We start from the raw sequence: 55,355 nt of genomic DNA, 5'->3' as shown, positions 1-55,355 counted from the left end.
AGGAAGCGCTGGCCGACGCGCCGCAACCCCACTCTCAAGGCGAGGTGCAAGCATGCTCAACAAAGCCGTTCTGACCCAGCAGGAGGTCGGCCGCATCCTCGCCGCCGCCCGCGATGAGGCGCAGCGCAATCACTGGGCGGTGTCCATCGTGGTAGTGGACGACGGCGGCCACCCGCTGGCCCTGGAGCGCCTCGACGGCTGCGCGCCGGCCAGTGCCTACATCGCCACCGAAAAGGCCCGCAGCGCGGCGCTGGGCCGGCGTGAAACCAAGGGTTACGAGGACATGGTCAACAACGGCCGCGTGGCCTTCGTCAGCGCGCCGCTGATCACTTCGCTCGAAGGCGGCGTGCCGGTCGTCGTCGAAGGCCAGGTGATCGGCGCGGTCGGCGTCTCCGGCGTGAAAGCCGGGGAAGATGCGCAGGTCGCCAGCGCAGGCGTGGCGGCGCTGTGAAGTCGTCCACGCGGCTCTGGCGTCAGGTGCCCAGCGTCCGGGCTGCAGTCGCCGTCGGCTTCAAGCGGGCCGGCGGCGACCCCCGCGAAAGCTCGCCCGCCTCGTTGTTTAGAAGCCCCGCTACGCGCCGCGTGCCGGGGCTTTTTCCATGGGCGCCGGCACATCGCCGACCGCCGTCCAACGCACCACCGACAAAAGTTATCCACCGCTGACGCTTTGCCGTGTGCATCCACAACAACAAGGGACAATCCCCATGCAAACCTGGCAACAGCTCTACACCCCGCTCGGCAGCCTCGGGCTGTCGGCACTGGCGGCCCTCGTGCCGATCATCTTCTTCTTCCTCGCCCTGGCGGTGTTCCGCTTGAAGGGCCACATCGCGGGGGCGATCACCCTGCTGCTGTCGCTGCTGATCGCCGTCACCGTCTACCATATGCCGGTGGACAAGGCGCTGGCCTCGGCGATCTACGGTTTCTTCTACGGGCTCTGGCCGATCGCCTGGATCATCGTGGCCGCAGTGTTCCTCTACAAGCTGACGGTGAAGAGCGGGCAGTTCGAGATCATCCGCAGCTCGGTGTTGGCGATCACCACTGACCAGCGTTTGCAGGTGGTGCTGATCGGCTTCTCCTTCGGTGCCTTTCTCGAAGGCGCGGCGGGCTTCGGCGCACCGGTGGCGATCACCGCGGCGCTGCTGGTCGGCCTGGGCTTCAACCCACTGTATGCGGCAGGGCTGTGCCTGATCGCCAACACCGCGCCGGTGGCCTTTGGTGCGCTGGGCATCCCGATCATCGTCGCCGGGCAGGTGTCGGGCGTGGATGCCTTCAAGATCGGCGCCATGGCCGGGCGGCAGTTGCCGATCCTGTCGGTGATCGTGCCGTTCTGGCTGGTGGCGATGATGGACGGCTGGCGCGGAGTGCGCGAAACCTGGCCGGCGCTGCTGGTGGCCGGCGGTACCTTCGCGATCAGCCAGTTCCTCACCTCCAACTTCATCGGCCCGGAACTGCCGGACATCACCTCCGCACTGCTGAGCATGGTCTGCCTGACGCTGTTCCTGCGCGTGTGGCAACCGGTGAACCTGCGTGAGACGGAGTTCTCCAGCCTCAACGCCGACGGCACCACGACGCTCGGCGGCCTGGGTGGTGGAGGCGGCGGAAGGCAACGCGAATCCCAGTACAGCTTCGGGCAGATCTTCAAGGCCTGGTCGCCGTTCCTGATCCTCACGGTGCTGGTGACTATCTGGACCATGAAGCCGTTCAAGGCGCTGTTCCTGCCCGGCGGCGCGCTGGAAAGCTGGGTGGCGGTGATCGCCGTGCCCTACCTCGACCAGCTGGTACTGAAGGCCGCGCCGATTGTCGCCAACCCGACGCCGATGCCGGCGGTCTACAAGTTCGACCTGGTCTCGGCCAGCGGCACGGCGATCTTCCTTGCAGCACTGGTCTCCATGGCCATCCTGCGTATTGGCGCGAAGAGCGGCGCAGCGACCTTCGGCGAGACACTGAAGGAGTTGAAGTGGCCGGTACTGACCATCGGCATGGTGCTGGCCTTCGCCTTCGTCACCAACTACTCGGGGATGTCCACCACCCTGGCGCTGGTGCTCGCCGGAACCGGAGCGGCCTTCCCGTTCTTCTCGCCTTTCCTCGGCTGGCTGGGGGTATTCCTCACCGGGTCGGACACCTCATCCAATGCCCTGTTCGGCTCGCTGCAGGCGACCACCGCGCACCAACTCGGCGTGAGCGACACGCTGCTGGTGGCCGCCAACACCACCGGCGGGGTGACCGGCAAGATGATCTCGCCGCAGTCCATCGCCGTGGCCTGCGCGGCCACCGGCATGGTCGGGCGCGAGTCGGACCTGTTCCGCTTCACGGTCAAGCACAGCCTGATCTTCGCCGCGTTCATCGGGCTGATCACCCTCGCGCAGGCCTATGTATTCACGGGGATGCTGGTGCGCTGAGGCGCCACTGGAGTTTCCTGCAGGAGCGCGTGTGGTGCGCTCCTGCAGGGCGCGTTATCGCTTCAGAAGTCCACCTTCCCCCGCCCCGCCTTGATCGACCCACGCTTGCTCTTGCCCTCCAGCCGGCGCGTCTTCGAGCCCAGCGTCGGCTTGGTCGGGCGGCGCTTCTTCTCCACTTTCGTGGCGCTGCGGATCAGCTCCGCCAGGCGGTTGAGAGCGTCCTCGCGATTCTGTTCCTGGGTCCGGAACTGCTGCGCCTTGATTACCACCACGCCGTCGCTGGTGATGCGCTGGTCGCTGAGCGCGAGCAGGCGTTCCTTGTAGAACTCCGGCAGGGACGAGGCGCGCACATCGAAGCGCAGGTGCACCGCGCTGGACACCTTGTTGACGTTCTGCCCGCCGGCGCCCTGGGCGCGGATGGCAGTCAGCTCGATCTCCGCATCGGGGATCTGCACCGTGTTGGAAATCTGCAGCATGGGAAGCATTCAAAGTGGAAATGAACGTCAGGATACCGCGCAGCGCCGCTGGTGTCCCGAAGCCATCTAGCCCGCCGTGAAGCGCCCGTTCCTGACTTCTGCGTCAATTTTTGTATACGAATTTGTGTACAAGTTTTTCTTGCAATGTCATCAATTCACCATTAGAACCCAGCCTGTCACCGACCGCAGTTCCTCCTGCGGGACGCCGGCCCCCCAGCCACAAAAACAAGAAAAAGACAGAGGTGCAGCATGGTTTCATCCGCGACGACGGCCGTTGGCGCCGCCCGCCCCCAACCGCGTTCCAGCCGCCGCCTGAGCAACGGCCGCCGGTTCGCCCTCGGTACTGCACTAGTCCTCGCCCCGCTGGGCATGGCGCAGGCCGAAGACGATCGCTTCTTCGAGTGGACCAGCAACACGCTGGGCTTCCGCTACGGCAAGGGCTTCACCAACCCGAACAACCCGCACGACATCAGCAAGCGCATCTTCAGCTTCAGCCACGCCGACGGTTACCGCTACGGCAGCAACTTCTTCCACCTCGATGTGCTGCAGTCCGACAGCGATGATCCGCGCAAGGGCACCGACCACGGCAGCAGCGAGGTCTACGGGGTATTCCGCAGCCAGCTGTTCGCCTCGCGGGTGTTCGACCTGCCGCAGGGCAAGGGCCTGGTGAAGGACCACGCCTTCACCTTCGGCTTCGACGCCAGCCGCAACAACAACCTGGGCTCGGCGAAGAAGCGCGCGCTGGTGTTCGGCCCGACCATCAAGTTCAACGGCCCCGGCGTGCTGGACCTCTCGCTGTTCTACTACCGCGAGAAGAACCACTCCGGCATCCCCAACGCGAAACACCCAGACCACACCTTCGATACCACCTACATGCTCAACCTGACCTGGCTGCGGCCATTCCAGCTGGGCGACCACGGCGCGAAGTTCCAGGGCTTCCTGAACTACACCGGGGAGAAGGGCGAGGACTACAACGACAACGACACCGCGCCGGAGACGCTGGTCCGTACCTCGCTGATGTTCGCCACCCTGCCCGGCACCAAGCGCCAGCCGAACCTGTGGCTGGGCGTGGGCTACGAGTACTGGCACAACAAGTTCGGCGTGGATGGCGGGCGTGGCACCCGCACCTCGACGCCGACGGTGAACCTGGAGTTCACTTTCTGATCATTTGGCTCGACGGAGGATGGGTGGAGCTTGCGATACCCATCAGCGATGCCGCAAAGAATCGATGGGTATCGCTGCGCTCCACGCCATCCTACGGCTGCTCCCGTTGTCGACGCAGATTGATCCACCCATGAAAAAGCCCGGCCAATGCCGGGCTTTTTCGTCAGCGCAGTGCAGGAAGCATCAACGCTCCTTGCAGGCCACGCCATCGGCGGGCTCGCCGCCTTTCCAGTCCTTGTACAGGGTCGCGTCTTCGCCCTTGGTCCACCAGACGTACTGCCCGGCGGCATAGCGCGCACCGGAGGCGGAGATGACGTTGGCGAAGACCAGGCTGGAGGCGTCCGTCACCGGCACTACGGCCAGGCTGTTGTCGCCCTTGTTCAGGTACTGCACGCTGATCTTGCGGCCGTCCTCGCACTTGTACGAGACGCTGCGCGAATCCAGCTTGGCGTCGCCGGGCAGGACCAGCGCATCGACCTGGGGTGCTTTCTTCTCTTCACCGCCGCAAGCGACGAGGATGACCGGCACGGCCGCCGCGAGCAGCCAAAGTGCTTTTTTCATGAGTATCCCTCTGACGAAAAATGGCCCGGTCACTCTAGGAAGGATCGGGCCACGCGGTCAATCGCGCGCGGCTCGACCCAACGTAGGATCAGGCCGCCAGGTCAGTCAGCCAGCGCGGCGCTGGCGCTGCTGTGCGCCGCCGGCTGGCGCTTGAGGCGATAGCAACCGTACATCACCAGCAACCACACCGGGATCGCGTAGACCGAGATCTGGATGCCCGGCGTGAGCAGCATGACGCCGAGGATGAACACCACGAAGCCCAGGCACAGCCAGTTGGCCGCCGGATAGGCGACGGCCCGGAAGGCGCTGCGCTTGCCCTCGGCATCCATGTGCGCGCGGAACTTCAGGTGCGCCAGGCTGATCATCGCCCAGTTGATCACCAGCGCGGCGACCACCAGGGACATCAGCAACTCCAGCGCGCGGGCCGGCACCAGGTAGTTCACCAGCACGGCGAGGAAGGTCACCGCCGCGGAGACCATCAGCGAGCGCACCGGCACGCCACGGCTGTCCACCTTGGCCAGCGCGCGCGGGGCATCGCCCTGCTCCGCCAGGCCCACCAGCATGCGGCCGTTGCAGTAGGTGCCGCTGTTGTAGACCGACAGCGCGGCAGTGAGCACCACGAAGTTGAGAACGTGCGCCGCGGTGCCGCTGCCGATCATCGAGAAGATCTGTACGAAGGGGCTGCCGCTGTAGGAGTCGCCGGAGGCGTTGAGGGTCTGCAGCAGGCTGTCCCATGGGGTCAGCGAGAGCAGCACGGTGAGCGCGCCGATGTAGAAGATCAGGATGCGGTAGATCACCTGGTTGATCGCCTTGGGGATCACCTTTTTCGGCTGGTCGGCCTCCGCGGCGGTGAAGCCGAGCATCTCCAGCCCGCCGAAGGAGAACATGATGATCGCCATGGCCATCACCAGCCCGCTGATGCCATTGGGGAAGAAGCCGCCGTGGGCCCACAGGTTGCTCACGGTTGCCTGCTCGCCCCCGGTGCCGCTGGCCAGCAGGTAGCAGCCCAGGGCGATCATGCCGACGATGGCGGCGACCTTGATGATGGCGAACCAGAACTCCGCCTCGCCGAAGGCCTTCACGTTGAACAGGTTGATCGCATTGACCACCACGAAGAAGACTGCCGCCGTGGCCCAGGTCGGTACGTCCGGCCACCAGTAGTGGATGTACTTGCCCACCGCGGTGAGCTCCGACATGCCCACCAGGATGTACAGCACCCAGCAGTTCCAGCCCGAGAGGAAGCCGGCGAAGCCGCCCCAGTACTTGTGCGCGAAGTGGCTGAAGGAGCCGGCCACGGGCTCCTCGACGATCATTTCGCCGAGCTGGCGCATGATCAGGAAGGCAATGAAGCCGGCGATGGCATAACCGAGGATCATCGACGGGCCGGCGGACTTGAGCACCCCGGCCGAGCCGAGGAACAGCCCGGTACCGATGGCGCCGCCGAGGGCGATCAGCTGGATATGGCGATTCTTCAGGCCGCGCTGGAGCTGGCCTGCGTGTTGAGTTTCACGCGTCATGCGTCACCTGTTGTTTTTATCTGTGACGGGATTCGGCCGCCCGGCTTGTGGCCAGGCGGTGCGGGCAAGGCAAGGCTAAAGAGCGGTGGAGCGGGAAGGCTGGTTTACAGGGTTACTGGGCGTCGGGCTGCACCTCCGGGGCGGCCTGCTGGAAGGCTTCGAGTAGCTCGCAGCGCGCGGCGATGGCGAGCAGGCGCGGGCAGCCGGAGAGGTCGCAGTCAAAGCGACGGGCGTTGTACAGCTGGGGAATCAGACAGGCCTCGAAGTAGCCGGGACGCTCGCCGAGGGATAGCGGGCCGCTCCAGTTGGTTACGCCCTCCTCCAGCGCGTGCAGGCCGGTTTCGACCCAGTGGCGAATCCATGCCGTCTTCGCCTCGTCCACCACCGCCAGCGGGCCGCTGAGGTACTGCAGCACACGCAAGTTGTTCAGCGGGTGAATGTCGCAGGCGATATGCAGGGACAGTGCACGAACCTGCGCACGCTGCAGCGCATCGCGCGGCAGCAGGCCGGGTTGCGGATGGGTTTCGTCGAGGTATTCGAGGATGGCCAGGGACTGGGCAATGCGCGCGTCACCGTCCACCAGCAGCGGCACCAGTTCCTGGGGATTGAGCGCCTTGTAGTCGGCAGCGTGCTGCTGGCCGCCGTCCTTCACCAGGTGCACGGGCACCTGGCGGTAGGCCAGGCCCTTGAGGCCGAGCGCGATGCGCACACGGTAGGCGGCGCTGGAGCGCCAGTAGGAGTACAGGGTGAGCATGGCGTTTCTCCGAGGGTGGCCACGCTACGCGCGGCCACCCTGCTAGCGATTTACTGATCGGAGATCACGCCACGGCGAATCTGGTCTTCCTCGATGGATTCGAACAGGGCCTTGAAGTTGCCCTCGCCGAAGCCCTGGTTGCCCTTGCGCTGGATGATCTCGAAGAAGATCGGGCCGATCACCGTGTTGGTGAAGATCTGCAGCAGGATGCCGTCGTCGCCCGGCGCGCCGTCGATCAGGATGTTCAGATCGCGCAGGTCCTTCAGGGATTCGCCGTGGCCGGCGACGCGGGTATCGACCTTCGCGTAGTAGGTGTCCGGGGTGCTCATGAAGTCCACGCCGTTGGCGCGCAGCTGGCGCACGGTTTCGTAGATGTCGTTGGTGGACAGGGCGATGTGCTGGATACCTTCGCCGTGGTACTCGCGGATGAATTCCTCGATCTGCGACTTGTCGTCCGCCGACTCGTTGATCGGGATGCGGATCTTCCCGCAGGGCGCGGTCATCGCGCGGGACAGCAGGCCGGTGAGCTTGCCTTCGATGTCGAAGTAGCGGATCTCGCGGAAGTTGGCGATGCGCTCGTAGAAGCCGGACCAGACGTCCATCTGGCCGCGCTTGACGTTGTGGGTCAGGTGGTCGATGCACAGCAGGCCGACGGCGTTGTCGGTGGCGCTGCGGCCTTCGATGAACTCGAAGTCGACGTCATAGATGCTCTTGTCGCCATAACGGTCGACGAGATACAGCAGCGAACCGCCGATGCCCTCGACGCAGGGGATGTTCAGCTCGCCGAAGTTGGCGTGACTGCCCACCAGCTTGGCGCCCTGGGACTCGACGTAGGCGGCGGCCTGGGCGGCATTCTTCACCCGGAAGGCCATGGCGCAGGCGCTCGGCCCGTGCTTCCTGGCGAACTCGTGGACGTGGCCGGTGGGGCTGCCGTTGAGCACGATGTTGATGTCGTTCTGCTGGAACAGGAAGACTTCCTTGGAACGGTGCTTGGCGGTCTCGGTGAAGCCCATGCCGGTGAACAGCTGGCGCAGTTGCTCGATGCCCTGGGCGTCGGGGGCGGTGAATTCGACGAACTCGAAGCCGTCGGTGCCGATGGGGTTGTGTTGCTCGATCTTGGTCACGGCGTTCATCCGGCCTCCTCGTTGTCGTTATCGGCTGGTTCGGCGCAGGAGCCGTCCAGGCGTTTGGAATACCTTCATCACAACCGTCGCGGCGCTTTGGAACAAGCCACCGGCGGGGCGTTACCGGGGCCACGGGAGCTGCGGCGCGGCAAGAAATCCTTACGTCGCCCAAAGCCCCGTGCGGCATGCCGCCGCACCGTAAAGACTTCGTGACAAGGTGGAGCGCCGGCGTGCCAGTGCGAGTGCCGCGTACTCGTCAGGCCGTCACGCGGCGGCTACCATGCGGCCCATCTCCCCTGCCCGAATCGTCCCATGGCCCGCGCCGCTCCCCCCGATTTCGACGCCACGCCCGCGCCACTGCGCGCCCTCGCCCGCAGCTATCCGCGCGGCCTGCACATCGAGCCGCACTCCCATGACTGGGGGCAGGTGCTCTATGCGATGTCCGGGGTGATGTGGCTGGAGACCCCCTCCGAAGCGCTGCTGGTGCCGCCCAATCGTGCCGTCTGGCTGCCGCCCCAGGTGCCCCACGGCATCCGCGTGGTCAGCGAGCTGCAGATGCGCAACATCTATCTGCGGCCGGGCACGGCGGACTCGCTGGGTGAGCAGGTGCAGGCATTCGAGGTCGGCGGGCTGCTGCGCGAGCTGATCGTCACGCTGGTGCAGCACGAGCGCGAGCCAGACACTGACTACTACCAGGCGCTGTCGCAACTGGCCGTGCTGGAGCTGCAAAGAGCCCGAAGCCTGCTGCTGCGCGTACCGCTGCCGGAGGATTCCGACCGCCGCCTGCTGAACCTGTGCCTGACGGTGATGGCCAAGCCGAGCCAGGAGATTTCCTTCGAGCAGCACGCCGCCGACGCCGGCGCCAGCGTGCGCACCCTCGCCCGCCTGTTCCAGCGCAGCCTGGGCATGGGCTTCGCCCAGTGGCGGCGGCAGGTGCAGTTGGCCACGGCGGTGGCGCAACTCAACGAGGGTATGCCGGTGAGCCAGATCGCCCATGGTCTGGGGTACCAGCCGGGCAGCTTCAGCGAGATGTTCCGGCGCGAGCTGGGCGTGGCGCCTTCGGAGTATTGCGCCCGGTAGCGCATCGTTTCGGGAGCGGCGCTTCTTCGTGATTCGCGATCAGCGCCGGCACGGGGCGGGTTCGCGAGCAAGCTCGCTCCTACAGGAAAAGCATGCTCCACGCTTCGGCTCTGGCTCCAGCCTATGGAAGACTTCCAGAGAAGTATCCGCACACTCCGACCCCCCCCCTTTCAACGAGGGAATTTTTCGCCTAGGCGAAAAACCGGATGGAGGGGCAAGACTTTTTGGTTCCTTTTGTGGCGTTTGACAAAAGGGACTCGCCGAGAGGCGAAACCCAATCCATCAGCACACGCCGAAGCAACGCAGGAAACTTCAGAGCAAGGCAGGCACATCGCGGACGAAGTCCGCTCCTACGCGGGTGCACGCCCATCCCATACTCCCCACCGACATCTGTCCGATATTCCGAAGTCCCTGACCGGCGACACCCTCCAGCAGTCCCTAGACTGCCCCTATCCCATCCAGCCGCCGGAGCGATCCACGGAGGACACATGAGCTACCTGATCTCCCTGGCCATCGGCATTGCCGTCGGCCTGGCCTACCACTTCCTCGACTTCCGTTCGCCAGCACCGCCGCTGGTGGCGCTGGTCGGCCTGCTGGGCATGCAGATCGGCGAGAACGCCCTGCCGCTGCTGACCCGCTGGTTCCACTGATCCCATCTCCCACTGCTTGCCAAGGACCCGTGCCATGAAAGCCCTGCAATTCGACCGCACCGGCGACCTCGCCGCCCTGAGCTTCACCGAAATCGCCGATCCGGTGCCCGCCACCGACGAGGTGCTGGTGGAAGTCCACGCCGCCGGCCTGAACCCCAGCGACGTCAAGAATGTCCTCGGCCGCTTCCCCTACACGACCCTGCCCCGCGTGCCCGGCCGCGACTTTGCCGGCACCGTGGTGAAAGGCCCGACCGAGCTGCTCGGCAAATCCGTCTGGGGCACCGGCAAGGGCCTGGGCTTCACCCGCAATGGCAGTCACGCCCAACTGATGAGCGTACCGCTCGGCGGCGTGGCGCTGATGCCAGAGCGCATGAGCTTCGCCCAGGCCGCCAGCTGCGGCGTCCCCTTCACCACCGCCTGGGATGCCCTGGAGCGTAGCCAGGTCGGCAAGGGGACGCGCCTGCTGGTGATCGGCTCCGGCGCTGTCGGCGCGGCGGCCATGTCCCTGGCCAAGGCCCGAGGCGCGCAGGTGCTGGGCGCAGTGCGGCGCGCCGAGTCGCAGGTGGAACTGCAGGCCCAAGGCATCCCGAGCCTCCTGCTGGACTCCGCGGAAACGCTGGCGGCGCAGGTGGACGAACATTTCCCCGGCGGCGCCGAGGTGATTTTCGATACCACCGGTTTCTGGCTGCCGGCCGCCGTTTCCGCCCTCGCCACCTTCGGCCGTATCGCTATCATCGCCGCGCCAGTGGACGGCCACGTGCAGTTGCCGGCCCTGGCGCTGTATCGCCGAGGCGGTTCGGTGGTGGGGGTGAATTCGCTGCTGTACGACACGGTCGCCTGCGCCGCGATGCTGCGTCAGTTCGGCCAGTGGTTCGACGACGGCAGGCTGCCGCTGCCCGGCGGCCTGCGCGAAGTGCCACTGAGCGAGGGTATCCAGCGTTATCACGAGATCAACGAAGGCAGCAGCGAGAAGATCATTCTCGTGCCTTGAAGCTGGATCACCGAGCGCTGGAAGCGCCCCTAACCTCGGCCCTCTGCCGAGAAAGAGGGGGCGCCCGGCGTGCCCCCGGGGAAAAGGGTCATTAAGGCGGCTATCCGGCAGGCACCGAGGCAGGCCATCACACCGAACCGCCCCCTTTCCCTCTGCAAAGGGTGCACAGCCAGGGTGAGGGGATGGCATCACCCCGCTCCCATGCCGACAGAGACCTGAGCGCGGATGAAGACTACCCCGCCGCCTTCATCGAAGCAGTGCGCCGCGCCCCGCCCTGCGCCTGTTCCAGCGCGAGGCAGTGGTCAAGGAACATGCGCATGTAGCCGTAGCTCTTGCAGACGGCCTCGCGCAGCGCCAGCACACGCGGCACCGGCACCTGCGGGCCACAGAGGGTACAGATGATCTCCAGCGCTTCCCAGGGGTGATCGTCATCGTAGCGGGCGTGCATCTTCAGCCAGCGCATGGCGTCCTTGCGGGCGCCACTCGGAAGGGTGCGTTCGTAGGTATCCAGGGAACAGACCAGTGCCGACCAGTCCCCCGTCGCACCTTCGATGGCGTAATTGGTGGCCGCCATCGCCAGCGCCAGATCGTCGGTAGCGCAGGTGTGCCAGCACCAATGACCGAGGGCGTGCAGCTCCGCCGGCACCAATTGCGCCTTGAGCTCGGCGAGGGTCACGCCGTAAGCCTCGGCCCAGTGCAGCCAGTAATCAGCATGATTGAGTTCGACGCGAATGTTACGCATCAACCAGCGCCGCGCCATGTCTTCGCCGGGGCTGCGGCCGAAGCGCGTCTTGAGCAGGTTCTGGGACATGTACAGGGGGAACTGCTCGACTACCTGCCAGCCGCCGATGAGGAAGGCGCGCATGGTCTGCCGGCTCAGGTGGCCGTCTCGCATGCGAGCGTAGAGTGGATGGCCCACCACCGCCAGGCGGCTGGTCTCGCACTCCTGCACCAGGCGTTGCGCCCAGTGCGGATAACTGGAAAGCTCCTTGAGCGGCCCACTTCGAACAAAGGTGTCGTTCATCCAAGGCTCCGTGCTGGTCGATCCATGCGAGCACCGGTAAATCAGGCCTCAGGTTAGTCCCCTATAGGTTGCGCGTCACCGTCCGGAGGTTGTGTCGGTTGCCACGACTGAGACGTGCGTCTCACGCAGGAAGCTGCGATTGAAGGGTTGCGGCCGAGCCAGGCCGTAACCCTGGGCGTAGTCGATGCCTATTTCGCGCAGGACTTCAAGGATTTCCTGCGTTTCGACGAACTCCGCCACGGTGCGTTTGCCCATCACGTGGCCGATCTGGTTGATCACCTGGACCATGGCACGGTCGATGGGGTCTTCGAGCATGTCCTTGATGAAACTGCCATCGATCTTCAGATAGTCCACCGGCAGATGCTTGAGGTAGACGAAGGAGGACATGCCGGCGCAGAAATCGTCCAGGGAGAAGCGGTACCCGAGGGCCTTGAGCTCCTGGATGAAGCGCGTGGCGTTGACCAGGTTGGCAATGGCGCTGGTCTCGGTGATCTCGAAGCACACGCTTGACGGCTCGATGCCATAGCGCGGCTGCATCTCGCGGAGGAAATCGAGGAAGGTGTCGTCACCGATGGTAGCGCCGGAGAGGTTGATGGCGCAGGTGTGGATCGGTTCGTAACCACCATCGGCGATGCGCTCGGCCAGGGTCCGGAAGGCGTTCTCGACCACCCAGCGGTCGATGTCCGGCATCAGGCCGTAGCGTTCCGCGGCGGGGATGAAGTTGATCGGCGCCACCAGCCGGCCGCACTCGTCGTTCAGGCGCAGCAACAACTCGACGTGTGCGCCTTCCATCACACGGTCGTCGACCGGGAAGATCGACTGGGCGTAGAGACAGAAGCGCTCTTCCTCCAGCCCCAGGCGGATGCGCTGCACCCAGGCCATTTCGCCGACGCGGTTGGACAACTCGGTGTCATCCGGGCGGAACACCTGGGCTCGGTTGCGGCCCTTCTCCTTGGCCATGTAGCAGGCCATGTCGGCGCAGCGCAGCGCCTCCTCCACCGATACCAGCATCGCGGAAATGTGCACCACGCCGATGCTCACGGTGATGTTGAAGCCACGGCCTTCCCACATGAAATGCAGGGCCTGGACGGTCAGGCGGATGCGCTCGGCGATCTGCACAGCCATGTCCGGCGGGCAATGCTCCAGTAGGATGCCGAACTCGTCGCCGCCAAGGCGCGCGAGGGTGTCGCCGTCACGCAGGCACTGCTGCAACACCGAGCAGACCTGGCGCAGCAGTTCGTCGCCGGCGGCGTGGCCGCAGGTGTCGTTGACCAGTTTGAACTGGTCCAGGTCCAGGTACATCAGCGAATGCTGGTCGTGGGAGTCCGCCGAGCTTTCCAGCGCCTGCTTGAGGCGGAATTCGAATTCGCGGCGGTTGGTCAGGCCGGTCAGCGCGTCGTGGGTCGCCTGCCAGGAGAGGCTGGCCATGTACTGGCGCTCGCGGGTCATGTCGTGCAGCACCAGCACCACGCCGACCACCCGCCTGTCGGCATGGATCGGCGTGGCCACCAGGGTCACCGCCACACTGGTGCCATCCAGGCGCTGGATCAGCTTGCTGGTCTCGCTGCCGCCGTCCACTTCGCCACGCAGGATCTGCCCGACCAGCGGCAGGCCCTCAACCTGGGAGCTCTCGTCGAGCACCCGTAGCAACGAGCGCAGCGGCAGGCCGACGGCCATGGAATTGTCCCAGCCGATCAGGCGCTCCGCCGCGGGGTTGAAGTAGGCGATGCACTCATGTTCGTCGAGGGTGACCACCCCGTCGCCGATGGCCGCAAGGGTGGTCTGCGCGCGCTCCCGCTCAGTGTCCAGGGCACTTTCGAAGGCGCGTTGCTGGTGCAGAAGCTTGCGCGTGCGCCACACGGCCAGAAGGATCAGCGCCAGGCCAGTGACGCCGTTGGTGACCAGCAGCACCCACATGATCATCCGCGAGCCCTGCCCCAGCGCGGCCGAGAAGGCCATGGCCGCCGGTGTGACGCCGTCGTTGATCGCCTGGATACGGCTGTTCCAGTAGCTCAGGTCGCCCGGGCGGACGTCATTGGCGCGGATCCTCGCATTCATCTCCTCGGACAGTTGCTCCAACTGATCGAGATAGGCGTCGCCGATGATCCACATCTTCACCGCCTGATCGAAGTAGCTGTACTCGTGGAAGTAGCGGTACAGCCAGATCAGCACGCCAATGTCGTCGGGATGGATACCGCCCTGCAACGCTCCGGCGCGAGCCAGCGCAAAGTCCGGTTGATTGAGGTCAAGGGCGGCGCGGAAGGTCCGGTCGCCCTGGGGAATGGCGATGGCGGCGCGGTAACGCGCGTAATCCGCGCTGTCCCGACTCTGGCCGTAGAGTTGCAGGTAATGGATGGCGTCCTTCTGACCCTTTGACCAGAGGCTCTCGCCGCCGACGTAAGCGCGCACGCCAGAGAGGATGAAGAAGCTGCCGCTGCCGATCAGCGTCTGCAGCAGGACCACGACCATGAAGGGCCAGACCAGCTTGAGCAGACGCGTCGTACGCCGGGTCGGCAAGAGTCCCATTGCATCCATAACCAGTTTCGACTTCCCTCTTCTGATCCCTGCCAGGCCACAGGGCGGAGTTACCCTCTCCGCCTCGGGGACATCTCTGTCAGGCCGCCCCTTCTTAACTTCTAGCCGATCACGGGAAATCCACAAACCAGACGGCATGACGCTTGGTCGGCTAGATACCCGCCGTCCGGCGGAAAATGTCGGGAACGTGCAGGGAAAATGCCTTGGTCGCCTGCCAGGTACTAGCCGCGAACAGCCGATTAGTGGCCTTGCGACAGCTAAGGCCATGTGCCATACCTCAGTCGATCGTGCAAAGTGCAATCCGCGAACAACCGATGGAGCGACCATGCCGCAGCGGGATATGGAGATGCAGTACGACCGGCTGGTGGGCCTGACCTACGAGTGCGTGCTCGATGAGGCCAATTGGCTGCCGCTGCTCACCGAACTGATCTGCGCCAGCGGCCGTCAGCAAGGCGCCCTGCTGTTCTGGGACCAGACCGAGAGCGGCGCGCTGGCGAGCGAGATCAACCTCTGCGATCCCGGCGCCATCGAAACCTATAACCGCGAGTTCTGCACCATCGACCCGTCCAAGGGGTTCATGCTCCACCGCCCGGTAGGCCACTGGTACCACGACCGCGACGAGTACGGCCCGCAGCGCATCGCCCGCGATCCGTACTACCAGGAGTTCCAGCGCCCCAACGGCATGCACAACGTGTCCTGCCTCAAGCTCAACGAACAGGCCAACTGCGGCGTCTACCTGTCGGTGCTGACCAGCCTCGGCGCTCGCTATCCCGATACGCAGGAACAAACCTTGCTGACCCGCCTGAGCGAGCATCTGACCCGTGCGGCACGGATGTTCGGACGCATCGATGAGATGCGCCAGCAACTGGCCCACCGCGACCTGCTGCTGGACCGGCACCCCACCTCGCTGTGGCTGCTGGAGGGCAATGCCCGCGTGCTCTACGCCAACCAGGCGGCGCGGCAACGGCTCGGGCAGCGCGCCGGGCTGTTCCATGAAGTCTTCGGCCGCCTGCACTGCCGCCAGCACGACTCGAGGCTCCAGGCGCTGGTGCGCCAGGCCGCGCCACGCGCCGGCAAGGCAAAGGCCGGTTGGCTACCGCTGGACGATGGCAGCGGGCAGGAGCTGCTGGTCACCCCGGTGCCTGCCGAAGCAAGCTTCAACCAGCCCTTCCAGCGCCCGCTGGTGCTGCTGGCGCTGCTCGATGCGCACCGCCAGAGCGGTCTGCTGGGCGACCTGTTCGGCCTCACCCCGGCCGAACAGCGCCTGGGCGCCCTGCTGGTACGCGGCCTGACACCCGAACACTGCGCCGACCAGCTCGGCACCTCGATCAATACGGTACGCAGCCAATTGCGCGCGCTGTTCCGCAAGACCAACACCAGCCGCCAGGCCGAACTGGTCAGCCTGCTGGTGCGGCTCGGGCAGCGCTGAGTTTTCGCGGCCGTCATTCATTCAGATGATGGCCCGGGGCCAACTGCCCCCTAAGGTGTTGGACGGATCACCGGCCAGGCCGGTGGCGCTTTCTTATCACTGAGCATTCTCTCAGGTGGACGGCATGGACAACGGCACCCAGCAGAATCCGAACTCGCTTACCGAAGCCATCGAGCAACTCGAACAGCATCTGCGTCACCTGAGGGATGACGAGGCCGACCTGCTGGCGCTCGCCACGGGTGGCGCGCCGCCGTCCGCAGCACCGCGTGTGGTGCCCTTCCCCCGGCGCCGTGAACGGCCGATGGGAGAAGGCGCCGGCAACGCCGTGCTGATGGACTATCTCTACGGCATCGACAGCACCCTGCGCTCACTGCTGCCCGACGGACCAACCGATGAGTTGTTCCGCTACGCCAGCTCCGCCCCTGCGTCTCGCGCACTGCGCTCGCGCCGCCAATTGCTGGCGCGAGAGATCGACCGCTGCTGCGATCAGCTCAGCGGCCAGGCGCGCATCCTCTGCGTGGGCTGCGGACACCTGCGCGAGGTCGAGCTGGCACGCTCGCTGCGCCACGGTCAGTTCCGCGAGTTCGTTGCCCTCGACACCCAGACACTGTCGCTGCAGACCGTGGAGGCCTGCTACGCCGCGCTCGGTGTGCTGACGCAGCAGTGCACCCTGGACGACCTGTTCTACGGCCGCCCCGACCTCACCCGCTTCGATCTGATCTACTCCCCCGGCCTGTACGAAGTGCTCGACGACCACGACGCCCGCGACCTGACGCGCAACCTGTTCGCCCGCCTGCTGCCTGGCGGTCGCCTGCTGATGGGCAACTTCCTGCCCGGCGTGCCGGACATCGCCTACCTCGAAGGGCTGCTCGACTGGCGCCCGCATTACCGCAGCGACGCCTGCCTGCTCGACCTGCTGCTGGGCATTCCCTACAACGACATTGGCGGCGCGCGGGTCTTCCACGATCTGGGCAATTGCGTGGCCTTCCTCGAAGTTACCCGCTACGGCTGATCAGCCCTGCTGCAGGTGGCCATACAGGCGAGCGTAGAGTCCGCCTTCGGCGATCAGTTGCTGGTGATCACCGTCCTCGGCGATGCGCCCACCATCGAACACCAGCACGCGGTCGGCCTGTTTCACCGCGGACAGGCGGTGGGCGATGATCAGCGTGGTGCGGCCTTCGAGGAAGCGCTGCAGAGCCTGGTGCAGGGCATACTCGGTGGCGGCATCCAGCGCCGAGGTAGCCTCGTCGAGGATCACCACCTTCGGCTCGGCGAGCACCATGCGAGCGATCGCCAGGCGCTGCCGCTGGCCGCCGGAGAGGCGTACGCCGGAACGCCCGACCACGCTGTCCAGCCCCTGTGGCAGGGCGCGAATGGTGTCGGCCAGCTGCGCCACTTCCAGGGCGCGCCAGCAGGCTTCGTCGCCGCGCTCGCGGCCCATGGTCAGGTTGGCGCGCACCGTGTCGTTGAACAGCGCCGGATGCTGAAGGACCACGGCGACATGCTCGCGCACGCAGTCCAGGCCAATCTCCTCCAGCGCCGCGCCGCCATAGCGGATGGTCCCGGACTGCGGCTGGTAGAGGCCCAGCAGCAACTGCACCAGGGTGCTTTTGCCGCCGCCGCTGGCGCCGACGATGGCGACCTTTTCGCCGGGGGCGATATCCAGGTCGAGACCGTCCAGCACCAGCTCATCGCGGTAGGCAAAGCTCAAGTCGCGCACCTGGATGCCGACGCTGTTCTGCCCGGCGAACGGATCGCGGCGATGTTCGTAATGCGGTTCATCGGCGCGGGCCAGTAGCTCGTTGATCCGCGCCAGCGCACCGCCGGCGGCGTAATACGCGTATTGCAGGCTGAGCAATTGCTCGACCGGGCCGATCATGAACCAGAGGTAGCTGAATACCGCCAGCATCTGGCCGATGGACAAGTCCGAGAACAGTACGGTGACCATGGCCGCAGCGCGGAACAGGTCGATGCCGAACTGGAACAGCAGGCCGCTGGCGCGCCCGGCGGCATCGCTCTTCCATTGCGAGGCGACGGCATAGTCACGCACTTCGCGGGCGCGCACGCCGAGGCGGCCGAGGAAGAAGCCCTGGCGATTGCCGGCGCGCACTTCCTGGATGGCTTCGAGGGTTTCGGTCAGGGCCTGGGTGAAGCGCGAGGTGCTGTCGTTCTCCAGCTTCTTCAGGTGCTTCACGCGCTTGCCCAGTTGCACCGTGGCGAAGATCACCAGCGGGTTGAACAGCAGGATCAGCAGTGCCAGCTTCCAGTGCATCCAGATCAGGATGCCGGCGGTGCCGCACAAGGTCAGCAACGCCACCAGGAAGCGGCTCAGGGTGTCGCCGACGAACTTGTCGAGGGTGTCGAGATCGGTCACCAGGTGTGCGCTGACCGAGCCGCCACCGAGAGTCTCGTACTCGCTCAGGGCGATGCGCTTCAGGCGCTCGATCAGGCGCAAGCGTACGCGGTACACCACGTCCTTGGACAGCCGCGCGAACAGCTTGGCCTGCAACACGTTGAACACCAGCGCGCAGCTGCGCAGCACCAGGGTCACCAGCAGCATCAGGCCGATGTAGCCGGCGGGCTTGTGCCAGCCGGCGGGCAGCCAGAGGTTCATCACCTGGAGGGCAGCGTCGCCCTTGCCCAGCAGCACTTCGTCCACCAGCAGCGGCAGCAGCAGCGGGATCGGCACGCTGCAGGCGGTGGCCAGCACGGCGACCAGGTTGGCGAGGAGCAGGGCCTTGCGATGACGGAAAGCGAGCCGGCGAATCTCCGCCCAGCTCAGGCGGTCAGCGGACAGCTCAGGCATGCCGCCCACGCTCCAGCCAGCGCGCCAGCAGCGGCGCGAGTTCGCCCAGCGGCTGGTAGCCGTTGGTCAGCAGGGCCAGTTGGCCGTCGCGCTCGGCCAGCAGCGTGGGGAAACCGGCGATGCCCAGGTCGCGGGCCCAGGAGAAGTCGGCGAGCGTTGCCAGGTGATTATCCTGGCTGTCGAAGGCTTCGGCGAATTCGATGCGCGGCAGGCCGACCTGTTCGGCCAGTTCGGTAAGCACGCTGGCCTGGGTGACATCGCGGCCTTGCACATAGAAGGCCCGCTGGATTTCGCCGACCAGCGCCCAGGCGCAGTCTTCATCGAGGCGGCGCGCGGTAACGATGGCGCGGCAGGCCGGCTCGGTGTCGTAGACGAAGCCATCAGGCAGCGCGTCTTCGAAGCGGAACGGCTGGGCAGTGGCACGGTGCACCGCTTCCCAGTGTTCGAGGATGTAGCGCTTGGTGGTCGGCTCCAATGCCGCGCCCTGCCCCGTGCGCAGGCCACCCATCACCAGTGCCAGCGGCACGCCGGCGGTGCGCGCCTGCTCTACCAGTGCCTGGGCAACCGGGGCAAAGCCCCAGCACCAGGAGCACATCGGGTCCATCACGTAGAGCAGGCGACTGGTCATGGATCAGTTCTCCGCGCGGGGATCACGGCCAATGGGGTGCGGCTGGTTGCGCTGGCGCGCCAGCTCGATCTGTTTCTGCCGTTCGCGGGCACTGGCACGGGTCTTCTCCGAGAGCGAGTCCCAGCAGTGCGGGCAACTGATGCCGGGGGCGTAATGTTCGGAGGCGCGGTCCTCGACCGAGATCGGGTTGCGGCAGGCGTGGCACTGATCGTAGTCGCCTTCGCTCAGGTCATGGCGCACGGTCACGCGGTTGTCGAAAACGAAGCAGTCGCCACGCCAGAGGGTTTCGGCCTCGGGCACTTCTTCCAGGTACTTGAGGATGCCGCCCTTGAGATGGAAAACCTCTTCGAAGCCTTCATTGAGCATGTAGCTGGAGGCCTTCTCGCAACGGATACCGCCGGTGCAGAACATCGCGACCTTCTTGTGCTTGGCCGGATCGTAGTGCTCGCGGATGTAGTCGGGGAATTCACGGAACGACTTGGTCTTCGGGTCGATGGCGCCCTCGAAGGTGCCGATGGCCACTTCGTAGTCGTTGCGGGTGTCGATCAGCAGGACTTCCGGGTCGGAGATCAGCGCGTTCCAGTCCTTGGGTTCGACGTAGGTACCGACCTTGGCGTTGGGGTCCACCCCAGGCACGCCGAGGGTGACGATTTCCTTCTTCAGCTTGACCTTGGTGCGGTAGAAGGGCTGCTCGTCGCAGTAGGACTCCTTGTGGTCCACATCGGCCAGGCGCGGGTCGTTGCGCAGCCAGGCCAACAGGCCGTCGATACCGGCGCGAGTGCCGGAGACGGTGCCGTTGATGCCCTCTTCGGCGAGCAGCAAAGTGCCCTTCACGCCGTTTTCCAGCAGGGCTTGCAGCAGGGGCTCGCGCAGGGCGACGTAGTCGGGCAGGGAGACGAACTTGTATAACGCCGCGACGACGATTCTTTCGGTGGTCATGCATCACTCCAGTGGTCGCCCGCGTAAAGGGCGGACCGGGTCTTTATCAACAAGAGCTGAAACGAACAGCTGAAAATGACAGCGCCGGCAGAAGCCGGCGCTGGGTGTCGCATTCTACCGGAGCGGGACGAAGCCCGCATCCGGCAGCCGATCAATGCGGAAGATCGTGCTTGCTGCCGCCACGGCAGGTCGGCGAATCCGGCGCTTGTCCCTGCTGCGCCCACTCCTCGGGGGTGTAGGTGTGCAGAGCCAGCGCATGGATCTGGCCCATCAGCTCGCCGAGCGTGGCATAGACCTTCTGGTGCCGCTTCACCGCGTTCAGCCCGGTGAACGCCGGGCTGACGATCACCGCCTTGTAGTGCGTTTCCTGCCCGCGGCTGTGCATGTGGCTCTCGTCCAGCACGTCGAGGTGCTGAGGTTCGAGGGCGCCCAGGGCGGTCTGGAGTCGGTCACGCATGCTCATGTCGGGTCTCGCTGGCAATCAGTACGGTTCAGGCAAGTGGTAATCAGGACGATCAGGGCTTCTTGGCCGGAGCCGCTGGGGCTTTCACGCCCAGTTCCTTGTCCATGTCGGCCATCAGCTTGTTCACCGGCTCCACCGCGGTCTGCAGTTTGGCCTGGGTCAGCTGGGCGGATTCGGCGGTCAGGCGCGGCATCTTCTCCAGGACCTTGCGGCCCAGGGGGGATGCGTAGAAATCGTTCAGCTGCTTGAGCTCGGACTCGCTGAAGTTGCTGGTGTAGAGCTTGACCAGTTCGGGCTTGAGCTTGTCCCAACCCACGGCACGGTCCAGCTCGGCGTTGGCCTTGGCCTGGTAGCGGTCGAGCACGGCCTTCTTGCTGTCCGGTGCCTTGGCCTGGGCGAAGCGCTGGGCGAGCATCTGCTGGACTTGCGCGTAGACCGGCACGGTCAGCTTGTCGGCGTGCACCTGCTTGAGGAATTTCTCCGCCTCGGCGTTGGCATCAGCCAGTGCCACGGAACTGAAGCCAACCAGAAGTGCTGCGGTGCAGAGGGAACGAAGAACGGTCATGGGGCAGTCCTGTGAGTCTGAAGGGTGTCCGTGTCGGACCCGCCATTCTGCGCCTAAGTTCGGAATGCGCTCAAGTGAGTGCCAATTGAGCGGGAAGTGACCGGCTTCTCTTGTAGGACAGTTCATGAAACGGCATGCTGCGGCGCGTTGCCACATGGATGTGACCGATGAACACCCTCAGCCACCCGCCGACTTCCGTCGCCGCACCGCCCCTGTGCGATGCGCGCGGCCGCCTGAACAGCGCGGCCGTGGGCTGGTCGTCGCGGCCACAGACGCTCTGCCAGCTCTCCGGCAACGCCGGCCGGCGCAAGCGCTGGAACCACTGGTGCATCAACGCGCCGGGCTGGATGCTCTCGATCACCATCGCCGACCTCGATTACCTGGGCTACGGCGCCGTGTACTTCCTCGACCTGGAAACCGGACAGTCGGTGCACCGCACCCAGTTCAGCCCGTTCGGCCTGGGCTGCCACCTGCCGGACATGCCGAACCAGAGCCACCGTTTCGCGCATGGCCAGCTCAGCCTGGGCTTCGACGAGCAGCCGGGCCAGTTGCGCATCACCGCCTGCGCGCCGAACCTGGGGGGCCAGCCGCTGAACCTCTCCCTGGAAGTACAGCGCCCGGCGCACCTGGAGTCGGTCAACCTGGTGGTGCCGATGAGCGGCAAGTGCTTCCACGCCTGCAGCCGGCAGATGGGCCTGCCGATCAGCGGCAGCCTCAGCCTCGGCCACAAGACCTACCGCTGCAGCGAGGGCCAGAGCTTCGCCGCACTGGATTTCGGCCGCGGCGTCTGGCCCTTCCACACCCGCTGGACCCGCGCCGCCTTCGCAGCGCCCGGCGGCATCGCCGGCAACTTCGGCGCCGGCTGGACGGAAAACAGCCACCTGAGCGAGAACGCCTTGTGGTTCGGCGGCGAACTGCAGGCGCTGGCCGGCCCTGTGGAGATCCACCAGGTTCCCCACGACCCGCTGTCGCCGTGGCAATTGCGAGATGCCGACGAGCGTGTCGACCTCACCTTCACTCCGCGCAAGCTGCATCGCGCCAGCCCGCGCCTGGGCCCGCTGTTCGCCGAGACCAGCCAGTGGTTCGGCCGCTTCGACGGCTCCCTGCGCGAAGCCGGCGGCGAACTGGTGCCGGTCAACGGCGCGCTCGGCTGGATCGGCGCCACTCACGCCCGCTGGTAACCCGGCGCGTCGTTGAAACCGCTCTATCACGGCCATTGAGCCAGAGTGGAACCCGGAAGCCCCGTGGCGGCCTAAACTGGCCGAGACCCTTTTCCGGAGAAGCACCATGAGCCGCACCGAAACCGACAGCCTCGGCCCCATAGAAGTCCCCGAAGACGCCTACTGGGGCGCCCAGACCCAGCGTTCGCTGGAGAACTTCGCCATCGGCGGGCAGCGCATGCCACTGGCGGTGGTCCACGCCCTGGCGCTGATCAAGAAGGCCGCTGCCCGCGTGAATGCACAGCTGGGCGAGCTGCCGGAGAACATCACCAGCCTGATCGAGGAAGCGGCTGACGAAGTGCTCGCGGGCGAGCACGACGACCAGTTCCCCCTCGTCGTCTGGCAGACCGGCAGCGGTACCCAGAGCAACATGAACGTCAACGAGGTCATCGCCGGGCGCGCCAACGAGATCGCTGGCAACGGCCGCGGCGGCAAGAAGCCGGTGCACCCCAATGACCATGTGAACCGCGCGCAGAGCTCCAACGACAGCTTCCCCACCGCCATGCACATCGCCGCCGCCCAGGCGGTGCAGAACGACCTGCTGCCGGCCATCGCCGAACTCAGCGGCGGCCTCGCCCAGCAGGCCGCGCGCCACGCCAACCTGGTGAAGACCGGGCGCACCCACCTGATGGACGCAACGCCGGTCACCTTCGGCCAGGAACTTTCCGCCTTCGTCGCCCAGCTCGACTATGCCGAGCGCGCCCTCCGCGCGGCACTGCCGGCCGTCTACGAGCTGGCCCAGGGCGGTACCGCCGTCGGCACCGGGCTGAACGCGCCGAAGGAGTTTGCCGAGGCCATCGCCGCTGAACTGGCCGACCTTTCCGGTTTGCCTTTCGTTTCCGCACCGAACAAGTTCGCCGCCCTCGCCGGCCACGAACCGCTGGTGACCCTCGCCGGCGCGATGAAGACCCTGGCCGTGGCCCTGATGAAGATCGCCAACGACCTGCGCCTGCTCGGCTCCGGCCCCCGCGCGGGATTCGCCGAGGTGAAGCTGCCGGCCAACGAACCGGGCTCCTCGATCATGCCCGGCAAGGTCAACCCGACCCAGTGCGAGGCCCTGTCGATGCTCGCCTGCCAGGTCTTCGGCAACGATGCCGCGATCACCTTCGCCGCCAGCCAGGGCCACCTGCAGCTCAACGTCTACAAGCCGGTGATCATCCACAATCTGCTGGAGTCCGCACGCCTGCTGGCCGACGGCTGCCGCAACTTCAACACCCACTGCATCGCCGGCATGGAACCGGACGCCGCGAAGATGCGCGAGCACCTCGACCGCGGCCTGATGCTGGTGACCGCGCTCAACCCGCACATCGGCTACGACAAGGCCGCCGAGATCGCCAAGAAGGCCTATGCCGAAGGCAAGACGCTGCGCGCCGCCGCACTGGAACTGGGCTACCTGAGCGACGCCGAGTTCGACCAGTGGGTCCGCCCGGAAACCATGCTGGAGGCCGGGCAGAATGGTTGAAGCCGTCAAGCATGGCGCCACGCCCCTTGAAGGCGACGGCAAGCGCGTGCTGCTGGTGCTGGGTTCGCCCAAGCCCGGCGGCTTCTGCCACGCGCTCGCCGAGGCCTACGCCCACGGCGCCCGCACCAAGGGCCATGTGGTGCACATGCTCAAGCTCGGCGAGCTGAACTTCGACCCCGTGCTGCGCGGCGGCTATGAACTGGGCCAATCCCTCGAACCGGACGTGCTCGAAGCGCAGCGGCAAATCCACTGGGCGCAGCACATCGCCTTCGTCTACCCGGTCTGGTGGGGCGGCCTGCCGGCGCTGCTGCAGGGCTTCTTCGACCGCGTGCTGCAACCCGGCTTCGCCTTCCGCTACCGCTCGGTGGAGTCCCGCGAGTTCGAACCCTTGCTGGGCGGGCGCAGCGCCGACCTGCTGGTCAGCCACGACCAGACGCACTGGCACTACCGCCTGCGTCAGGGCGCACCGGCCCATCGGCAGATGACCCGCTGCATCCTCGCGCCCTGCGGCATCGCCCTCCATCACCTGGAGGAATTCAGCCCGGTGCGCGGCTCGGGCGAGGAACAACGCCAGGGCTGGCTGCGGCGGGCGGAGCAGATCGGCTCACAAGTCTGATTCGGTCGTAGAGCACGGGAATACAGTGCTCCATGCCGCCTTCGGCTTTCATGATCGGCTTTTGCCCCGTCACACATAGGATTTCCCCTACACCAGTCGCCCCGACCCTTTCTCTTAGCATGCCCACACCCAAATTCCGGGTACCTCTCCCCGCCTCTGGAGGCAGCATGCTTCGCAAACTTTCCGCCGAGATGATCGGCACCTTCTGGCTGGTGTTCGGTGGTTGCGGCAGCGCCATCTTCGCCGCCCACGCCATTGGCGTCCTGGGTGTCGCCCTGGCTTTCGGCCTGACGGTCGTGACCATGGCCTACGCCATCGGCCCGATCTCCGGTTGCCACCTCAACCCCGCGGTCAGCCTCGGCCTGTGGGCCGGCGGCCGCTTCCGCACCGCTGAGCTGGTCCCGTACATCGTCGCCCAAGTGGTTGGCGGCATCCTCGCTGGTGCGGCGCTGTACTTCATCGCCAGCGGCAAACCGGGCTTCGACGCGCTGGCGGGCTTTGCCGCCAACGGCTTCGGCGAAGGCTCGCCAGACCACTACAGCATGCTCTCCGCGCTGACGGCCGAAGTACTGCTGACCGCGTTCTTCCTGTTCGTGATCATGGGCGCCACCGACAGCAAGCTGGCCCCGGCGGGCTTTGCGCCGATCGCCATCGGCCTGACGCTGACGCTGATCCACCTGATCAGCATCCCGATCGACAACACTTCGGTGAACCCGGCGCGCAGCCTGGGCGTGGCGATCTTCGCCGACCCGCTGTTCATGAAGCAGCTGTGGCTGTTCTGGGTCGGCCCGCTGGTGGGCGGCGTGATCGGTGCGCTGGTCTACCGCGTGGTGCGTCCGGCGGCCTGAGCCTGATACCTGCAATAGCAAACGGGCGCCTTCGGGCGCCCGTTTTCGTTGGTGCTTGGCGCAGGCCTTTTGGTAGGGCGGATAACGCCAACGGCGTTATCCGCCGTGAGCACCATCGGCGCATAAAGCATCCCGCTTTATGCGCCCTACGGGCACGCCGGATCGTAGGAGCGAGCTTGCTCGCGAACCCGCCCTGCTCCGCTGCTGCCGGGAAATCCGCTCGCGAGCAAGCTCGCTCCCACAGTCGACAGGGAGCCTCTCAGAAGTACTGGGTAAGGCTGAACTTGGCGTTGCGGCCCTGGCTGTAGACGCTGTCGCCGGCCAGCGCCGGGTGGTAGTCGCGGTTGAACAGGTTGTCCACGGTGAAGTTCAGCTCGGTATTCTCGAAGCCCAGGCGGCGCGGCTTCCAGCTGGCGAAGACGCGCTGGGTGTCATAGCTGTCGTTGACCGTCTGGTCCCAGAAGATGTCGCCGACGCTGGTGCCCATGCCGCCCTTGTACTTGTCGCTGGGCAGGCGGTCGGTCTGGCGGACGAACTCGCCCTGCCAGCCGATCTGCGCGTCCCACGCCGGAATCTTGGTGCCCAGGGTGGCGACCCACTTGGCCGGCGGCACGTCACGCGCCCACACGTTCGGCCCCCAGGGATTGCTGTAGGCGCCGTCGTGCTTGCCGGTCACCCACGAGTACGACAGCCCGCCGAACAGCCAGGGGCTGTCGTAGAAACTCTCGATCTCGAAGCCCTTGTAGGTCACGCCCGGCAAATTGCGGTAGTTGGAGAGCGGCAGGTAGTCGCCGCAGCTGCCGGAGATGGTGCCGTTGTCGATGGCCTGCTGCTCGCAGCCGACGCTGCGGGTGCGGAAAATCTCGTCCTTGATCTTGTTCTGGAACAGCGTGGTGCGCACCTGCAGGTTGTCGCCGTTGATGAACAGGTCCGGCAGGTTGACCAGCGAGCCGAAGCGCAGCGCATGAATGCGCTCGGGGTCGAGGTCGCGGCTGGTGGCGCTGACCGTGCTGCTGTTCTGCACCTCGTACATCTCGTCGATCACCGGCGCACGCCAGGTGCGGCTGTAGTCGGCGAAGAAGCCCAGGCGCTCGGTGGCCGTCCAGAACAGCGAGAGGCGCGGCGACCAGCCGCTGTAGGTCTGCGAGCTGTAGTCGTGGCCTTGCGCGGCGTTGTTGTAGATCGGCGCGTCATTGTCCTTGCCCTGGTTGCGCACATGGTCGAAGCGCAACGACGGGGTGATGGTCACGCTGCCCAGGGTCAGCGCGTCCTGGATGTAGGCGCTGTTGGTGTTCTGCTTGCCGCTGGGCATGAAGGTCGGCTGGAAGTGCCCATAGTTGTAGCGCGCGGTGTTGTAGGTGGAGCCGGGGATATACATGTCGGTGGTGCGGGTGTGCCGGTGGAACTCGGTACCCACGGTGAACGCATGCTGTACCGGGCCGGTGGCGAACAGGCTGGTGTTGCGCAACTCCAGCACCTTGTCCTTGTAGTCGCTATCCATCTTGCGGCCACCGGTGGAGACCTGGAAGAAGGCGTCCGGATTACGCTCGTCGGTCTGGTCGATGTGCGACTCGGAGTACTGCACCATCAGGTCGATCAGCGGGTTGTCGATCGGGTGGTATTCGTACTTGCCGGACCAGGTCGTGTCGGTGGTGTCGCGGTGCGCCAGCAGGCGCTTGAGCGCCGCTTCATAGCCGTAGCGATCAATGCTCGACTGGGTCGGTGGCGTCGGGTAGGAGGCCGAGGAGAACGGCGTCCAGCGGGTGCTGTGGGAGCGGCTGTAGGCCAGGCTGATGTCGTTGTCGAGGTTGGGGTGCAGGTTCAGCTTGAACAGCCCGGCGTCCAGGTCCTGGGCGCTGTTGGGCAGGCGGCTGGGGTTGATCGGGTAGTTGTTGTACGGGTCGGGAATGTGCCCGGCGAGCTTGATGTCGCGGCCATCGCGGGCGGTAACGTAGGCCAGCGCATCGACCTTGCGGTCCTCGGTTCGGCCATAGACGGCGCCGCTGTAGATCTTCTGCTGGTCGTTGGAGTGGTAGCCGTACTTGAGCATGGCGCCGACGTTCTGATCGTCGTGCAGCAGGTCCGGCGCGTCCTTGGTTTCCATGTGCACGGTGCCGCCGAAGCCGCCGTTGCCGTTGTAGACCGAGTGCGGGCCCTTCTCCACTTCGATGCGCTTGATCAGCTCCGGCTCGATGAACACGGTGCCCTGCTGGTAGCGCTCGAAGCCGCTCTTGGGTGCGCCGTCGAGGGTGAAGGGCACGTCCTCGGCATCGCCCAGGCCCCAGATATTGACGGTCTGCCCGCCCGGCTTGGGCGAGCCGCCCATGGTCACGCCGGGCAGGGTCTGCAGCAGGGTGGGAATGTTGTCGGCCTGGATGCGCTCGATGTCCTTGCGGGTCAGGGTCGAACGGCCGACATTGCTGGAGTCCACCGACAGGCCGCTGCCGACGACGGTCTGCGAATCCAGTTCGATGGCGTTGTCGCTGAACTTGTCGACCTTGCCGGAGCGCCGCACGACAAAGCCGTCGCCCGCCTCCACCAGTTCCAGCGACGAGCCCTTGAGCAGGTGCTCCAGGGCTTCGCGCATGCTGTAGCGGCCGGCTACCGCGGGAGCCTTGAGCCCCTCCAGCTGGGAGGCGTCATAAAGCACCTGCACGCCGGCCTGCTGCGACAGGCTGCCGATGGAGTCGCTCAGTGCCTGCGCCGGCAGGTCGATCTGCCAATCGGCAGCGCGGCTGTACTCGGCCATCATCAGGCTGCCGAGCAGCACGGCACAGCCTAGCGGGCGTGCGAACGGGAAGTTGAAACGAGACTGCATGCAAGGCCCTCCCCAGGGACGAAAAGCGCTGCGCGTTTCGCAGCGAATGACGGGGAAGACCCTCACTCGAGAAAAACCCACACCTGCAAATAAAAATATTTCTCAAGAAAGATTTGCGGCACGTGTGATCCGGTTGGGTAGGAGCAACCGTCTTCATTCGACTATATCGGTGCCCGTCCCTTCCCTCACCCCAGCCCTCTCCCGGAGGGAGAGGGAGCATTCCGAGCCGACTGACGCGAAGGTTTCACCCGGCACCGAACGGTCCCCTCTCCCTCTGGGAGAGGGTTAGGGTGAGGGCCGGCCCCAGCGCGGAGTCAAATCGTTAGGGCCCCTGCAGGAACGAGCTTGCTCGCGAACCGGCCCAGGTCCGGTGCTTCCGGAAAATACGTTCGCGAGCAAGCTCGCTCCTACAAGGGAGGGGCGATCAGCGCGGCAGGATCACGGCGCTGCCATCGGCCTTGCGCTGCACGCGCACGTCGAGCAGTACCGGCAGGGCCGCGAGGAAGTCGTCCGGGCGGGCCAGGCGCACGTTGCCGGAGATGGGCCTCTGCGCCAGGCGCTCATCGCCCAGGCGGATGGGCGCAGCGCGGTACTGCGACAGCTCGTTCACCAGCGCCCCCAGGGGCTGATTGCGGAAGGCGAGCATGCCGTCGCGCCACGCAGCGATGGAGGCGACAGGTACGCGGTCGATCTGCGCCTCCCCTGCCCCGGCAGCAAGCTGGGCGCGATCACCCGCGGTCAGGGTCTGCTCGTCACGCGCATCGAGTTTCGCCTGCAAGGCCACCTTGCCGTGGCGCACGGCCACCGTCAGGCCGTCGTCCGCACGGTGCACATCGAAACCGGTGCCAAGGACGCGCACACGGCTGCCACCGGAGGTCACCCGGAAGGGCCGGGCAACATCGTGGGTGACTTCGAAATAGGCCTCGCCGCGCAGCAATTGGACATCGCGGAACGCATCCGAGAAGTTCACGCGCAACGACGAATCCCCCGCGAGGAAAACCCGCGTGCCGTCAGCCAACGTCACCTCGCGCTGCTCGCCCGCAGCGGTGGTCTGCGCCTGTTGCGGATCAGCCAGGCGGCCGCCGCTGAAGTCGTTTGCCAGCAGCAACGCCGCGCAGAACACACTGGCAGCCGCGAGCCCGCGCCAGGGCCATGCCGGGCGACGGCCAGGCACGATGGCCGGTCGGCGGATATGGTCGAGATCGCTCCACAACTGCTCGATCTCACGGTAGGCGGATTCATGCGCAGGGTCTTCCGCCAGCCAGTCGGCGAAGGCCTGGCGCTCGCGGGCATCCCAGGCGCCTGCGCGCTGGCGGCTGAACCACTTGGCGGCGAGTTCGTCGATCACCTGCTGGCGTTCTTCCTGCGGCGTCATGCTTCGCCCTCTCCCTGAACCTGACGCTTGCAATGCAGCAGCGCGCTGGCAACGTGCTTCTCCACCATGCTCAATGAAATCCCCATGCGCCTGGCCACCTCCGGCTGCGAAAGGCCATCGAACTTGTGCAGGATGAAGGCCTCGCGGCGCCGTGGCGGAAGGCTGTCGAGCGCCTTCGAAAGCTGGCGAAGATAACGTTGTCGCTCGAACTGCACCACGGGTTCGCCTCCTTCGGCGGCCGGTTGCTGGTCATGGTCGAGGGCCTCTTCTGGCTCATTGGAGAAGCGCCGGGAGCGCTGCCAGTGGTCGCGCAGCAGGTTGCGCGCGACCTGGAAGAGAAATGCGCGCGGCTGTTCCACTTCATGCCGCGAGGAGGACTTGAGCCACTGGGCGAAGGCATCCTGGGCGAGGTCGGCGGCATCCGCCGAACTGCCCAGCTGCTTGCGCAGGAAACGCAGCAGTTCGCCGTGGAAGGAGCGATAGGCCTGGGACACCGAACGGGAGAAGCGCTCATCCATCGACCCACGCCTCCCGGCGTCGCCGCCCTGCTCCGCTATTGCCCGCTACCACGTCGCCCCCGAACCGAGGCGCTGGGCCTCGACAACCATCGAATTGCACAAATGATAATACATATCATTTGCGAAAATGAAGCCGAACGCGAGCGCTGGATAGCAGAAGGCCGCCTCGCGGCGGCCCTCGGGGATTCAGAGGTTGGCGATGCGCGCCCTTCGCGCCCGGTAACTGCGCAACAGTGAAGGCGCCAGCGCGGTCAGCGCGGAGCCGCTGACCACCAGCAGCGCGCCGACATAGGCCAGCCCGTTGAGGTCTTCGGGCAGCACGAACTCCGGCCACAGCGAGGCAGCCAGCGCCACCGACGCGAAGGTCACCAGCGGGGTGATCGCCAGGGTCGCGCTGACCCGCGAGGCCTCCCAGTGCGCCAGCGCCTCGGCGAAGGCGCCATAGGCCACCAGGGTGTTCAGGCAGCAGGCCAGCAGCAGCCAGCCCTGGAGCGGCGAGAGGTCCAGCGCTTCCAGCGGATGCGCCCAGGGCGTGAGCAACGCGCCGCAGCCCAGGTAGATCACCATCATTACCTGCACCGAGGTCCACTGGGTCAGCAGTTGCTTCTGCGCCAGGCCGTAGAAGGTCCAGATGAAGGCGGCAAAGACCACGATCAGCACGCCGGTAGTGTACTCGCCCAGCGAGCTGAACAGTTCCGCCAGACGCTGGTTGAAGAACAGCCCGAAACCGAAGATGAGTACGGCAAGCCCCAGCGCCTGACCGATGCTGAAGCTCTCCTTGAAGACGAACAGGCTGCCCAGCAGGAGCAGGATCGGCGCGATCTGGATCACCAGTTGCGTGGTGCCCGGCGTGAGCATGCGCAGGCCGATCAGGTAGCACACGTAGTTGCCGGTCAGGCCGAGAATGGCCAGCAGCACCAATCCCTTGCCGCGCGCGCCAAGTGGCGAGAAGCGCGGCAGCTGGCGGGTGAAGGCCAGGTAGATCAGCAGCAGACCACCGGACACCACCAGGCGAAACCAGGTGACGGTGATCGGGTCCATGACCTTGAGCACTTCCTTGAGCTTGATCGGCAGGATGCCCCAGAGAACGGCGGTGACCAGGGCCAGGAACAGGCCGAATTGCCAGCGGCCGGATGAAACGTGCATGGAAGCCTCGACGCGTGTGCGGTCCGCCATGCTAAGTCATGGCGGTATCGCCCCATAGGAACAGTTGCGTTGCGCAACTGTTCCGGTCGCCGCTCAGATCAGGGTCGAGAGGCGCAGCAGCCACCAGATCAGGATGATCAGCTGAACGAAGAAGGCAGCGAAACGCACCCACACCGCCAGCGCGGAAGTACTGAGCAGGTGCACCACCGACTGGACGATGCGCGCCACCAGCAGGGTTGGCGCCAGCGGGTCGGTGATTACCGTCTGCTGAGTGACCATCGCATAGAGCAGCACCGCGCAGAACAGCGGCACGTTCTCCACGCAGTTGGCGTGGGCACGCACCAGGCGCTGGCCGAAAGTGCCGGGGGTGTTGCTGCCGTCGGCGGCGAAGACGTTGACCTTCATGCGGCCGCTCATCACCAGCAGGCCACGCTGGTTGACCAGCAGCAGAACCAGCAGCACGGTCCAGGCGACCAGGCCGAGCAATGCGAAGGCAGAGGGACTCAGGGACATGCGGGACTCCTTTCTCTTGTTGGTTTGAGCGGGAGTCTAAGGGAAGTAGAGCAATTGCTCTAGCCGTTTGCCGCTGGCGCAAAGCCTGGCTATTCGTAGGATGGGTGGAGCTTGCGATACACATCGGGCCACGCGCCGACAGCATGGGTGTCGCTGCGCTCCAGCCCTCCTACAAAATCGCCCGGCGCGTCCCGGAAGCCGTCGCGCAAAAGGAAACGGGCAGCCCGTTTCCGGACTGCCCGTTGTATTCCAGCGCCGCATTCAGAGCTTGGCGATGGACACCTCGGTGGATTTCACGAAGGCGATCACTTCGCTGCCGATGGCCAGTTCCAGCTCTTTCACGGAACGGGTGGTGATCACCGAGGTGACGATGCCAGCGGCAGTCTGCACGTCGATTTCCGACAGTACATCGCCTTCGACGATTTCCTTGATGGTGCCCTTGAACTGGTTGCGGACGTTGATGGCTTTAATGGTCATGGCGTAGCTCCTTGGGAGAATGGGGTCTTCGGATGAACGTTGGATCAGAGCGCCCAGCGCAGCTGCGTGGGCAGTGGGGAAACAGGTTCCGGCTCGGGCGGCTGCGCCGGCAGCGACAGCACGCGTTCGAGCACTTCGGCTTCCAGCGCGGCCAGGCGTGCCGAACCACGGGCGCGCGGGCGGTGCAGCTCGACATTGAGGTCCAGGCCGATCTCGCCATCCTCGATGAGGATCACCCGGTCGGCGATGGCCACGGCCTCGGCGACATCATGGGTGACCAGCAGCACGGTGAAGCCATGCTGCTGCCAGAGGCGCTCGATCAGTTGCTGCATCTCGATACGGGTCAGGGCATCCAGCGCGCCCAGCGGCTCGTCGAGCAGCAGCAGGCGCGGCTGGTGGATCAGGGCGCGGGCCAGGGCCACGCGCTGCTTCTGGCCACCGGACAGGCTGGCCGGCCACTCGTTGGCGCGGTCGGCGAGGCCCACGGCTTCCAGCGCGTCCAGCGCCTTCTTGCGCCAGTCGCCTTTGAGGCCGAGGCCGACGTTGTCGATCACCCGCTTCCAGGGCAGCAGCCGCGAGTCCTGGAACATCAGACGGGTTTCTTCGCGGGCACTGTCCAGCGGCGCGGAGCCGGCCAGCAGTTGCCCGTCGCTGGCCTCGTCGAGCCCGGCCAGCAGTCGCAGCAGGGTGCTCTTGCCGCAACCGCTGCGGCCGACGATGGCGACGAACTGGCCGGCGGGAATCCGCAGATCGATACCCTTGAGCACTTCACGCTCGCCGAAGCGTTTACGGACGTTTTCCAGCGCCAGCGGGATGCCTTTCTTGAGTTTCTGAGGCAGGTTGTTCACCGCATTCATGCCGCACCTCCCTTGACCTGATAGGCCGGGTGCCAGCGCAGCCAGACGCGCTCAAGGCCGCGGGCGGCGAGATCGGCCAGCTTGCCGAGCACGGCGTAGAGCAGGATGGCCAGGACTACGACGTCGGTCTGCAGGAATTCGCGGGCGTTCATCGCCAGGTAGCCGATGCCGGAGTTGGCGGAAATGGTCTCAGCGACGATCAGGGTCAGCCACATGAAGCCCAGGGCGAAGCGCACGCCGACCAGGATCGAGGGCAGCGCGCCGGGCAGGATCACCTGGCGGAACAGGGCGAAGCCGGACAGCCCGTAGCTGCGCGACATTTCCAGCAGGCCCGGGTCGATGTTGCGGATGCCGTGGTAGGTGTTGAGGTAGATCGGGAACAGCGTGCCGAGGGCGACCAGGAAGATCTTCGCCGACTCGTCGATGCCGAACCACAGGATCACCAGCGGGATCAGCGCCAGGTGCGGCACGTTGCGGATCATCTGCACGGAGCTGTCGAGGAAGCGCTCGCCCCACTTCGACAGGCCGGTGATCAGCCCCAGCACCAGGCCGATGCTGCCGCCGATGAGGAAGCCGACGGCGGCACGCCAGGTGCTGATCGCCAGGTGTTGCCACAGTTCGCCGCTGACCACCAGGTGGTAGCCGGCCTCGGCCACCGCGCTGGGCGCCGGCAGGATACGGCTGGACAGCCAGCCGAATTCCACCGCCAGTTGCCAGATCACCACCAGGCCCACCGGCAGGGCCCAGGGCGCGAGGCGCTGGGCGAGTTGATTGGAATTGCTCATTTCGTCTCTCCGGATTCTTCGTCGGGCGGATCACGCGGCGCGTTTGCCGCCCGACCGCCTTATCAGCTCGCCGATGCCGCCTTGGGCAGAATGTCGTTGGCGACCATCTCGCCGAACGGGCTGACGTAGCCGCGCTCCTGCGGTTGCTGCGGGCGAGCGAGGTCCAGGTGCGGGAAGAGCAATTCGGCGACCCGGTACGACTCTTCCAGGTGCGGGTAACCGGAGAAGATGAAGGTGTCGATCCCCAGGTCCGCGTATTCCTTGACGCGCGCCGCCACGGTCGGGCCATCGCCGACCAGCGCGGTGCCGGCACCGCCGCGAACCAGGCCGACGCCGGCCCAGAGGTTGGGGCTGACCTCCAGCTTGTCCTTGTTGCCGCCATGCAGGGCGGCCATGCGTTGCTGGCCGACGGAATCGAAGCGCGCCAGGGACGCCTGGGCACGGTCGATGGTGTCCTGGTCCAGGTGGGAGATCAGGCGGTCGGCGGCCTGCCAGGCTTCGTCGTTGGTCTCGCGGACGATCACATGCAGGCGGATGCCGAAGCGCACGCTGCGGCCTTGCCGGGCGGCCTTCTCGCGGACCTGGGCGATCTTCTCGGCGACGGCGGCCGGCGGCTCGCCCCAGGTCAGGTACAGCTCGACCTGCTCGGCAGCGAGGTCCTGCGCGGCGTCGGAGGAACCGCCGAAGTACAACGGCGGACGCGGTTGCTGGATCGGCGGGTAGAGCAGCTTGGCGCCCTTCACTTGCAGGTGCTTGCCGTCGTAGTCGACGGTCTCGCCCTCCAGTACGCGGCGCCAGATGCGGGTGAATTCGACCGAGGCTTCGTAGCGCTCGGCGTGGCTCAGGTGCAGGCCGTCGCCGGCCAGTTCGTCCGGGTCACCGCCGGTCACCAGGTTGAACAGCGCGCGCCCACCGGAGAGCCGGTCGAGGGTTGCGGCCTGGCGGGCGGCCACGGTCGGGGAAATGATGCCCGGACGCAGGGCGACCAGGAACTTCAGGCGCTGGGTCACCGGGATCAGCGAGGCGGCAACCAGCCAGGAGTCCTCGCAGGAGCGGCCGGTAGGGATCAGCACGCCGCCGAAACCGAGGCGGTCGGCGGCCTGGGCGACCTGTTGCAGATAACCGTGGTCCACGGCACGGGCGCCTTCGGCGGTGCCCAGGTAGTGGCCGTCGCCGTGGGTCGGCAGGAACCAGAAGATGTTGAGACTCATCGCTGTAACTCCAGATAAGCGCGCCGGCGTGGCGTAGCCGCGCGATGATGGGATGGGTGTACGTGTTGCTACTGTTCTTCGCAGGAGCGAGCTTGCTCGCGAACAGACTCCCGGCAGCTCCGGAGCTGGGCGGGTTCGCGAGCAAGGACTAGGCGTCCCCCTCGCTCCTACAAGGGAATCATTGGGCGGTAGCGACCTTGGCAGGCGCCGTCCACACCACGTCCTTGATGCTCAGCTTCTTGGGGATCAGCTTCAGGTCGGTGAAGGTGTCGGCGATCTTCTGCTGCGCGGCAGTAACGTCCGGGGTGATCGGCTGGGCGCCGTAGCCCTGGCGTTTCACCGCGGTGAAGGTGATGTCCGCCGGCAGGCCGAGCAGCGGCGCGACCTGGTCGGTCACCTGCTGCGGGTTCTGCTGCGACCACTCGCCCACCGAACGCACTTCGTCGATCAGGGTGGTGATCACCTGCGGGTGGTTGTTCGCATAGGGACGGGTGGCCAGGTAGAACTGGTGGTTATCCACAAGGCCGGTGCCGTCTACCAGCGTGCGGGCGGAGAGCTGCTTCTCGGCGGCGGCCTGGTACGGGTCCCAGATCACCCAGGCATCGACGCTGCCACGCTCGAAGGCGGCGCGGGCGTCGGCCGGCGGCAGGTAGACGGGCTGGATATCGGTGTATTTCAGGCCGGCTTTCTCCAGGGCGCGCACCAGCAGGTAGTGCACGTTGGAGCCTTTGTTCAGGGCGACTTTCTTGCCCTTCAGCTCGGCGACGGATTTGATCGGCGAATCCTTGGGCAGCAGGATCGCTTCGCTGGTCGGCGCCGGCGGTTCATGGGCCACGTAGACCAGATCGGCGCCAGCGGCCTGGGCGAATACCGGCGGGGTTTCGCCGGTGACGCCGAAGTCGATGCTGCCGACGTTCAGGCCTTCGAGCAGCTGCGGGCCGCCGGGGAATTCGGTCCATTGCACCTTGACGCCCTGCTCGGCCAGGCGCTTCTCCAGCGTGCCACGGGCCTTGAGCAGCACCAGGGTGCCGTATTTCTGATAGCCGATACGCAGGGTGCCGGGTTGTTCGTCCGCCTGGACGTTGTAGGACAGGGCCGCGATCAGCAGGGCCGCCAGTCCACTACGCAAAGTAAGGGTCCGCATGGGAGTGATCCTTCGTCGAGTGTGATTGCCGGACCTGCGGTCCCGTTGACGGGACGGTGAGGGCCTTTTCTTGTTGGTGACACAGTTGCCGCCTGCCGGGTTGGGGCTTGGCGCTCTCCTGCGTGGGGTTGTCTGTCAGATGCTCCAGCGGGCGTTGATCAGCCGTTCGTTGAGCAGGTTCGGGTCGATGGGTTTCGGCCGGCGCGCGAGGGCGCCATGGAACTGTTCCAGGGATTCCAGCAGTCGGTGTTCGAGGGTCGGTTCCAGGCGCGCCGGGGAATTGCCCTCGGGGTATTGCACCTGGCTCTCTTCGGCGAACACCCCATGCAGGGTTTCCTGTGCCTTCAACGCAGCGAGGACCGGCTTGAGCGCGTAGTCCACCGCCAGCATGTGCGCGTTGCTGCCGCCAGTAGCCAGGGGCAGCACCACCTTGTGCGCCAGCGCCCGCTCCGGCAGCAGGTCGAGAATGACCTTCAGCGCACCGGCGATGGATGCCTTGTACACCGGGGTGGAGATCACCAGGCCGTCGGCGCGCAGGACCTGTTCGATCAGCTCGACCACCCGCGGGCTGTCGAAGCGTGCATGCAGCAGGTCTTCCGCCGGAAAATCGTGCACGGAGTAGGAGCGCACCTCGGCGCCGTGGGCGTGCAGCCAGTTCCGTGCGACGTCCAGGAGGACGCCGGAGCGGGAACGCTGGCTGGGGCTGCCGGCTAGGGTGACTACATACATCTGCACGCTTCCTTATAACGATCAGGACGATACAAATGCCGCCCTGCTAACCAATGTGCATAGACCTTAACAGGCAACCTCATATTCCAATAAATGTTATTTTTTCATTTGGTTATTCGATTTTGTTTTTAATGTAGGAGCGAGCTTGCTCGCGGACGCTTTCCGGGCAGCTCCGGCATCAAGCGGTTCGCGAGCAAGCTCGCTCCCACAGAACAGTGATGAGTCAGATGACGTGGGACTGGTGCAGCTCGGTCAGCGCTTCGCCGCGCAGGAAGGCCAACTCGACGGCGCGACGATCCCGAGGGCGCGGCAGCGGCACGGGGAATTCGCGGCGCAGGCGGCTGGGCGTGCCGCCCAGCAGCAGGACGCGGTCGCTGAGGTAGAAGGCTTCGTCGAGGTCGTGGGTGACCAGCAGGATGCTGATGTCGTACTCCAGCGCCAGTTGCTGGATCAGGTCCTGCAGGCGGATGCGGGTGAAGGCGTCCACCGCGCTGAAGGGTTCGTCCAGCAGCAACACCTGCGGACGACCGTAGAGACCACGGGCGATGGCCGCGCGCTGGGCCATGCCGCCGGAAAGTTGTTTGGGCAGCAGGTCACCCTTGCCTTCCAGGCCCACGTCGCGCAGCAGGTGCGCGATACGGTGGTCATCGGCCAGCCAGCCGTCGGCGAAACCGATGTTCTGCGCCACGGTGAGCCAGGGCAGCAGGCGCGGTTCCTGGAACACCACGCCGACGCCACCACCGCCACGACCGGTGTCGCCGTCCGGGCCGAAACCCAGCAGCGGGTTGCGCTCCAGCGAGCCGGCGAACTCGTCGTCCAGCCCGGCGGCGATGCGCAGCAGGGTACTTTTGCCACAGCCACTGGGGCCGAGCAGGCTGACCACTTCGCCCGGCGCCAGGCTCAGGCTGACGTCGTCCAGCACCCGCACGCCGGAGAAGCTCTTGCGGATATCACGCAGTTCCAGCAAGGCGCTCATCAGCTCTCTCCATTGCCCAGGAAGGTATCGCGCCAGGCCAGCGCACGCTGCTCCAGCGCCTTGAGCAGGCTGTCGCTGAGCTTGCCGAGCACTGCCAGCACCAGGATGGCGGCGATGACGATGTCCGGCCGCGAGGTTTCCCGGCCGTCGCTGAGCAGATAGCCGAGGCCACGGGTGGCGGCGATCAGCTCGGCAGCAACGAGGAACATCCAGCTCAGACTCAGGGCGCCGCGCAGGCCGGTGAACAGGCTCGGCAGCGCCGCCGGCAGCAGAATCCGCCGCACCAGGGCAAAGGGCGAGAGGTGATACAAGCGGCCCAGCTCGACCCACTTGCGGTCGACGTTACGCACGCCGGCTACCAGCGAGAGATACACGGGGAAGAAAGCGCCGAGGGCGATCAGCACGATTTTCGGCGTCTCGTCGATGCCCAGCCAGAGCAGCAGGAGCGGCACCCAGGCGAGGCTGGGAATGGCCCGCAGCGCCTGGAAAGTCGGTTCGAGATAAGCCTCGGCACGCTGGCTGAGGCCGACCCAGGTGCCGATCAGGATGGCCAACGCCGCGCCGATGGAGAAGCCGGCAGCCACCCGTGCGAGGCTGGCCGCCACGTGCCTCCACAGCTCGCCCTGGGCCAGTTGCCAGAGCGTCAGCGCGACACTGCTGGGCGCGGGCATCTGGTGCTCGGGCAGCCAGCCGACGCGTACCACCAGCTCCAGCACTGCGCACAGCAGCAGCGGCAGCAGCCAGGCGCGCCAGCTCAGTCGCGGCCAGCGCAGCCTTGGCAGGCGGCGCTGGCGAGCGAGGCGCAGGCTCTGGGTTGGCATGGATTACTGCTCCGCCTTGGCGACAGCGCCAGCCTTGCCAATCACCTCGCCGGCCAGTTGCGGGGCAATCAGCTGATCCACCACGGCGGTGACATCAGTGCCCGGGCGAACCAGTTGCTCATCGATCAGGATCGGCGCGGCGGCTTTGAGCGCGGCAACTTGTTCGGCGCCCGGCAGCGGCTTGCTGAAATCAGTGCGCGAGAGCTGCAGCTTGGCCACTTCCAGCGGCAGCTTGGCCTCCTCGGCGAGCAGCTTCGCGGTCTCCTCCGGATGGGCGATGGCCCACTGGCGCGCCTCTTCGTAGGCGGCGATGACCTGCTTGATCAGCTCCGGCTGCTCCTGCTCGAATTTCTCGGTGACGCTGAGCACGCCGTAGCTGTTGAAGTCGACGTTGCGGTACAGCAACCGCGAGCCGGCCTGCAGTTCGCTGGCGGCCATGTGCGGGTCCAGCCCCGCCCAGGCATCCACCCTGCCCTGCTCCAGCGCGGCGCGGCCGTCCGGGTGCTGCAGGTGGACGATTTCCACGTCGTTCTTGTCCAACCCGGCCTTTTGCAGGCTGCGCAGGAGGAACAGATAGGGATCGGTGCCCTTGGTGGCGGCGATCTTCTTGCCCTTGAGGTCAGCGACGGACTTGAGCGGCGAATCCTTGGGCACCACCAGCGCGGTCCACTCCGGCCGGCTGGCGATGTAGACGGTCTTCAGCGGCGCGCCGTTGGCGCGGCTGAGTACGGCGGCCAGCCCCGCGGTGGAGGCGAAGTCGGTACTGCCGGCGTTGAGGTATTCCAGGGAACGGTTGCTGCCCTGGCTGAACACCCAGCGCACTTCGGTGCCCTGCGGCTTGAGGGACTTCTCCAGCCAGCCGAAGTGCTTGAGCACCAGGCTGGTGGGCGCGTAGTAGGCGTAGTCCAGGCGCACCTCCTTCGGTGCGTCGGCGGCTTGGGCGGGGCTGTTGTAGGCGCCGATCGGCAGGCTCGCGAGAAGAGCGACGGCCAGGCTGCGGCGCCAGGTGGAATGACCCATGGTCGTTCTCCTTGGCGTGGGCTGGTGTCTTCTTCCCGTCTGGCGGGCAAGTCAGATCCTTGGTGGTGGAGCGAATAAAAAAGCGCGGCGTGGTCCGCGCGTGAAAGATAAAAAAGGGGCCGGCGGACCGGCCCGATTTCCCGCTCGAGGCGTGAGTGATTCCCCGGATGGGGATCGGAGAATCATTTGTTCGGTTGAGGGGTGAGGCGCAGGTACGGCTTGATGGCGCGGTAGCCCTTGGGGAAGCGCTGCTTGATCTCTTCCTCGTCCTTGAGCGAGGGCACGATCACCACGTCGTCGCCGTCCTGCCAGTTACCGGGCGTGGCGACCTTGTGGTTGTCGGTGAGCTGCAGCGAGTCGATGACGCGCAGGATTTCGTTGAAGTTGCGCCCGGTGCTCGCCGGGTAGGTGATGGTCAGGCGCACCTTCTTGTTCGGGTCGATGACGAACAGCGAACGCACGGTGAGGGTGTCGTTGGCGTTCGGGTGGATCAGGTCGTACAGCTCGGAGACCTTGCGGTCGGCGTCGGCGATGATCGGGAAGTTGACCACGGTGTTCTGGGTCTCGTTGATGTCGTCGATCCACTTCACGTGGGAGTCCACCGGGTCGACGGACAGGGCAATCACCTTGACGCCCTTGGCGGCGAACTGGTCCTTGAGCTTGGCGGTCAGGCCCAGCTCGGTGGTGCACACCGGGGTGAAGTCGGCCGGGTGGGAGAACAGAATGCCCCAGCTGTTGCCCAGCCATTCATGGAAACGGATGCGGCCTTCGCTGGATTCCTGTTCGAAGTCGGGGGCGATGTCGCCGAGTCGCAAGCTCATGGGTCTCTCCTTGTTCGTGTTGGTAGCCACTATGCACAAGGTCTTTACGCATTAAAAAGAATATATTTTGATTTTCTTATAACCAAAATCAAGCACTCGTATCGACCCTGCCCTGGCGCCCCGGGCGCGCTGGACACTGAGCATAGCCAAGGCTGCGGGAAGCTCTGCCCGCCAAGTGTTTCACCGCTGAGACAAAACCCAACCGTTCGTCGCCATCCCCCTGCAGCCCCTGTACGGCGGGGCTTTGCGGCATACACTCGAATCAATTAATCCTTTTGTACGGGAGGTCAGCGTATGTTGGGACAACGTGTCGGCGACAATCAGGCGGCCACCCATTACCGCAGCGATCGGATCAGCGCGGTCAATGGCCAGTACTTCTTCTCCACCCGCGAAGGGACTCTCGAAGGGCCCTACTTCACCCGCTTCGATGCCGAACGCGAGGTGGCGCAATACATCACCCGCATGCGCCAGGCGGCAGGGTTGATGGCGCGCGTGGCGCAGTGACGGCGAGCTGACCGAACGCGAGTGCACGACCCCGGCCCGGTGCCGGGGTTTTGTTTTTCCCGCTGCGTTCAATTCCTGGGAGTCGCTCAGGACTCCTCGCTTTGCCCCAACCCATGCAGGCGCAGCTTGTTGGCGATGGTGGTGTGCGACACCCCCAGGCGCTTGCCCAGTTGCCGGCTGCTCGGGTGCTCGCGGTAGAGCCGCTCCAGCACCGCTCTCTCGAACCGACCGACGATGGCGTCCAACCCGCCCTCCAGGGAGAAGTCGCCCAACGGATGCGGCGCGCCGTAGTCCGGCAGGCGGATGTGTTCGGGGCGAATGGTGCCGCCTTCGCACAGCGAGACCGCCTGGAACAGCGCGTTTTCCAGCTGCCGCACGTTGCCCGGCCAGTGGTAGCGGCCGAGGCGGTCCAGCGCCTGGGGCGAGAGCTTGGGCAGAGCGCAACCGATCTGCCGGCTGGCCTGGTCGAGGAAGTGCTGCACCAGCGGTTCCAGGCCGTCCAGGCATTCGCGCAGCGGCGGAATGTGCAGCGACAGCACGTTGAGGCGGTGGTAGAGGTCCTGGCGGAACTCACCCTTGGTGCACAGCTCGGACAGATCCACCTGGGTCGCGCAGATCACCCGCACGTCCAGGTACACCTCCTCGTCACTGCCGACGCGGCGGAAGCAGCCATCCTGCAGGAAGCGCAGCAGCTTGGCCTGCAGGCGCGGGCTCATCTCGCCGACACCATCGAGGAACAGCGTGCCGCCCGCGGTGAGTTCCAGCAGGCCGAGCTTGCCTTCCGGGCGCGCGCCCTCGAAGGCGCCCGGGCCGTAGCCGAACAGCTCGGTCTCGGCCATGGATTCGGGCAGGCCGGCGCAGTTCAGCGCCATGAACGGCGACTGCCCGCGCGGGCTGGCCAGGTGACAGGCGCGGGCCAGCAGTTCCTTGCCGGTGCCGGTCTCGCCCTCGATCAGCAGCGGCGCATCCAGCGGCGCCATGCGGCGCGCCTCGCGCACCACGGCGGCCATCACCCGCGAGCTCTGGAAGATGCTGTCGAAGCCGCGCAACTCCAGGCGCCGCACGTTGTAGATGCGCTCGCCGACGCGGTCGGCGCGGTGCAACGTCAGCACGGCGCCAGCCAGCGCCTCGCTCTCGTCGTGTTCGGATTGCAGCGGCGCGATGTCCGCGAGGAACACATCGCCCTTCACCTTCACGCGCAGGCCGTTGATGCGTGCCTTGTTGGCTCGCACCAACTCCGGCAGGTCGAGGTCCTCGACGTAGCGCGACAGCGGAATCCCCGGCACTTCGTCGACCCGCGAGCCCAGCAGCTGCGCGGCGGCCCGATTGGCCGCGACGATCTGCCCGGCCATGTCGATGGACAGCACCGGGAACTCCAGCGCCGCCAGCAATGCGTTCAACTCCAGGTGGCGCCGTTCGCTGGGCATCAGGCCGACACGCTTGACGCCGAACACGCCGGGCACCGCTTCGAGCTTGGGCTTGAGCGACTGGAACTGCAGGTTGATCAGGTTCGGGCAGAGCAGGTAGATGGCGTTGCCCTGCTCGCCGCCGACTTCGCCGCGGTTGACGTTGATGCCGTAGTCGACCAGCAGGTTGAGGATGTCGCGCAGGATGCCGACGCGGTTCTGGCAGTGCACTTTGATGCGCATGGCGGGCCCGTGGTTGTCGTTGTGGTGGGCGCTCCGGCGCGGATTTTCGCAAGGCAGCCGGAAATTACCGTCAAGAATATGTGACACCAAGCCGCACCTTCAAGCCATGGCCGGATGCCCGCGCCGCTTTGCGTAATTTTTTCTTTACGGATTACAGCTCTGGCAGCCTGAAAACACCGCGAACAGGGGGCTGATCGGCGGCACGACTCGCGCTATCTGTTGGTCATCACAACAACAAGGCCTCGACGCCACAGTACCTATGAGGGCACCCATGAAGACAACGCAGTACGTGGCCCGCCAACCTGATGAAGATGGCTTTATCCACTACCCGGCAGCCGAGCATCAGGTCTGGAACACCCTGATCACCCGCCAATTGAAAGTGATCGAAGGCCGCGCGTGTCAGGAATACCTGGACGGCATCGAACAGCTTGGCCTGCCGCACGACCGCATCCCGCAACTGGGCGAAATCAACCGGGTACTCCAGGCCACCACCGGCTGGCGCGTGGCGCGGGTGCCGGCGCTGATTCCCTTCCAGACCTTCTTCGAGCTGCTGGCCAGCCAGCAATTCCCCGTCGCCACCTTCATCCGCACCCCGGAGGAGCTGGACTACCTGCAGGAGCCGGACATCTTCCACGAGATCTTCGGCCACTGCCCGCTGCTGACCAACCCCTGGTTCGCCGAGTTCACCCACACCTACGGCAAGCTCGGCCTGGCCGCCAGCAAGGAAGAACGGGTGTACCTCGCCCGCCTCTACTGGATGACCATCGAGTTCGGCCTGCTGGACACCCCGCAAGGCCTGCGCATCTACGGCGGCGGCATCCTTTCGTCGCCCAAGGAGACGGTCTACAGCCTCTCCGATGCGCCCGAGCACCAGGCCTTCAACCCGCTGGAATGCATGCGCACGCCGTACCGCATCGACATCCTGCAGCCCCTGTATTTCGTGCTGCCCGAGCTCAAGCGCCTGTTCGACCTGGCCCATGAGGACATCATGGCGCTGGTGCGCGAAGCCATGCGCCTGGGCCTGCACGCGCCGAAGTTTCCGCCGAAACAGGCCGCCTGATCCGCTGCAATCGATCCCATCTGTGCCTAGGATGAGACGTGCTCGCGAGCATAAGATGGTTCGCGAGCGCACTCCTATGCCACCCCACGACAAGGAGAACCTTTCATGACCGCACTTACCCAAGCCCATTGCGAAGCCTGCCGCGCCGACGCCCCGAAGGTGTCCGACGAAGAACTGGCGGTGCTGATCAAGCAGATCCCGGACTGGAATATCGAGGTCCGCGACGATCACATGGAGCTGGAGCGGGTCTTCCTGTTCAAGAACTTCCGCCATGCCCTGGCCTTCACCAACGCGGTGGGCGCCATCGCCGAGGAAGAAGGCCACCACCCCGACCTGTTGACCCAGTGGGGCAAGGTCACCGTCACCTGGTGGAGCCACGAGCTGAAGGGCCTGCACCGCAACGATTTCATCATGGCCGCGCGCACCGACGAGCTGGCCGCGAAAGCAGAGGGACGCAAATGAGCCATTTCGCCAAGGTCACCCGCGTACCGGGCGACCCGATCCTGGGCCTGCTCGAAGCCTACCGGGCCGACCCCAACCCCGCGCGGCTCGACCTTGGCGTGGGCGTCTACAAGGACGCCCAGGGCCTCACGCCGATTCCTCGCGCAGTGAAGCTGGCCGAGCAGCGCCTGGTGGATAGCGAGACCACCAAGAGCTACGTCGGTAGCCACGGCGACGCGCTGTTCGCCGCTCGCCTGTGCGAGCAGGTGCTGGGCGTCACCTCACCGTTGCTGGCCGATTCGCGTGCCGACGCCACGCAGACGCCCGGCGGTACCGGCGCCCTGCGCCTGGCCGCGGAGTTCATCGCCCATTGCCTGCCGGGCAGGAACATCTGGCTGAGCGACCCGACCTGGCCGATCCACGAGACCCTGTTCGCCGCCGCCGGCGTGCCGATCAAGCACTACCCCTACGTCGGCGCGGACAATCGTCTCGACGCGGAGGCCATGTTCGCCATGCTGGAGAAAATCCCGCAGGGCGACGTGGTGCTGCTGCACGCCTGCTGCCACAACCCCACCGGCTTCGACCTGGATCACGCGCAGTGGCAGCGCGTGCTGGAGATCGTCCGTCGCCGCGAGTTGCTGCCGTTGCTGGACTTCGCCTACCAGGGCCTGGGCGATGGGCTGGAGGAGGACGCGTATTCCGTGCGCCTGCTGGCCGAGAGCCTGCCGGAAGTGCTGATCACCAGCTCCTGCTCGAAGAACTTCGGCCTCTACCGCGACCGCGTCGGCGCGCTGATCGTCTGCGCCGAGAACGCCGACAAGCTCACCGACATCCGCAGCCAACTGGCACTGTTCGCCCGCAACCTGTGGTCCACCCCACCGGCCCACGGCGCCGAAGTGGTCGCCACCATCCTCGGCGACCCGGAACTGAAGAACCTGTGGCTGGCAGAGCTGGACGCCATGCGCGGGCGCATCGCCGACCTGCGTATCGGCCTGGTGGAAGCCCTGCGCCCCCACGGGCTGGCGGAGCGCTTTGCGCACATCGCCATCCAGCGCGGCATGTTCTCCTATACCGGCCTGCAGGCCGAGCAGGTGCGCATCCTGCGCGAGGAGCACAGCATCTACCTGGTCAGCAGCGGTCGCGCGAACATCGCCGGGCTCGACGGCGAACGCCTGGACCACCTGGCGGCGGCCATCGCCCGCGTCTGCCGCTGACGACGAATTCTTCCCCCTCGACCGGCCTTTGAGCCGGTCCTTTTTTGCCTGGGCGCGGGAGTTGGCCCGCTTCTACGTAGTTTGGGAGTCCTCAGCGGGTACTTACCCTCTCCCTAACCCTCTCCCTGAAGGGAGAGGGGACTGAAATGGAGCAGGCTGACACCATGGCATCAGCCGGCACATACCGCTCCCTCTCCCTTCAGGGAGAGGGCTGGGGAGAGGGAAAAGCGTAGGCACGAGCTCACAGAAGAAGACAGTTGTTCCTGCAGGGAGACTCGGTCAATAGTCGTCGCGCTTGCGAAACGCCCAGCGCCCGGCCAGGCCGGTGAAGCTGGCCACCAGCACGACCAGAATCCAGAACCCCTCCGGGTCGCTGGAGAAGGGAATGCCGCCGACGTTCATGCCGAAGAAGCCGGCGATGATGTTGATCGGCAGCGCCAGCACCGTGACCACGGTGAGGGTGAACAGCGTGCGGTTGCTCTGCTCGTTGATCTTCGCGGCGATCTCTTCCTGCAGCAGCTTGATGCGCTCGCCCAGGGCGGTGAGGTCGTTGATCACCAGGGAGAACTCCTCGGTGGCCTCGCGCAGCACGCGCACGTCGTCTTCCTTCAGCCACAGCGGCGGGCGGTTGAGCAGGCGCATCAGCGAGCCCGGCTCCAGCGCCAGCAGGCGTTGCAGGCGCACCAGCACCCGGCGCATGCCGCCCAGGTCGGCGCGGCTGGCGGAGAGGCGCGAGGACAGCAACTGGTCCTCGATGCGGTCGACGCTGATGCTGGTTTCGCGGACGATGCGGGTGAGGATTTCGCCCTGGTCGCGCAGCAGGTGGACCAGCAGCTCCAGCGGCGAGTTGAAGCTTTCGCCGTGCTTCACCGAGAAGCGCAGCGTATCCACCGAACGCAGCGGCTGCGCACGGGCAGTCACCAGCAGGCGGCCACGGGCGCAGACCCACAGCGTGGCGACGTCCGAGGACATGCGGCTGCTGAAGTCGAACACCACGTCGTTGACCACCGCCAGCAACGCGCCGTCCACATGCTCGATGCGGGTGGAGCGCGAACCTTCGCGCAGGGTCTCGAAGAAGTAGTCGGGCAGTTCCAGGTGCGACTTCATCCAGCGCTCGCAGGCCGCGTGCGCCAGGTTCAGGTGCAGCCAGAGGAACTCATCCGTCGCCCGCGGCTCCTGCAGGCGCTGCAGCGCGGTAGGCGAGTCGATTTCCAGGCCGGGCTGGCCGGGACGAAAGCTGAAGCCATAGAGCAGGCCGAACAGGTCGGAATCCTGATGGCTCTGAACGATGCTGTGGTTCATGTCTCTCCGCGCGCGCAGCCTGTAGGAGCGAGCTTGCTCGCTCCTACAAAAAAGCGAATCCGTGTGTGCCGGTAGTACCAGAACCCAGTGAACGGCAGATGACAGCTGCGTGTCAGCCAAACAATCCGGCCACGGTGCGCTCGCCCAGCGCCGGGCCGATGCTCATGCCGACGCCGGTGTGCATCAGCACGACGGTGATGCCGTCGGCGGCCTGCAGCACGGAGAACGGCCCCGGCCCGCGCGAGCCGTAGACGCCCTGCCAGCGCTCGACCACCTCCACATGCATGCCCAGGGTGTCCTCGGCCAGCTCCAGCATGAGTCTGTCCACTGCCTCGGCATTGAACGGCGCGGCGTCGCTGCCGTAATGGTGGGAATCGCCGATGATCAGCTCGCCATGGGGCGTCGGGCTGACCAGCAGGTGTATGCCCTGCTCTTCCAGTTCCGGCGTCTCGCGGCGAATCTGCTCGCGTACCGCGTCGGCCTCGGGCAGGTCGGAGAAGGCACCGTAATGCACGCAACTCAGGCCGGTGAGGATCGAATGAGCGAGGCCGAAATCGACCTGCGGGCGCGCGCGCAGCATCTGCAGGCGGCACACCTGCGGCTCCAGCGGCGCGATGACCTCGGCCAGCAGCGTCTGGTAGTCGTGGCCGGAGCAGACGATCACCTGCCCGGCGGTGAAGCTGCCCGCCGTGGTGCGCAGCACGCCGCTGTCGACGTCACGCACGAGGGTGGAGAAATGGAACTGCACGCCGTGCTCGCGGCGCAGGTAATCGATCAGGCTCGGCAGCGCTTCGCGGGAGTACAACTGCTGGTCGTCGAAGCCGAGCAGCGCGGCACGGTGATGGCGGAAGTGCCCCTGGTAGAGGTCGTTCAGCTCGCTGCCGCGCAGCAGGCCCACGCGGTAGTCCAGCGCCTTCGCGCGGCCGGCGCAGAAGGCTTCCAGCAGATGCTCCTCGGCCTCGGTGCGAGCGAACAGCAACGAACCGTTGCGCCGCAGGGAGAACCCGGCGCCTTCCGCCCATTGCCCCCAGATCGGCCGGCTGGCTCGTGCCAGGTCGGACATCACGCCCGGCGGCTGGCCGGTGACCAGCGCCTGGCCGAAGTTGCGTATCGAGGCGCCCAGGGGTGTGGCGGTGCGTTCGAAGACACGCACGGAAAGCCCGCGGCGGGCGGCGGCGTAGGCGTGGGAAAGGCCGAGGATACCGGCGCCGACGATGGCGACGTCGCAGTGGGTGTGGCTCATGGGGGTATTTCCTGCGTGGCGAAGAGCCCCTCTCCCCCGCCCTCTCCCTGAAGGGAGAGGGTTGGGGAGAGGGAGCCATCGGTGTCAAACCTTACTTCTGCGCAACCTTCTCCGACTTGCCGTCATAGCGCTTGCGCCACTCGGCGAGGATCTCGTCGCGGTTCTTCGAAGCCCAGGCGAAGTCGTTCTTGATCAGGCGCTGCTCGTAGTCGGCCGGCAGTTCGGTCTGCGGCTTGGCGATGCCCGGTTGGGCCAGCACGGCGAAGTTTTCCTTGTACAGCTCCATGGCTTTCGGGCTGGCGGAGAAGTCGGCGAGTTTCTTCGCGGCGGCTTCATGCTGGGTGCCCTTGACGATACCGGTGGCTTCGATTTCCCAGCCCAGGCCTTCCTTCGGCAGGACGATGTCCAGCGGCGCGCCCTGGCGCTTGAGCTGCACGGCCGGGTACTCGAAGGAGATGCCGATCGGGAACTCGCCGGCGGCGGCCAGCTTGCACGGCTTGGAGCCGGAGTGGACGTACTGGCCGATGTTCTCGTGCAGGGCGTCCATGTAGGCCCAGCCCTGCTTCTCGCCGAAGGTCTGCAGCCAGGCGGAAACGTCGAGGAAGCCGGTGCCGGAGGATGCCGGGTTCGGCATGACGATCTTGCCCTTGTATTCCGGCTTGGTCAGGTCCTGCCAGCTCACCGGTTTCTCCAGGCCCAGTTTCTCGGCCTCGACGGTGTTGAAGCAGATGGTGGCGGCCCAGACATCCATGCCTACCCACGCCGGCGGGTTGGCCGGGTCGCGGTAGTTCTTGCCGATGGCGTCCAGGTGCTTGGGCGCGTACTTCTCCAGCATGCCCTGCGCATCGAGGATGGCCAGGCTGGAAGCCGCCAGGCCCCAGACAGCGTCGGCCTGCGGGCGATCCTTCTCGGCCAGCAGCTTGGCGGTGACGATGCCGGTGGAATCACGTACCCACTTGATCTTGATGTCCGGGTTCTCGGCTTCGAAGGCCTGCTTGTAGGCGGTCAGCTGTTCCGGTTCCAGGGCGGTGTAGACGGTCAGTTCGGTGTCGGCGGCGTGGACCTGTGCGGCGAAAGCGGCAACCACGGCAGCGGCGAGGGCAAGACGTTTGAACATGTGGAGCTCCTTGGCAGTGTTTTTTCCCCGCGCGGAGGCGGGTTTTGTCAGGGGTTGAGCCCTCGCCGAAACGGGGGCGACAGCGTCCAGCGGTGTTACGGGTTTCTCCAGGCCTGGGAGCGGCGCAGCAGGCCGCGCGAGGCGCCGGCCAGCAGCAGCGACACAGCCGCGGAGGTGAGCAGGATCAGGGTGGACATGGCGGCGGCGCCGCCGACGTTGCCGGAGTCGTCCATGTTCAGCACGGCGACGGCGGCGAGGATGGTGTCCGGGTTGTAGAGGAAGATCGCCGCCGAGACCGTGGTCATCGCCGAGACGAACAGGTAGCGGGTGATGTCCAGCAGCGCCGGCAGGCAGATCGGCACGGTGACGCGCAGGTAGTGGCGCCACAGCGGCATCTTCAGCGATAGCGCGGCGGCCTCGAATTCGCCGTCGAGCTGGCGCAGCGCGGCGGTGGCGGTCATCTGCGCGGTGGTCAGGTAGTGGGCGATGGTGCACACCACCAGCAGCGCCATGCTGCCGTAGAACACATGCAGCGGGTTGCCCGGCAGGTTGAAGAAGAACACGTAGCCCAGGCCCAGCACGAGGCCCGGCACGGCCATCGGCACGAAGCAGAGCATGCGCAGCAGCTGGCTCAGCCAGCGCTGCTCGCGGGTCTTCTCGATCAGGTAGGCGCCGGTGAAGATCAGCGCGCTGCCGATGATCGCGGTGCACACGGCCATGGTCAGGCTGTTGCGATAGGCCAGCCAGCCGCCGCCGGCAGTGGTGTTGAAGTCGTAGTGGTTCAGCGACAGCGAGAGGTTATAGGGCCAGAACTTCACCAGCGAGGAGTACACGGCCATGCCCAGCACGCCCAGCAATACCATGCTGATCAGCACGACGATGGCGAGGAAGGCGGCATCGCGGCGACGCGAGGGTTTCGGGTGATAGACCTGCGCGCGGCCGCTCATGGCGTCGCCCTGGCGACGGCGCAGCCAGGTATCCACCGCAAAGCTGAGCAGCGCCGGCAGCAGGAGGATCATGCCGATCTGCGCGCCACGGCCGAACTGTTGCTGGCCGACCACCGCCTTGTAGGCTTCCAGCGCCAGCACCTGATAATCGCCGCCCACCACGACCGGCACGCCGAAGTCGGTGATGGTCAGGGTGAACACCAGGCAGAAGGCGGCGAACACGCCCTGCCGCGAAGCCGGCCAGGTGATGCTGCGGAAGGCTTTCCACGGGCCGGCGCCCATGCTGGAGGCGGCATCGAACAGGCGCGCGTCGGCCAACGACAGCGCGGACAACAGGATCATCAACGCATGGGGGAAGGTGTAGATCGCCTCGCCGAGGACGATGCCCCAGAAGCCGTAGATGTTGTCCGACAGCAGGTGGCGCAGCAGGCCCTGGTTGCCGAACAGGTAGATCAGCGCGATACCCGGCAGCATCGAAGGCGCCAGCAGCGGCAGCAGGGAAATCCCGCGCCACAGGCCCTTGGCCGGGATCAGCGTGCGTTGCAGCGCATAGGCGAACAGGTAGGCCGCCGGCACGACGATGCACGCCACGCTCACCGAGACCTTCAGGCTGTTGCCCAGCAGCCAGTGGAAGTTGTCGCTGCGCAGCAGCTCGCCCATGGCCGCCAGGCCGCCGCCCTGCCCCGCCTCGCCGCTGAAGCCGCGCCAGAAGATGGCCAGCAGCGGCATCAGCACCGCCAGGATGAGCAGGACCAGCAGCAGGACCTTGCCGCCCCGGACGAACAGGCGATCACCCAGATCGCCGCGAACCTTGCCGACGGACAGCGTCGGGCTGTGCTTCACCACGGCTTCCATTTCAGGCGAACACCTGCAGGCTGCGCGGCGGTAGTGACACCCAGATATCCGGAGTGCCCAGGCGCGGCATGTCCTCCGGCGCCAGCTCGGCGAGCAGCGCATGGCCCGGCAGTTGCTCCAGCTCGAAGCTCATGCGGCAGCGGTTGCCGAGGAAGGTGATCTCGCGGATCTGCGCGCGGAACAGGTTTTCCTGGTGCACCGCCGGGTTCACGCTGATCGCTTCCGGGCGGCAGAACAGCCGGCCCGAGGCGCTTTGCGCCTGGCTGTGCAGGCGCAGGTTGAGGCTGCCGACGCGAGCATGACCATCACTGCCGCGCTCGAAGGGCAGCCAGTTGCCCTGGCCGACGAACTCGGCGACGAAGGGCGTGCTCGGCGTGCTGTAGATTTCCTGGGCGGTGCCGTACTGCTCGATGCGCCCGTGGTTCATCACCGCGATGCGGTCGGCCATCAGCATGGCTTCGTCCTGGTTGTGGGTAACCATCACGGTGGTGATGCCCAGGCTCTTCTGCAGCTGGCGCAGCTCGCCGCACAGGTGTTCGCGGACACGGGCGTCGAGCGCCGACATCGGCTCGTCGAGCAGCAGCAGCGACGGACTCGGCGCCAGCGCGCGGGCCATGGCGACGCGTTGCTGCTGGCCGCCGGAGAGCTGGCCGGGGTACTTCTTCTCGCTGCCGGTCAGGCCGACCAGTTCGAGCATCTCGGCGACGCGGCGGCGGGCTTCTTCCTTGGCTGCATTGGTCAGGCCATAGGCAATGTTCTGTTCCACCGTGAGGTTGGGGAACAGCGCGTAGGACTGGAACAGGATGCCGTAGTCCCGCGCCTGCGGCGGCAGGTTCGACACGTCGCGCTCGCCCAGGTGCAGGCTGCCGTCATCCTGTTGCTCCAGGCCGGCGATGCAGCGCAGCAGCGTGGTCTTGCCGCAACCGGAGGGACCGAGCAGACAGACCAGCTCACCGGCCTTGACGTCCAGCGACACGCCGTCGAGAGCGACGAACTGGCCGAAACGCTTGCGGATGCGGCGCACGCTGAGCGGTGTGCCGGCGATGGTGGGATGCATGGCGGTACCTCGTTTTCTTGTGGTCCACGCTGCGGGTGCCGCGGCGTGAAGGAACGAGGTCCATGCTAGGGACGGATTGCGACGGCACTATTTCCAAAGGGCCAAGTGCGCCGATAGATCCATAGGCAGATTTTGGTACAGGGGCGAAAAAATTTTGGAAGTGGCGACGTTGAACGGCTCGTCCTTCGTCCTGCAGGAGCAGACATGAAAAACCCCCGGCGTCGCCGCCGGGGGTTCTCCTGGGCCTCGTCCCGCTTGCGTGGAGCGGTCGCTGCCGATCAGCCAGCGGCGCAGGCCGCTGGCCGTCTTGCCTGGATCAGCGTACCGCCTCGAACAGGCCGGTGGCGCCCATGCCGCCGCCCACGCACATGGTGACGATGCCGTAGCGCAGGTTGCGCCGCTGCAGTTCGCGCACCAGGTGGCCGACCTGGCGGGAGCCGGTCATGCCGAACGGGTGGCCGATGGAGATGGAGCCGCCGTTGACGTTGTACTTCTCGTTGTCGATGCCCAGGCGATCGCGGGCATACAGGCACTGGGAAGCGAAGGCTTCGTTAAGCTCCCAGAGGTCGATGTCGGCGACCTGCAGGCCCTTGGCCTTGAGCAGTTTCGGTACCGAGAACACCGGGCCGATGCCCATTTCGTCCGGCTCGCAGCCGGCGACGGTGAAGCCACGGAAGAAGGCCTTGGGCTTGAGGCCCAGTTCCAGCGCCTTTTCCAGGGTCATGATCAGAGTCATCGAGGCGCCGTCGGAGAGTTGCGAGGCGTTGCCGGCGGTGACCGAGCCATCCTCGGCGAATACCGGCTTGAGGGAGTTCAGGCCCTCGAGGGTGGTTTCCGGGCGGTTGCAGTCGTCGCGATCCACCACGGCGTCGAGCACCTTCTTCTCGCCGGTGGCCTTGTCTTCCACCAGGTACTTCACGCTCATGGGCACGATTTCGTCATCGAACAGGCCTTCGGCCTGGGCCCGTGCGGTGCGCTGCTGGCTCTGCAGCGAGTACAGGTCCTGCGCTTCGCGGGTGACGTTGTAGCGGCGGGCGACGATCTCGGCGGTCTGGCCCATGGGGTAGTAGATGCCGGGGAAGTCCGACTCCAGGCGCGGGTTGACGAAGTTGTCACGGTTCATCTTGCCCGCGGTCAGGCTGATGGACTCGACGCCGCCGGCCACCAGGATGTCGCTGCAGCCGGAGGCCACCTGGTTGGCGGCAATGGCGATGGCCTGCAGGCCCGAGGAGCAGTAGCGGTTGAGGGTCATGCCGGCGACGTGGGTGCCCAGGCGCGACAGTACCGCGGCATTGCGGCCGATGTTGTGGCCTTGGGCGCCTTCGTTGGAGCCGGCGCCGACCACGCAGTCGTCCACCAGCAACGGATCGAGGTTGTTACGCGCCAGCAGCGCGTCGATGCAATGGGCGACCATGTCGTCCGGACGGGTCATGTTGAATTTGCCACGGAAGGACTTGGCCAGGCCGGTACGGACGCTGTCGACGATCACCACTTCGCGCATGGGAAACCTCGTTGCTTGTTGTTGGACTGAGGAAGGTGTGCGTGGAGCATAAGCGCCACTGACGGAGCACCGCGACGATCATTCACCAGCCGTATAGCCGTGCCCCCACCCTCGTTGGGCAGGCACAAACGAAACCGCCGCCCGGAGGCGGCGGTTTCGACCGGTATTGCGCCGGTCAGACGGTGTCGGTCTTGATCGCGTGGTCACCCAGCAGGCCGTTGAGCACGGTGTGGGTATCTCCCGCCGAGAGCACGCCGCTGCCGGCGTGGCCCGCGTACTTGGCGGAGAGATCGACGTTGGCCAGGTCGATGGTCTGGGTCGCGGCGCCGCCACTGGTGGGGCTGACGGCGATGCTGGTGGTGCCCGAGTTGACCGAGAAGGACAGGTAGTGGGACAGCGAATCGGCGGTGGGCAACGCGCCCTGCAGCAGGTCGGCGAGGTTCAGCGAATCCCCTTCGGCGATGCTGAAGTCCTTGATCACGTCGTGCCCGGTATCGCCCGACTTCCAGATGAACTCGTCCGCGCCGGTACCGCCGTACATGATGTCGTCGCCGGGGCCACCGATCAGCTTGTCGTTGCCGCCCTGGCCGAACATCAGGTCATTGCCGGCGCCGCCCTCGAGGATGTCGTTGCCACCGCGCGTATCGCCGGCGACGTTGAACTGGTCCGCGTGCTGGACGATGTAGTTGGTGACCTGCGCGACCGTTGGCGCGCTGCCGTTGGTGGCGGTCAGGTAGTCCACCAGCGCCTGGTAGCCCTGCCCGTTGTGCGATCCGGCGGCATGCCCGGCCCAGGCCAGCGAGTCGGTGTTGATGACATCGCCGAAGATGATGTCATTGCCCGAGCCACCGACCAGGTGGTCGTTGCCCACGGTGACCGGCGTGCTGGTGCTGAAGCCCTCCTGCAGCGCTGCCTGCAATTGCTCGGCGGTGTTGATGATCTGCGGCTCGCCGACGCTGGCGTTGATGGTCTTGCCATCCAGGGTGACCGAGCCGGTGCCCGTGGTGTCGGTGTTGTCGAAGAACTTCAGGTAGTTGCTGTTGATGCCGTTGCCGATACCGATGGCATTGACGTCCACCGCGTTGTCGCCCGTGAGCGCCCCGGCGTGGTGAAGCATGTCATTGCCCGACACCAGTGCATTGTTCATGTCGCCGTAGTTGGTGATGTTGCCCGAGCTGGAGTCGCTGTTGGAAACGGTCGGGTTGCCGTCGGTGAGGAAGAACGCCAGGTTGATGTAGCCATGGGCCGCATCGGCATGGTTGGTCGTCACCTGGGTGTTGAACCACTGCGAGGCCGCTTTCATCGCGTCATCGTAGTTGGTCGCACCGCTGGCACTCAGAGCGTTGATGGCGGCGATCAGCGCGGCCACGTTGGCGGCGCTCAGGCCATTGAAAGTGGTGACGTGGGAGTTGTCGCTGAACGACACCAGGCTCACGTTGATCACCCCGTCGTGTCCCTTGATGGTGTTGACCAGGTTGATCAGTGCGTTCTTCGCCAGGGCCATGCGCGACATGTTGCTGCCCGACGGGTCGGCCATGCTGCCGGAGGTATCGACGATCAGCGAGATGTTGTAGTTCTTGCCCGGCTGGGTGTAGACCGAGACCCCGCCGGCATCGCCGATCAGCACGTCGTTGCCGCCGCTGCCGTTGATCTGCCCGGCCTTGTCCGCATCCAGCGGGCTGGGGACGGTGTGCAGGACGGTCGAGCCATCCACGTCGCCGCTGTTGCTGCCCACCACCAGGATCGGCTGGCCGTACTTCAGGCAGATTTTGAGGTTGGCCGACGCAGTGTCGCCGTCGCCATCGACGATGGTGTACTTGAAGACCTCGCTGATCTGCCCGCTTTCCGGGAACGCCACGCCGGCCTTGGAGGCGTAGCTGTAGTCGCCGGCCTGGTGGCCGGTCACGTCCTTGAGGTAGACGGTGAGCGTGCCGTTGGCCGTCTGGATGGTCAGCAGGCCGCTGCTGGCGTTGTAACTGCCGGTCGCGGTGGTGGCGTTGGGG

General features: G+C 65.9%; 51 protein-coding genes and 1 pseudogene (2 of these 52 cut by a window edge). 17 read left to right on the top strand and 35 right to left on the bottom strand.

Features of this window, described 5'->3' with window-relative positions; genetic code table 11:
* From glcF to LDJ84_RS09475, 3 genes are all read left to right on the top strand, one after another.
* A protein-coding gene (gene glcF / locus LDJ84_RS09485; protein ID WP_037016817.1) for a glycolate oxidase subunit GlcF crosses the window boundary here: on the top strand, positions 1-74 show its 3' portion. 1,201 nt of this gene lie to the left of the window's left edge; 74 of the gene's 1,275 nt are visible here — the last part of the coding sequence; its start codon lies beyond the left edge, outside the window; its stop codon occupies positions 72-74.
* Positions 53-451 carry a heme-binding protein gene (locus LDJ84_RS09480; protein ID WP_024764357.1) on the top strand — a complete coding sequence of 133 codons (399 nt, stop codon included), beginning with the start codon at positions 53-55 and terminating at the stop codon, positions 449-451. Before glcF ends, LDJ84_RS09480 begins: the two co-directional genes overlap by 22 nt.
* Positions 452-704: 253 nt before the next feature.
* Positions 705-2,399 carry a lactate permease LctP family transporter gene (locus tag LDJ84_RS09475; RefSeq protein WP_065086450.1) on the top strand — a complete coding sequence of 565 codons (1,695 nt, stop codon included), beginning with the start codon at positions 705-707 and terminating at the stop codon, positions 2,397-2,399.
* A 62-nt stretch (positions 2,400-2,461) separates the two neighbouring features.
* On the opposite strand, the gene arfB is transcribed toward LDJ84_RS09475, so the two are convergent.
* Positions 2,462-2,875 carry an alternative ribosome rescue aminoacyl-tRNA hydrolase ArfB gene (gene arfB, locus LDJ84_RS09470; protein ID WP_024764359.1) on the bottom strand — a complete coding sequence of 138 codons (414 nt, stop codon included), beginning with the start codon at positions 2,873-2,875 and terminating at the stop codon, positions 2,462-2,464.
* A 369-nt stretch (positions 2,876-3,244) separates the two neighbouring features.
* On the opposite strand from arfB, the gene LDJ84_RS09465 reads away from it, so the two are divergent.
* Complete coding sequence (locus LDJ84_RS09465; RefSeq protein ID WP_226046570.1) at positions 3,245-4,039, top strand: nucleoside-binding protein; 795 nt, start codon at positions 3,245-3,247, stop codon at positions 4,037-4,039.
* Between the two features lie 183 nt (positions 4,040-4,222).
* Here LDJ84_RS09465 and LDJ84_RS09460 read toward each other — a convergent pair whose 3' ends face one another.
* From LDJ84_RS09460 to hppD, 4 genes are all read right to left on the bottom strand, one after another.
* Positions 4,223-4,600, bottom strand: coding sequence for an MliC family protein (locus LDJ84_RS09460; RefSeq protein WP_024764361.1), 378 nt, complete (start codon positions 4,598-4,600; stop codon positions 4,223-4,225).
* A 101-nt stretch (positions 4,601-4,701) separates the two neighbouring features.
* Positions 4,702-6,117 carry an amino acid permease gene (locus LDJ84_RS09455; RefSeq protein WP_084359793.1) on the bottom strand — a complete coding sequence of 472 codons (1,416 nt, stop codon included), beginning with the start codon at positions 6,115-6,117 and terminating at the stop codon, positions 4,702-4,704.
* 112 nt (positions 6,118-6,229) lie between these two features.
* Positions 6,230-6,871 (bottom strand): maleylacetoacetate isomerase, encoded by a 642-nt coding sequence (maiA, locus tag LDJ84_RS09450; RefSeq protein ID WP_226046256.1) that lies wholly within the window; start codon positions 6,869-6,871, stop codon positions 6,230-6,232.
* Positions 6,872-6,921: 50 nt separating this feature from the next.
* Positions 6,922-8,004, bottom strand: coding sequence for a 4-hydroxyphenylpyruvate dioxygenase (gene hppD / locus LDJ84_RS09445; RefSeq protein ID WP_024764364.1), 1,083 nt, complete (start codon positions 8,002-8,004; stop codon positions 6,922-6,924).
* A gap of 303 nt (positions 8,005-8,307) precedes the next feature.
* On the opposite strand from hppD, the gene LDJ84_RS09440 reads away from it, so the two are divergent.
* The 3 genes from LDJ84_RS09440 to LDJ84_RS09430 all read left to right on the top strand — a co-directional run bounded on the left by LDJ84_RS09440 (position 8,308) and on the right by LDJ84_RS09430 (position 10,716).
* Positions 8,308-9,075 carry an AraC family transcriptional regulator gene (locus LDJ84_RS09440; RefSeq protein ID WP_065086447.1) on the top strand — a complete coding sequence of 256 codons (768 nt, stop codon included), beginning with the start codon at positions 8,308-8,310 and terminating at the stop codon, positions 9,073-9,075.
* A gap of 488 nt (positions 9,076-9,563) precedes the next feature.
* The gene (locus tag LDJ84_RS09435) at positions 9,564-9,725 is read left to right on the top strand and encodes a DUF1427 family protein (RefSeq protein WP_081754002.1); all 162 of its coding nucleotides are present in this window, start codon (positions 9,564-9,566) and stop codon (positions 9,723-9,725) included.
* A 34-nt stretch (positions 9,726-9,759) separates the two neighbouring features.
* Positions 9,760-10,716, top strand: coding sequence for a quinone oxidoreductase family protein (locus LDJ84_RS09430; protein WP_226046255.1), 957 nt, complete (start codon positions 9,760-9,762; stop codon positions 10,714-10,716).
* Positions 10,717-10,948: 232 nt separating this feature from the next.
* Here the strand turns inward: LDJ84_RS09430 and LDJ84_RS09425 are convergent, their stop codons facing one another.
* Both LDJ84_RS09425 and LDJ84_RS09420 read right to left on the bottom strand, forming a co-directional pair.
* Complete coding sequence (locus LDJ84_RS09425; protein ID WP_024764366.1) at positions 10,949-11,740, bottom strand: TenA family transcriptional regulator; 792 nt, start codon at positions 11,738-11,740, stop codon at positions 10,949-10,951.
* Between the two features lie 75 nt (positions 11,741-11,815).
* Positions 11,816-14,266 carry an EAL domain-containing protein gene (locus LDJ84_RS09420; RefSeq protein ID WP_169887377.1) on the bottom strand — a complete coding sequence of 817 codons (2,451 nt, stop codon included), beginning with the start codon at positions 14,264-14,266 and terminating at the stop codon, positions 11,816-11,818.
* Positions 14,267-14,600: 334 nt separating this feature from the next.
* On the opposite strand from LDJ84_RS09420, the gene LDJ84_RS09415 reads away from it, so the two are divergent.
* A complete protein-coding gene (locus LDJ84_RS09415) occupies positions 14,601-15,704 on the top strand; it encodes a helix-turn-helix transcriptional regulator (RefSeq protein WP_226046254.1) in 1,104 nt (367 codons plus the stop codon).
* Between the two features lie 124 nt (positions 15,705-15,828).
* Positions 15,829-16,716 carry a class I SAM-dependent methyltransferase gene (locus tag LDJ84_RS09410; protein WP_065086442.1) on the top strand — a complete coding sequence of 296 codons (888 nt, stop codon included), beginning with the start codon at positions 15,829-15,831 and terminating at the stop codon, positions 16,714-16,716.
* Here LDJ84_RS09410 and LDJ84_RS09405 read toward each other — a convergent pair whose 3' ends face one another.
* The 5 genes and pseudogenes from LDJ84_RS09405 to LDJ84_RS09385 all read right to left on the bottom strand — a co-directional run bounded on the left by LDJ84_RS09405 (position 16,717) and on the right by LDJ84_RS09385 (position 21,151).
* Entirely contained in the window at positions 16,717-18,510 is a 1,794-nt protein-coding gene (locus LDJ84_RS09405; protein ID WP_226046253.1) for an ABC transporter ATP-binding protein, read from the bottom strand.
* Positions 18,503-19,138, bottom strand: a complete 636-nt coding sequence (locus tag LDJ84_RS09400; protein WP_226046252.1) for a DsbA family protein — start codon at positions 19,136-19,138, stop codon at positions 18,503-18,505. Before LDJ84_RS09400 ends, LDJ84_RS09405 begins: the two co-directional genes overlap by 8 nt.
* 3 nt (positions 19,139-19,141) lie before the next feature.
* Positions 19,142-20,077, bottom strand: a complete 936-nt coding sequence (locus tag LDJ84_RS09395; protein WP_024764372.1) for a rhodanese-related sulfurtransferase — start codon at positions 20,075-20,077, stop codon at positions 19,142-19,144.
* A gap of 151 nt (positions 20,078-20,228) precedes the next feature.
* Positions 20,229-20,540, bottom strand: coding sequence for a BolA family protein (locus tag LDJ84_RS09390; RefSeq protein ID WP_037010396.1), 312 nt, complete (start codon positions 20,538-20,540; stop codon positions 20,229-20,231).
* Between the two features lie 52 nt (positions 20,541-20,592).
* Positions 20,593-21,151, bottom strand: a pseudogene (locus LDJ84_RS09385) (DUF2059 domain-containing protein).
* A gap of 121 nt (positions 21,152-21,272) precedes the next feature.
* Here LDJ84_RS09385 and LDJ84_RS09380 point away from each other — a divergent pair.
* The 4 genes from LDJ84_RS09380 to aqpZ all read left to right on the top strand — a co-directional run bounded on the left by LDJ84_RS09380 (position 21,273) and on the right by aqpZ (position 25,251).
* Entirely contained in the window at positions 21,273-22,286 is a 1,014-nt protein-coding gene (locus LDJ84_RS09380; protein WP_024764374.1) for a DUF2804 domain-containing protein, read from the top strand.
* Positions 22,287-22,392: 106 nt separating this feature from the next.
* Entirely contained in the window at positions 22,393-23,787 is a 1,395-nt protein-coding gene (locus LDJ84_RS09375; protein ID WP_024764375.1) for a class II fumarate hydratase, read from the top strand.
* Positions 23,780-24,403: an NAD(P)H-dependent oxidoreductase gene (locus tag LDJ84_RS09370; RefSeq protein WP_024764376.1), complete on the top strand. Its 624-nt coding sequence runs from the start codon at positions 23,780-23,782 to the stop codon at positions 24,401-24,403. Before LDJ84_RS09375 ends, LDJ84_RS09370 begins: the two co-directional genes overlap by 8 nt.
* A 167-nt stretch (positions 24,404-24,570) precedes the next feature.
* On the top strand, positions 24,571-25,251 hold the full coding sequence (gene aqpZ / locus LDJ84_RS09365) for an aquaporin Z (protein ID WP_024764377.1): 681 nt from the start codon (positions 24,571-24,573) through the stop codon (positions 25,249-25,251).
* A 259-nt stretch (positions 25,252-25,510) separates the two neighbouring features.
* On the opposite strand, the gene LDJ84_RS09360 is transcribed toward aqpZ, so the two are convergent.
* The 15 genes from LDJ84_RS09360 to LDJ84_RS09290 form a co-directional block, all read right to left on the bottom strand.
* A complete protein-coding gene (locus LDJ84_RS09360) occupies positions 25,511-28,069 on the bottom strand; it encodes a TonB-dependent receptor (protein WP_226046251.1) in 2,559 nt (852 codons plus the stop codon).
* Between the two features lie 424 nt (positions 28,070-28,493).
* A complete protein-coding gene (locus tag LDJ84_RS09355; RefSeq protein WP_226046250.1) occupies positions 28,494-29,444 on the bottom strand; it encodes a FecR family protein in 951 nt (316 codons plus the stop codon).
* Positions 29,441-29,962: a sigma-70 family RNA polymerase sigma factor gene (locus LDJ84_RS09350; protein ID WP_024764379.1), complete on the bottom strand. Its 522-nt coding sequence runs from the start codon at positions 29,960-29,962 to the stop codon at positions 29,441-29,443. The genes LDJ84_RS09355 and LDJ84_RS09350 overlap by 4 nt, the downstream gene beginning before the upstream one ends.
* A gap of 186 nt (positions 29,963-30,148) precedes the next feature.
* On the bottom strand, positions 30,149-31,108 hold the full coding sequence (locus tag LDJ84_RS09345; RefSeq protein WP_045212278.1) for a DMT family transporter: 960 nt from the start codon (positions 31,106-31,108) through the stop codon (positions 30,149-30,151).
* Between the two features lie 93 nt (positions 31,109-31,201).
* The gene (locus LDJ84_RS09340) at positions 31,202-31,621 is read right to left on the bottom strand and encodes an MAPEG family protein (RefSeq protein ID WP_024764381.1); all 420 of its coding nucleotides are present in this window, start codon (positions 31,619-31,621) and stop codon (positions 31,202-31,204) included.
* A gap of 261 nt (positions 31,622-31,882) precedes the next feature.
* Entirely contained in the window at positions 31,883-32,098 is a 216-nt protein-coding gene (locus LDJ84_RS09335; protein WP_017517652.1) for a TOBE domain-containing protein, read from the bottom strand.
* A 44-nt stretch (positions 32,099-32,142) separates the two neighbouring features.
* Complete coding sequence (ssuB, locus tag LDJ84_RS09330) at positions 32,143-32,955, bottom strand: aliphatic sulfonates ABC transporter ATP-binding protein (RefSeq protein WP_065086434.1); 813 nt, start codon at positions 32,953-32,955, stop codon at positions 32,143-32,145.
* Positions 32,952-33,740: an aliphatic sulfonate ABC transporter permease SsuC gene (gene ssuC, locus LDJ84_RS09325; protein ID WP_024764383.1), complete on the bottom strand. Its 789-nt coding sequence runs from the start codon at positions 33,738-33,740 to the stop codon at positions 32,952-32,954. The genes ssuB and ssuC overlap by 4 nt, the downstream gene beginning before the upstream one ends.
* 62 nt (positions 33,741-33,802) lie before the next feature.
* Positions 33,803-34,951, bottom strand: coding sequence for an FMNH2-dependent alkanesulfonate monooxygenase (gene ssuD / locus LDJ84_RS09320; RefSeq protein ID WP_024764384.1), 1,149 nt, complete (start codon positions 34,949-34,951; stop codon positions 33,803-33,805).
* A 178-nt stretch (positions 34,952-35,129) separates the two neighbouring features.
* Positions 35,130-36,095: a sulfonate ABC transporter substrate-binding protein gene (locus LDJ84_RS09315; RefSeq protein ID WP_084359799.1), complete on the bottom strand. Its 966-nt coding sequence runs from the start codon at positions 36,093-36,095 to the stop codon at positions 35,130-35,132.
* Between the two features lie 135 nt (positions 36,096-36,230).
* The gene (gene ssuE / locus LDJ84_RS09310) at positions 36,231-36,824 is read right to left on the bottom strand and encodes an NADPH-dependent FMN reductase (protein WP_037012392.1); all 594 of its coding nucleotides are present in this window, start codon (positions 36,822-36,824) and stop codon (positions 36,231-36,233) included.
* Between the two features lie 223 nt (positions 36,825-37,047).
* A complete protein-coding gene (locus tag LDJ84_RS09305) occupies positions 37,048-37,800 on the bottom strand; it encodes an ABC transporter ATP-binding protein (RefSeq protein ID WP_037012390.1) in 753 nt (250 codons plus the stop codon).
* On the bottom strand, positions 37,800-38,621 hold the full coding sequence (locus LDJ84_RS09300; protein WP_037012387.1) for an ABC transporter permease: 822 nt from the start codon (positions 38,619-38,621) through the stop codon (positions 37,800-37,802). The genes LDJ84_RS09305 and LDJ84_RS09300 overlap by 1 nt, the downstream gene beginning before the upstream one ends.
* A 3-nt stretch (positions 38,622-38,624) precedes the next feature.
* Entirely contained in the window at positions 38,625-39,641 is a 1,017-nt protein-coding gene (locus LDJ84_RS09295; RefSeq protein WP_037012385.1) for an aliphatic sulfonate ABC transporter substrate-binding protein, read from the bottom strand.
* A gap of 182 nt (positions 39,642-39,823) precedes the next feature.
* The gene (locus LDJ84_RS09290; protein ID WP_024764389.1) at positions 39,824-40,462 is read right to left on the bottom strand and encodes a peroxiredoxin; all 639 of its coding nucleotides are present in this window, start codon (positions 40,460-40,462) and stop codon (positions 39,824-39,826) included.
* 294 nt (positions 40,463-40,756) lie between these two features.
* Here LDJ84_RS09290 and LDJ84_RS09285 point away from each other — a divergent pair, with 294 nt between their 5' ends.
* A complete protein-coding gene (locus LDJ84_RS09285; protein WP_037012382.1) occupies positions 40,757-40,966 on the top strand; it encodes a DUF6316 family protein in 210 nt (69 codons plus the stop codon).
* An 86-nt stretch (positions 40,967-41,052) separates the two neighbouring features.
* On the opposite strand, the gene LDJ84_RS09280 is transcribed toward LDJ84_RS09285, so the two are convergent.
* Positions 41,053-42,615, bottom strand: a complete 1,563-nt coding sequence (locus LDJ84_RS09280; protein WP_038803408.1) for a sigma-54-dependent phenylalanine hydroxylase transcriptional regulator PhhR — start codon at positions 42,613-42,615, stop codon at positions 41,053-41,055.
* A 271-nt stretch (positions 42,616-42,886) separates the two neighbouring features.
* Here LDJ84_RS09280 and phhA point away from each other — a divergent pair, with 271 nt between their 5' ends.
* From phhA to LDJ84_RS09265, 3 genes are all read left to right on the top strand, one after another.
* On the top strand, positions 42,887-43,675 hold the full coding sequence (gene phhA, locus LDJ84_RS09275; RefSeq protein ID WP_084359801.1) for a phenylalanine 4-monooxygenase: 789 nt from the start codon (positions 42,887-42,889) through the stop codon (positions 43,673-43,675).
* A gap of 105 nt (positions 43,676-43,780) precedes the next feature.
* Positions 43,781-44,137, top strand: a complete 357-nt coding sequence (locus LDJ84_RS09270) for a 4a-hydroxytetrahydrobiopterin dehydratase (RefSeq protein WP_024764391.1) — start codon at positions 43,781-43,783, stop codon at positions 44,135-44,137.
* Positions 44,134-45,330: an amino acid aminotransferase gene (locus LDJ84_RS09265; protein WP_226046249.1), complete on the top strand. Its 1,197-nt coding sequence runs from the start codon at positions 44,134-44,136 to the stop codon at positions 45,328-45,330. The genes LDJ84_RS09270 and LDJ84_RS09265 overlap by 4 nt, the downstream gene beginning before the upstream one ends.
* Before the next feature lie 279 nt (positions 45,331-45,609).
* On the opposite strand, the gene LDJ84_RS09260 is transcribed toward LDJ84_RS09265, so the two are convergent.
* The 7 genes from LDJ84_RS09260 to LDJ84_RS09230 form a co-directional block, all read right to left on the bottom strand.
* Positions 45,610-46,632: a transporter gene (locus LDJ84_RS09260; RefSeq protein ID WP_169887366.1), complete on the bottom strand. Its 1,023-nt coding sequence runs from the start codon at positions 46,630-46,632 to the stop codon at positions 45,610-45,612.
* A 112-nt stretch (positions 46,633-46,744) separates the two neighbouring features.
* The gene (locus LDJ84_RS09255) at positions 46,745-47,875 is read right to left on the bottom strand and encodes a TIGR03364 family FAD-dependent oxidoreductase (RefSeq protein ID WP_226046248.1); all 1,131 of its coding nucleotides are present in this window, start codon (positions 47,873-47,875) and stop codon (positions 46,745-46,747) included.
* 91 nt (positions 47,876-47,966) lie between these two features.
* Entirely contained in the window at positions 47,967-48,992 is a 1,026-nt protein-coding gene (locus LDJ84_RS09250; RefSeq protein WP_084359804.1) for a putative 2-aminoethylphosphonate ABC transporter substrate-binding protein, read from the bottom strand.
* Positions 48,993-49,087: 95 nt separating this feature from the next.
* On the bottom strand, positions 49,088-50,794 hold the full coding sequence (locus LDJ84_RS09245) for a putative 2-aminoethylphosphonate ABC transporter permease subunit (protein WP_226046247.1): 1,707 nt from the start codon (positions 50,792-50,794) through the stop codon (positions 49,088-49,090).
* A 1-nt stretch (position 50,795) separates the two neighbouring features.
* The gene (locus tag LDJ84_RS09240) at positions 50,796-51,851 is read right to left on the bottom strand and encodes a putative 2-aminoethylphosphonate ABC transporter ATP-binding protein (protein ID WP_065086430.1); all 1,056 of its coding nucleotides are present in this window, start codon (positions 51,849-51,851) and stop codon (positions 50,796-50,798) included.
* A 316-nt stretch (positions 51,852-52,167) separates the two neighbouring features.
* Positions 52,168-53,352, bottom strand: a complete 1,185-nt coding sequence (locus tag LDJ84_RS09235) for a thiolase family protein (RefSeq protein ID WP_024764396.1) — start codon at positions 53,350-53,352, stop codon at positions 52,168-52,170.
* Between the two features lie 175 nt (positions 53,353-53,527).
* Positions 53,528-55,355, bottom strand: the 3' portion of a protein-coding gene (locus LDJ84_RS09230; protein ID WP_226046246.1) for a retention module-containing protein. It continues 7,004 nt past the right edge of the window; the window shows 1,828 of its 8,832 coding nt (coding positions 7,005-8,832); the start codon falls outside the window, past its right edge; its stop codon occupies positions 53,528-53,530.

This window comes from Pseudomonas sp. HS-18 (genome assembly GCF_020401845.1).
In the GTDB taxonomy this organism is placed as follows: Bacteria; Pseudomonadota; Gammaproteobacteria; order Pseudomonadales; family Pseudomonadaceae; genus Pseudomonas; species Pseudomonas nitroreducens.
The sequence above is the reverse complement of the archived record's forward strand: the minus strand, read 5'-3'. Positions and strand labels throughout refer to the sequence as shown.

What these genes read in the sequence shown, in the direction of transcription:
- LDJ84_RS09480 (WP_024764357.1), top strand. Translation starts at nt 53, where the DNA reads ATGCTCAACAAAGCCGTTCTGACCCAGCAGGAGGTCGGCCGCATCCTC.
- LDJ84_RS09475 (WP_065086450.1), top strand. Translation starts at nt 705, where the DNA reads ATGCAAACCTGGCAACAGCTCTACACCCCGCTCGGCAGCCTCGGGCTG.
- arfB (WP_024764359.1), bottom strand. Translation starts at nt 2,875, where the DNA reads ATGCTGCAGATTTCCAACACGGTGCAGATCCCCGATGCGGAGATCGAG.
- LDJ84_RS09465 (WP_226046570.1), top strand. Translation starts at nt 3,245, where the DNA reads ATGGCGCAGGCCGAAGACGATCGCTTCTTCGAGTGGACCAGCAACACG.
- LDJ84_RS09460 (WP_024764361.1), bottom strand. Translation starts at nt 4,600, where the DNA reads ATGAAAAAAGCACTTTGGCTGCTCGCGGCGGCCGTGCCGGTCATCCTC.
- LDJ84_RS09455 (WP_084359793.1), bottom strand. Translation starts at nt 6,117, where the DNA reads ATGACGCGTGAAACTCAACACGCAGGCCAGCTCCAGCGCGGCCTGAAG.
- maiA (WP_226046256.1), bottom strand. Translation starts at nt 6,871, where the DNA reads ATGCTCACCCTGTACTCCTACTGGCGCTCCAGCGCCGCCTACCGTGTG.
- hppD (WP_024764364.1), bottom strand. Translation starts at nt 8,004, where the DNA reads ATGAACGCCGTGACCAAGATCGAGCAACACAACCCCATCGGCACCGAC.
- LDJ84_RS09440 (WP_065086447.1), top strand. Translation starts at nt 8,308, where the DNA reads ATGGCCCGCGCCGCTCCCCCCGATTTCGACGCCACGCCCGCGCCACTG.
- LDJ84_RS09435 (WP_081754002.1), top strand. Translation starts at nt 9,564, where the DNA reads ATGAGCTACCTGATCTCCCTGGCCATCGGCATTGCCGTCGGCCTGGCC.
- LDJ84_RS09430 (WP_226046255.1), top strand. Translation starts at nt 9,760, where the DNA reads ATGAAAGCCCTGCAATTCGACCGCACCGGCGACCTCGCCGCCCTGAGC.
- LDJ84_RS09425 (WP_024764366.1), bottom strand. Translation starts at nt 11,740, where the DNA reads ATGAACGACACCTTTGTTCGAAGTGGGCCGCTCAAGGAGCTTTCCAGT.
- LDJ84_RS09420 (WP_169887377.1), bottom strand. Translation starts at nt 14,266, where the DNA reads ATGGGACTCTTGCCGACCCGGCGTACGACGCGTCTGCTCAAGCTGGTC.
- LDJ84_RS09415 (WP_226046254.1), top strand. Translation starts at nt 14,601, where the DNA reads ATGCCGCAGCGGGATATGGAGATGCAGTACGACCGGCTGGTGGGCCTG.
- LDJ84_RS09410 (WP_065086442.1), top strand. Translation starts at nt 15,829, where the DNA reads ATGGACAACGGCACCCAGCAGAATCCGAACTCGCTTACCGAAGCCATC.
- LDJ84_RS09405 (WP_226046253.1), bottom strand. Translation starts at nt 18,510, where the DNA reads ATGCCTGAGCTGTCCGCTGACCGCCTGAGCTGGGCGGAGATTCGCCGG.
- LDJ84_RS09400 (WP_226046252.1), bottom strand. Translation starts at nt 19,138, where the DNA reads ATGACCAGTCGCCTGCTCTACGTGATGGACCCGATGTGCTCCTGGTGC.
- LDJ84_RS09395 (WP_024764372.1), bottom strand. Translation starts at nt 20,077, where the DNA reads ATGACCACCGAAAGAATCGTCGTCGCGGCGTTATACAAGTTCGTCTCC.
- LDJ84_RS09390 (WP_037010396.1), bottom strand. Translation starts at nt 20,540, where the DNA reads ATGAGCATGCGTGACCGACTCCAGACCGCCCTGGGCGCCCTCGAACCT.
- LDJ84_RS09380 (WP_024764374.1), top strand. Translation starts at nt 21,273, where the DNA reads ATGAACACCCTCAGCCACCCGCCGACTTCCGTCGCCGCACCGCCCCTG.
- LDJ84_RS09375 (WP_024764375.1), top strand. Translation starts at nt 22,393, where the DNA reads ATGAGCCGCACCGAAACCGACAGCCTCGGCCCCATAGAAGTCCCCGAA.
- LDJ84_RS09370 (WP_024764376.1), top strand. Translation starts at nt 23,780, where the DNA reads ATGGTTGAAGCCGTCAAGCATGGCGCCACGCCCCTTGAAGGCGACGGC.
- aqpZ (WP_024764377.1), top strand. Translation starts at nt 24,571, where the DNA reads ATGCTTCGCAAACTTTCCGCCGAGATGATCGGCACCTTCTGGCTGGTG.
- LDJ84_RS09360 (WP_226046251.1), bottom strand. Translation starts at nt 28,069, where the DNA reads ATGCAGTCTCGTTTCAACTTCCCGTTCGCACGCCCGCTAGGCTGTGCC.
- LDJ84_RS09355 (WP_226046250.1), bottom strand. Translation starts at nt 29,444, where the DNA reads ATGACGCCGCAGGAAGAACGCCAGCAGGTGATCGACGAACTCGCCGCC.
- LDJ84_RS09350 (WP_024764379.1), bottom strand. Translation starts at nt 29,962, where the DNA reads ATGGATGAGCGCTTCTCCCGTTCGGTGTCCCAGGCCTATCGCTCCTTC.
- LDJ84_RS09345 (WP_045212278.1), bottom strand. Translation starts at nt 31,108, where the DNA reads ATGCACGTTTCATCCGGCCGCTGGCAATTCGGCCTGTTCCTGGCCCTG.
- LDJ84_RS09340 (WP_024764381.1), bottom strand. Translation starts at nt 31,621, where the DNA reads ATGTCCCTGAGTCCCTCTGCCTTCGCATTGCTCGGCCTGGTCGCCTGG.
- LDJ84_RS09335 (WP_017517652.1), bottom strand. Translation starts at nt 32,098, where the DNA reads ATGACCATTAAAGCCATCAACGTCCGCAACCAGTTCAAGGGCACCATC.
- ssuB (WP_065086434.1), bottom strand. Translation starts at nt 32,955, where the DNA reads ATGAATGCGGTGAACAACCTGCCTCAGAAACTCAAGAAAGGCATCCCG.
- ssuC (WP_024764383.1), bottom strand. Translation starts at nt 33,740, where the DNA reads ATGAGCAATTCCAATCAACTCGCCCAGCGCCTCGCGCCCTGGGCCCTG.
- ssuD (WP_024764384.1), bottom strand. Translation starts at nt 34,951, where the DNA reads ATGAGTCTCAACATCTTCTGGTTCCTGCCGACCCACGGCGACGGCCAC.
- LDJ84_RS09315 (WP_084359799.1), bottom strand. Translation starts at nt 36,095, where the DNA reads ATGCGGACCCTTACTTTGCGTAGTGGACTGGCGGCCCTGCTGATCGCG.
- ssuE (WP_037012392.1), bottom strand. Translation starts at nt 36,824, where the DNA reads ATGTATGTAGTCACCCTAGCCGGCAGCCCCAGCCAGCGTTCCCGCTCC.
- LDJ84_RS09305 (WP_037012390.1), bottom strand. Translation starts at nt 37,800, where the DNA reads ATGAGCGCCTTGCTGGAACTGCGTGATATCCGCAAGAGCTTCTCCGGC.
- LDJ84_RS09300 (WP_037012387.1), bottom strand. Translation starts at nt 38,621, where the DNA reads ATGCCAACCCAGAGCCTGCGCCTCGCTCGCCAGCGCCGCCTGCCAAGG.
- LDJ84_RS09295 (WP_037012385.1), bottom strand. Translation starts at nt 39,641, where the DNA reads ATGGGTCATTCCACCTGGCGCCGCAGCCTGGCCGTCGCTCTTCTCGCG.
- LDJ84_RS09290 (WP_024764389.1), bottom strand. Translation starts at nt 40,462, where the DNA reads ATGAGCTTGCGACTCGGCGACATCGCCCCCGACTTCGAACAGGAATCC.
- LDJ84_RS09285 (WP_037012382.1), top strand. Translation starts at nt 40,757, where the DNA reads ATGTTGGGACAACGTGTCGGCGACAATCAGGCGGCCACCCATTACCGC.
- LDJ84_RS09280 (WP_038803408.1), bottom strand. Translation starts at nt 42,615, where the DNA reads ATGCGCATCAAAGTGCACTGCCAGAACCGCGTCGGCATCCTGCGCGAC.
- phhA (WP_084359801.1), top strand. Translation starts at nt 42,887, where the DNA reads ATGAAGACAACGCAGTACGTGGCCCGCCAACCTGATGAAGATGGCTTT.
- LDJ84_RS09270 (WP_024764391.1), top strand. Translation starts at nt 43,781, where the DNA reads ATGACCGCACTTACCCAAGCCCATTGCGAAGCCTGCCGCGCCGACGCC.
- LDJ84_RS09265 (WP_226046249.1), top strand. Translation starts at nt 44,134, where the DNA reads ATGAGCCATTTCGCCAAGGTCACCCGCGTACCGGGCGACCCGATCCTG.
- LDJ84_RS09260 (WP_169887366.1), bottom strand. Translation starts at nt 46,632, where the DNA reads ATGAACCACAGCATCGTTCAGAGCCATCAGGATTCCGACCTGTTCGGC.
- LDJ84_RS09255 (WP_226046248.1), bottom strand. Translation starts at nt 47,875, where the DNA reads ATGAGCCACACCCACTGCGACGTCGCCATCGTCGGCGCCGGTATCCTC.
- LDJ84_RS09250 (WP_084359804.1), bottom strand. Translation starts at nt 48,992, where the DNA reads ATGTTCAAACGTCTTGCCCTCGCCGCTGCCGTGGTTGCCGCTTTCGCC.
- LDJ84_RS09245 (WP_226046247.1), bottom strand. Translation starts at nt 50,794, where the DNA reads ATGGAAGCCGTGGTGAAGCACAGCCCGACGCTGTCCGTCGGCAAGGTT.
- LDJ84_RS09240 (WP_065086430.1), bottom strand. Translation starts at nt 51,851, where the DNA reads ATGCATCCCACCATCGCCGGCACACCGCTCAGCGTGCGCCGCATCCGC.
- LDJ84_RS09235 (WP_024764396.1), bottom strand. Translation starts at nt 53,352, where the DNA reads ATGCGCGAAGTGGTGATCGTCGACAGCGTCCGTACCGGCCTGGCCAAG.